General features: G+C 65.9%; 49 protein-coding genes and 1 pseudogene (1 of these 50 running past the window's edge). 30 read left to right on the forward strand and 20 right to left on the reverse strand.

From position 1 onward, the window contains the following. Positions 1 to 287: 287 nt before the first annotated feature. A complete protein-coding gene (locus V9L21_RS15585; RefSeq protein WP_337313318.1) occupies positions 288 to 797 on the forward strand; it encodes a DUF1993 domain-containing protein in 510 nt (169 codons plus the stop codon). Positions 798 to 1211: 414 nt separating this feature from the next. On the opposite strand, the gene V9L21_RS15590 is transcribed toward V9L21_RS15585, so the two are convergent. Continuing rightward, positions 1212 to 1694 carry a GreA/GreB family elongation factor gene (locus V9L21_RS15590; RefSeq protein WP_337313320.1) on the reverse strand — a complete coding sequence of 161 codons (483 nt, stop codon included), beginning with the start codon at positions 1692 to 1694 and terminating at the stop codon, positions 1212 to 1214. Between the two features lie 210 nt (positions 1695 to 1904). Here V9L21_RS15590 and V9L21_RS15595 point away from each other — a divergent pair, with 210 nt between their 5' ends. Both V9L21_RS15595 and V9L21_RS15600 read left to right on the forward strand, forming a co-directional pair. Then, on the forward strand, positions 1905 to 2564 hold the full coding sequence (locus V9L21_RS15595) for a tRNA-uridine aminocarboxypropyltransferase (RefSeq protein ID WP_337313322.1): 660 nt from the start codon (positions 1905 to 1907) through the stop codon (positions 2562 to 2564). 475 nt (positions 2565 to 3039) lie between these two features. Then, positions 3040 to 4713: an alpha-amylase family glycosyl hydrolase gene (locus V9L21_RS15600; RefSeq protein WP_337313324.1), complete on the forward strand. Its 1674-nt coding sequence runs from the start codon at positions 3040 to 3042 to the stop codon at positions 4711 to 4713. On the opposite strand, the gene V9L21_RS15605 is transcribed toward V9L21_RS15600, so the two are convergent. The 4 genes from V9L21_RS15605 to V9L21_RS15620 all read right to left on the reverse strand — a co-directional run bounded on the left by V9L21_RS15605 (position 4698) and on the right by V9L21_RS15620 (position 11403). Next, a complete protein-coding gene (locus V9L21_RS15605) occupies positions 4698 to 6968 on the reverse strand; it encodes a CocE/NonD family hydrolase (protein ID WP_337313326.1) in 2271 nt (756 codons plus the stop codon). The two genes, V9L21_RS15600 and V9L21_RS15605, sit on opposite strands and share 16 nt — an antisense overlap. Continuing rightward, positions 6965 to 8608, reverse strand: a complete 1644-nt coding sequence (locus V9L21_RS15610; protein ID WP_337313328.1) for an ABC transporter ATP-binding protein/permease — start codon at positions 8606 to 8608, stop codon at positions 6965 to 6967. The genes V9L21_RS15605 and V9L21_RS15610 overlap by 4 nt, the downstream gene beginning before the upstream one ends. Before the next feature lie 123 nt (positions 8609 to 8731). After that, positions 8732 to 10111, reverse strand: coding sequence for a glycoside hydrolase family 15 protein (locus V9L21_RS15615; RefSeq protein ID WP_337313330.1), 1380 nt, complete (start codon positions 10109 to 10111; stop codon positions 8732 to 8734). Next, entirely contained in the window at positions 10108 to 11403 is a 1296-nt protein-coding gene (locus V9L21_RS15620; RefSeq protein ID WP_337313332.1) for a glucoamylase family protein, read from the reverse strand. The genes V9L21_RS15615 and V9L21_RS15620 overlap by 4 nt, the downstream gene beginning before the upstream one ends. A gap of 131 nt (positions 11404 to 11534) precedes the next feature. Here V9L21_RS15620 and V9L21_RS15625 point away from each other — a divergent pair, with 131 nt between their 5' ends. After that, positions 11535 to 13679 (forward strand): glycoside hydrolase family 3 N-terminal domain-containing protein, encoded by a 2145-nt coding sequence (locus V9L21_RS15625; RefSeq protein WP_337313334.1) that lies wholly within the window; start codon positions 11535 to 11537, stop codon positions 13677 to 13679. 36 nt (positions 13680 to 13715) lie between these two features. On the opposite strand, the gene glmS is transcribed toward V9L21_RS15625, so the two are convergent. Further along, positions 13716 to 15596 carry a glutamine--fructose-6-phosphate transaminase (isomerizing) gene (glmS, locus tag V9L21_RS15630; RefSeq protein WP_337313336.1) on the reverse strand — a complete coding sequence of 627 codons (1881 nt, stop codon included), beginning with the start codon at positions 15594 to 15596 and terminating at the stop codon, positions 13716 to 13718. Between the two features lie 138 nt (positions 15597 to 15734). Between glmS and V9L21_RS15635 the strand changes: the two genes are divergently transcribed. After that, the gene (locus tag V9L21_RS15635) at positions 15735 to 16217 is read left to right on the forward strand and encodes an Lrp/AsnC family transcriptional regulator (RefSeq protein ID WP_337313338.1); all 483 of its coding nucleotides are present in this window, start codon (positions 15735 to 15737) and stop codon (positions 16215 to 16217) included. 13 nt (positions 16218 to 16230) lie between these two features. Here the strand turns inward: V9L21_RS15635 and glmU are convergent, their stop codons facing one another. Beyond that, positions 16231 to 17661 carry a bifunctional UDP-N-acetylglucosamine diphosphorylase/glucosamine-1-phosphate N-acetyltransferase GlmU gene (glmU, locus tag V9L21_RS15640; RefSeq protein ID WP_337313339.1) on the reverse strand — a complete coding sequence of 477 codons (1431 nt, stop codon included), beginning with the start codon at positions 17659 to 17661 and terminating at the stop codon, positions 16231 to 16233. Here glmU and V9L21_RS15645 point away from each other — a divergent pair. Further along, positions 17660 to 18547, forward strand: a complete 888-nt coding sequence (locus V9L21_RS15645) for a DUF6279 family lipoprotein (protein ID WP_337313341.1) — start codon at positions 17660 to 17662, stop codon at positions 18545 to 18547. The two genes, glmU and V9L21_RS15645, sit on opposite strands and share 2 nt — an antisense overlap. Before the next feature lie 37 nt (positions 18548 to 18584). On the opposite strand, the gene V9L21_RS15650 is transcribed toward V9L21_RS15645, so the two are convergent. Next, complete coding sequence (locus V9L21_RS15650) at positions 18585 to 19355, reverse strand: Crp/Fnr family transcriptional regulator (RefSeq protein WP_337313343.1); 771 nt, start codon at positions 19353 to 19355, stop codon at positions 18585 to 18587. Between the two features lie 90 nt (positions 19356 to 19445). On the opposite strand from V9L21_RS15650, the gene V9L21_RS15655 reads away from it, so the two are divergent. Beyond that, entirely contained in the window at positions 19446 to 19850 is a 405-nt protein-coding gene (locus V9L21_RS15655) for a BLUF domain-containing protein (RefSeq protein ID WP_337313344.1), read from the forward strand. 50 nt (positions 19851 to 19900) lie between these two features. Here the strand turns inward: V9L21_RS15655 and V9L21_RS15660 are convergent, their stop codons facing one another. Further along, positions 19901 to 20221, reverse strand: coding sequence for a DUF2917 domain-containing protein (locus V9L21_RS15660; protein ID WP_337313346.1), 321 nt, complete (start codon positions 20219 to 20221; stop codon positions 19901 to 19903). 165 nt (positions 20222 to 20386) lie between these two features. On the opposite strand from V9L21_RS15660, the gene V9L21_RS15665 reads away from it, so the two are divergent. Next, positions 20387 to 21370 carry a LysR substrate-binding domain-containing protein gene (locus V9L21_RS15665; protein ID WP_157612102.1) on the forward strand — a complete coding sequence of 328 codons (984 nt, stop codon included), beginning with the start codon at positions 20387 to 20389 and terminating at the stop codon, positions 21368 to 21370. A 108-nt stretch (positions 21371 to 21478) separates the two neighbouring features. Here V9L21_RS15665 and V9L21_RS15670 read toward each other — a convergent pair whose 3' ends face one another. Then, positions 21479 to 22096, reverse strand: coding sequence for a 5-formyltetrahydrofolate cyclo-ligase (locus V9L21_RS15670; protein ID WP_337313348.1), 618 nt, complete (start codon positions 22094 to 22096; stop codon positions 21479 to 21481). A gap of 36 nt (positions 22097 to 22132) precedes the next feature. On the opposite strand from V9L21_RS15670, the gene V9L21_RS15675 reads away from it, so the two are divergent. The 3 genes from V9L21_RS15675 (at position 22133) to V9L21_RS15685 (ending at position 25505) form a co-directional block, all read left to right on the forward strand. Further along, positions 22133 to 24136 (forward strand): lytic transglycosylase domain-containing protein, encoded by a 2004-nt coding sequence (locus V9L21_RS15675; RefSeq protein ID WP_337313350.1) that lies wholly within the window; start codon positions 22133 to 22135, stop codon positions 24134 to 24136. Between the two features lies 1 nt (position 24137). Continuing rightward, on the forward strand, positions 24138 to 24701 hold the full coding sequence (locus V9L21_RS15680) for an MgtC/SapB family protein (RefSeq protein ID WP_337313352.1): 564 nt from the start codon (positions 24138 to 24140) through the stop codon (positions 24699 to 24701). 120 nt (positions 24702 to 24821) lie between these two features. Then, positions 24822 to 25505 carry a glutathione S-transferase family protein gene (locus tag V9L21_RS15685; protein ID WP_337313354.1) on the forward strand — a complete coding sequence of 228 codons (684 nt, stop codon included), beginning with the start codon at positions 24822 to 24824 and terminating at the stop codon, positions 25503 to 25505. A 21-nt stretch (positions 25506 to 25526) separates the two neighbouring features. Here V9L21_RS15685 and V9L21_RS15690 read toward each other — a convergent pair whose 3' ends face one another. Further along, positions 25527 to 26252: an OmpW/AlkL family protein gene (locus V9L21_RS15690; protein WP_337313356.1), complete on the reverse strand. Its 726-nt coding sequence runs from the start codon at positions 26250 to 26252 to the stop codon at positions 25527 to 25529. 160 nt (positions 26253 to 26412) lie between these two features. Between V9L21_RS15690 and V9L21_RS15695 the strand changes: the two genes are divergently transcribed. The 4 genes from V9L21_RS15695 (at position 26413) to otsA (ending at position 31944) form a co-directional block, all read left to right on the forward strand. Continuing rightward, positions 26413 to 27672, forward strand: coding sequence for a multifunctional CCA addition/repair protein (locus tag V9L21_RS15695; protein ID WP_337313358.1), 1260 nt, complete (start codon positions 26413 to 26415; stop codon positions 27670 to 27672). A gap of 99 nt (positions 27673 to 27771) precedes the next feature. Further along, positions 27772 to 28566, forward strand: coding sequence for a trehalose-phosphatase (gene otsB / locus V9L21_RS15700; protein ID WP_443304978.1), 795 nt, complete (start codon positions 27772 to 27774; stop codon positions 28564 to 28566). After that, positions 28563 to 30485 (forward strand): glycoside hydrolase family 15 protein, encoded by a 1923-nt coding sequence (locus tag V9L21_RS15705; protein ID WP_258504097.1) that lies wholly within the window; start codon positions 28563 to 28565, stop codon positions 30483 to 30485. Before otsB ends, V9L21_RS15705 begins: the two co-directional genes overlap by 4 nt. Positions 30486 to 30558: 73 nt before the next feature. After that, a complete protein-coding gene (gene otsA, locus V9L21_RS15710; RefSeq protein WP_157612093.1) occupies positions 30559 to 31944 on the forward strand; it encodes an alpha,alpha-trehalose-phosphate synthase (UDP-forming) in 1386 nt (461 codons plus the stop codon). A 12-nt stretch (positions 31945 to 31956) separates the two neighbouring features. On the opposite strand, the gene V9L21_RS15715 is transcribed toward otsA, so the two are convergent. After that, positions 31957 to 32301 carry a hypothetical protein gene (locus V9L21_RS15715; RefSeq protein ID WP_337313364.1) on the reverse strand — a complete coding sequence of 115 codons (345 nt, stop codon included), beginning with the start codon at positions 32299 to 32301 and terminating at the stop codon, positions 31957 to 31959. A gap of 174 nt (positions 32302 to 32475) precedes the next feature. Here V9L21_RS15715 and V9L21_RS15720 point away from each other — a divergent pair, with 174 nt between their 5' ends. Further along, complete coding sequence (locus V9L21_RS15720) at positions 32476 to 34002, forward strand: aminotransferase-like domain-containing protein (protein ID WP_337313543.1); 1527 nt, start codon at positions 32476 to 32478, stop codon at positions 34000 to 34002. Positions 34003 to 34051: 49 nt separating this feature from the next. Here the strand turns inward: V9L21_RS15720 and V9L21_RS15725 are convergent, their stop codons facing one another. Genes V9L21_RS15725 through hisN form a run of 3 tightly spaced genes read right to left on the reverse strand, consistent with a single transcriptional unit; the run spans position 34052 to position 36005 of the window. Continuing rightward, positions 34052 to 34978, reverse strand: a complete 927-nt coding sequence (locus tag V9L21_RS15725) for an ROK family protein (protein WP_337313366.1) — start codon at positions 34976 to 34978, stop codon at positions 34052 to 34054. A 46-nt stretch (positions 34979 to 35024) separates the two neighbouring features. Then, positions 35025 to 35219: a DUF2905 domain-containing protein gene (locus V9L21_RS15730; RefSeq protein ID WP_126747984.1), complete on the reverse strand. Its 195-nt coding sequence runs from the start codon at positions 35217 to 35219 to the stop codon at positions 35025 to 35027. Between the two features lie 9 nt (positions 35220 to 35228). Continuing rightward, complete coding sequence (hisN, locus tag V9L21_RS15735) at positions 35229 to 36005, reverse strand: histidinol-phosphatase (protein ID WP_337313368.1); 777 nt, start codon at positions 36003 to 36005, stop codon at positions 35229 to 35231. A 123-nt stretch (positions 36006 to 36128) separates the two neighbouring features. Here hisN and V9L21_RS15740 point away from each other — a divergent pair, with 123 nt between their 5' ends. Beyond that, positions 36129 to 36524 carry a DUF5329 family protein gene (locus V9L21_RS15740; RefSeq protein WP_337313370.1) on the forward strand — a complete coding sequence of 132 codons (396 nt, stop codon included), beginning with the start codon at positions 36129 to 36131 and terminating at the stop codon, positions 36522 to 36524. A gap of 12 nt (positions 36525 to 36536) precedes the next feature. Here the strand turns inward: V9L21_RS15740 and V9L21_RS15745 are convergent, their stop codons facing one another. Then, on the reverse strand, positions 36537 to 37415 hold the full coding sequence (locus V9L21_RS15745) for a TauD/TfdA dioxygenase family protein (protein WP_337313372.1): 879 nt from the start codon (positions 37413 to 37415) through the stop codon (positions 36537 to 36539). A 492-nt stretch (positions 37416 to 37907) separates the two neighbouring features. After that, a complete protein-coding gene (locus V9L21_RS15750; RefSeq protein ID WP_337313374.1) occupies positions 37908 to 38291 on the reverse strand; it encodes a hypothetical protein in 384 nt (127 codons plus the stop codon). Positions 38292 to 38843: 552 nt separating this feature from the next. Between V9L21_RS15750 and V9L21_RS15755 the strand changes: the two are divergent. Continuing rightward, a pseudogene (locus tag V9L21_RS15755) lies at positions 38844 to 39316 on the forward strand (helix-turn-helix domain-containing protein); the annotation flags it as partial. A gap of 418 nt (positions 39317 to 39734) precedes the next feature. On the opposite strand, the gene V9L21_RS15760 reads toward V9L21_RS15755, so the two are convergent. Next, positions 39735 to 40847: a class I SAM-dependent methyltransferase gene (locus tag V9L21_RS15760; protein ID WP_337313376.1), complete on the reverse strand. Its 1113-nt coding sequence runs from the start codon at positions 40845 to 40847 to the stop codon at positions 39735 to 39737. Between the two features lie 26 nt (positions 40848 to 40873). Here V9L21_RS15760 and V9L21_RS15765 point away from each other — a divergent pair, with 26 nt between their 5' ends. The 5 genes from V9L21_RS15765 to V9L21_RS15785 are packed head-to-tail and all read left to right on the forward strand — an operon-like array spanning position 40874 to position 44371. Next, on the forward strand, positions 40874 to 41650 hold the full coding sequence (locus V9L21_RS15765) for an SDR family oxidoreductase (protein ID WP_337313378.1): 777 nt from the start codon (positions 40874 to 40876) through the stop codon (positions 41648 to 41650). A gap of 13 nt (positions 41651 to 41663) precedes the next feature. Further along, on the forward strand, positions 41664 to 42038 hold the full coding sequence (locus tag V9L21_RS15770; RefSeq protein WP_126747977.1) for a dihydroneopterin aldolase: 375 nt from the start codon (positions 41664 to 41666) through the stop codon (positions 42036 to 42038). Between the two features lie 51 nt (positions 42039 to 42089). Further along, a complete protein-coding gene (gene ttcA / locus V9L21_RS15775) occupies positions 42090 to 43025 on the forward strand; it encodes a tRNA 2-thiocytidine(32) synthetase TtcA (protein ID WP_337313382.1) in 936 nt (311 codons plus the stop codon). A gap of 46 nt (positions 43026 to 43071) precedes the next feature. Next, positions 43072 to 43701 carry a DUF4136 domain-containing protein gene (locus V9L21_RS15780; RefSeq protein ID WP_337313384.1) on the forward strand — a complete coding sequence of 210 codons (630 nt, stop codon included), beginning with the start codon at positions 43072 to 43074 and terminating at the stop codon, positions 43699 to 43701. Positions 43702 to 43723: 22 nt separating this feature from the next. Next, a complete protein-coding gene (locus V9L21_RS15785; protein WP_337313386.1) occupies positions 43724 to 44371 on the forward strand; it encodes a histidine phosphatase family protein in 648 nt (215 codons plus the stop codon). Here the strand turns inward: V9L21_RS15785 and V9L21_RS15790 are convergent. Then, positions 44368 to 47532, reverse strand: a complete 3165-nt coding sequence (locus V9L21_RS15790) for an efflux RND transporter permease subunit (RefSeq protein ID WP_337313388.1) — start codon at positions 47530 to 47532, stop codon at positions 44368 to 44370. The two genes, V9L21_RS15785 and V9L21_RS15790, sit on opposite strands and share 4 nt — an antisense overlap. Then, a complete protein-coding gene (locus V9L21_RS15795) occupies positions 47529 to 48746 on the reverse strand; it encodes an efflux RND transporter periplasmic adaptor subunit (RefSeq protein WP_337313390.1) in 1218 nt (405 codons plus the stop codon). The genes V9L21_RS15790 and V9L21_RS15795 overlap by 4 nt, the downstream gene beginning before the upstream one ends. A gap of 187 nt (positions 48747 to 48933) precedes the next feature. On the opposite strand from V9L21_RS15795, the gene V9L21_RS15800 reads away from it, so the two are divergent. From V9L21_RS15800 to mdoH, 7 genes are all read left to right on the forward strand, one after another. Then, on the forward strand, positions 48934 to 49383 hold the full coding sequence (locus V9L21_RS15800) for a hypothetical protein (RefSeq protein ID WP_337313392.1): 450 nt from the start codon (positions 48934 to 48936) through the stop codon (positions 49381 to 49383). A 91-nt stretch (positions 49384 to 49474) separates the two neighbouring features. Next, the gene (gene miaB / locus V9L21_RS15805; RefSeq protein ID WP_337313394.1) at positions 49475 to 50842 is read left to right on the forward strand and encodes a tRNA (N6-isopentenyl adenosine(37)-C2)-methylthiotransferase MiaB; all 1368 of its coding nucleotides are present in this window, start codon (positions 49475 to 49477) and stop codon (positions 50840 to 50842) included. After that, positions 50842 to 52269, forward strand: coding sequence for a sensor histidine kinase (locus V9L21_RS15810; protein ID WP_337313396.1), 1428 nt, complete (start codon positions 50842 to 50844; stop codon positions 52267 to 52269). The genes miaB and V9L21_RS15810 overlap by 1 nt, the downstream gene beginning before the upstream one ends. 98 nt (positions 52270 to 52367) lie before the next feature. Next, positions 52368 to 53024 (forward strand): hypothetical protein, encoded by a 657-nt coding sequence (locus V9L21_RS15815; RefSeq protein ID WP_337313398.1) that lies wholly within the window; start codon positions 52368 to 52370, stop codon positions 53022 to 53024. A gap of 31 nt (positions 53025 to 53055) precedes the next feature. Further along, positions 53056 to 54444, forward strand: a complete 1389-nt coding sequence (locus V9L21_RS15820; protein WP_258504076.1) for a sigma 54-interacting transcriptional regulator — start codon at positions 53056 to 53058, stop codon at positions 54442 to 54444. A 193-nt stretch (positions 54445 to 54637) separates the two neighbouring features. Beyond that, positions 54638 to 54841: a hypothetical protein gene (locus V9L21_RS15825; protein ID WP_337313401.1), complete on the forward strand. Its 204-nt coding sequence runs from the start codon at positions 54638 to 54640 to the stop codon at positions 54839 to 54841. A gap of 7 nt (positions 54842 to 54848) precedes the next feature. Next, positions 54849 to 56684, forward strand: the 5' portion of a protein-coding gene (gene mdoH / locus V9L21_RS15830; RefSeq protein ID WP_337313403.1) for a glucans biosynthesis glucosyltransferase MdoH. The gene runs 180 nt beyond the window's last position; the window shows 1836 of its 2016 coding nt (coding positions 1–1836); it begins with the start codon at positions 54849 to 54851; its stop codon lies off the right edge, out of view.

Genomic DNA, 56684 nt, shown 5'->3' on the forward strand with positions numbered 1-56684 from the left:
CACCTCGTTCTGACGGGTTGGCAGATTTTATTTGGAGCGAAGCCATCAACGAAGTGTTTTCACACGACCTCGGCCGATCGCGTCTGTCGTGCGTCTGCAATTGACGCCCGCTTCTTGCTAGTGAACTGCCCTTCAACACGGTTGCTCCGACTACCAGCGGGAAGAAAAGCTGGGCCACAAAAGCCGGGGCGATTCAGTTCGCCCTGTGCTGTTAGCCTTACATGGTCGGCAGGGCCTCTGCCACGCCAACTCCGGCCATCGTGCCCAATTTTAGAAGTGAACTCACTATGACCAGCCCGCTGTACAACGCCTCCGTTCCCGTCATGCAGCAGATGCTGCGCGCCCTGTCCGACGTGCTCAAGAAGGCCGAAGACCACGCGACGCAAAAAAATATCGATCCAAATGCGCTGCTGCAGGCGCGGCTGTTCCCTGACATGTTTCCGCTAGTACGTCAGGTACAGATCGCCGCAGACTTCTCCAAGGGCATCGCCTCCCGCCTGGCTGGTGCCGAGGTGCCGTCCTGGCCTGACACTGAGGTCAGCTTCGCCGACCTGCAAGCGTTGATCGCCAAAGCTTTGGCCCATATCGGCTCCTTCAAGTCTGAGCAATTTGATTCAAACGAGAGCCGCGAGATCGTATTGCGCCCCGGCACCCCCAAGGAAAAGAAGCTGATCGCAGGCGCATATCTTCTGCACTATGGACTGCCGCAGTTTTTCTTCCACGTGACTACCACCTATGCCATCTTGCGCCACAACGGTATTGAGATCGGTAAGCGCGACTACATGGGTGCCTACTAACCCAAGACAGACAGGAGTTCAGCCACTCTGGCCACTGCCGCTCGATAGCAACTAGCGCCTCCGTCGCTGCGCGATTTCAGCTAACTGTGGATGGAGGCTTTATTTACCGTACTTTGCTTGGCGCTTGGTCAAAGCTGACCAACTGTCTGCTGCGTTAGTCCGTGAACTACAAAGTCGACCCGTTGCGAGCGTTCGACGTTGGTCTGCTGATGGCGGCGATGCAGCGATTTCTGTCGGTGATGTTGGCCCCCCGAGTTCACGGTTTTGGCCATGCAGCGGTCATTCATGCGCCAGTGTCATCTCGGACCCAGTGGCCGGTTTCAACGGACTGCTGACCTTGCCAGCCAGCCGGTACGTTCACGACGCCTGAACGTCTGCTGACCTCGGCCAGTTCGGCGTGAACTTGCTTGCGGCTTAATGAACCCGTAGCACCTCAAATTGCCGTCGGGTTAGAGCCACCTGTATCGACACCTCATCACCTTCGCATTTGCCCAGCATGGCCCTGCCCAAAGGTGCTTCGCTGCTGATGACCTGAACGAGCTGAGCGCCGCTGACCAACTTCATGCTGCCCTCATTCGGACCGAGGAAAAGCAGTTGCTGCTTGTCGTCGGAATCGACTAGGCAGACCAGCGCGCCGAGCTGTATACCTTTGCTGGCGTCGTAGGGACGCGGGCGGAATTGGCGCCAATTGGCCATCGCATGGCGGATCGCTTCGGCGCGCCGAGCTTGGCCGGTGGCCAGGTAGGCGGCTTCGAGCCCCAATGTGTCGTATTTGTTTTCGGCGATGTTCTCTTCGTGAGTCGCCGTTTCATGGGCCGCCCGCACTGCCTGCTCGGCTTGCAGCAGGTCTTCAGCGAGCCGCTCCAGCACCTGCTGTTGCAGCAAGAATTTATCCATGACGAAAGTTCGGCATCTCGAGCAAGCGGGGGGTAGGTTTTGAATATGAAGGGCTCCAGAACCTTCAACGCTTGTGCTGCAGGTTAACCTCAGTTGCGGCCCCCACTGCGGTCTTCCGACATTGTCCAAAGCTGCCGGTGGTCGCGCCAAAGCTAAGAGACATCTCCTTCCACGCATTGTCTAGCCAGGCACGCTGAATAAAGTCCAGCCATGTCCGCCGCTTTAGTCCCACGCCCCCAGTGCACCGCTTGCCTGCGCTCGCTCCGCGCCTGCATTTGCCGCTGGGTCGCGCCCACCGCCCACGCGGTGGAGGTAATAGTGCTGCAGCACCCGCTGGAGGTACACCAGGCCAAAGGCAGTGCCCGCCTGCTGCACCTCAGCTTGGCGCAGTGCCGTTTGGTGGTGGGTGAGGCATTTGCCGTGCCCGTCTGGCCCGTGGACGGCAAGCACACGCTGCTGCTGTACCCGGACAGTCTGCAAGATACCGCCCCGGACCTGCGCCCACCCCCGCTACCGCCCGAGTGGCCGGAAGCCCAGTCGCGCCTGCGCCTAGTCGTGCTGGACGGCACCTGGCGCAAAAGCCGAAAGATGCTCTATCAAAGCCCGCCACTGCAACAGTTGCCCCGCTTGGCCCTGCACAACCCGCCGCCTTCGCACTACCGTATCCGCAAAGCCCATAGGTCCGACCAACTTTCCACGCTGGAGGCGACCTGCTACGCCTTGTGCCAACTGGAAGGCGGTGCGGCGCGGTTCCAGCCCTTGTTGAATGCCTTCGACGGGTTTGTAGAGTACTTGGAGCAGGCTGGCGGGCAGCGAAACGCGCAAACCGACAAGTCCTGCCCTCGACCAAGGGTTACGGGGTTCATTTAAGTGACCAGCTAAATGGCTGGTTTGGTCGGGTGCAGCCTACCAGTACAAGGCTAGAACTGTGGCCTCCCCGATGAATCTTCCTTCCCAAACTCGCAACTCTTGACCCTCAGCGATGCGAGGCTTTACGAGATCGCGGTCGTCATGAAGTCTGAGACACCGTCACCGGACCGTTCAGCGTTTCCGCATGCGGCACTGTTCTCGACTAGCCGCCTGAACTGAAAGACTTCATTTGGATGAGCGGTTCTGGCCGCATCTGCCTTTGCGTCCGGGGAGCGCAAGAACCGGTCCAGTTCCGCTGGGGTCAGGTTCCTGGTCGGCGGGGTTTACGGAGCATGGGCGTGACGGCCGGTGCCGAACCCACCTGAATCTCGCCTATTACCTCGAAACCATGATGCTGGTAGAACGGAATGTTCGATCCCCTGCACCCTTTCTAGAGACAATGAACCCGCTCGAGACCGACCATGAGGGGATCAAGATGTCAGCCGACAACTGGTGGAAGTGCGGAATCGTCTATCAGGTCTATCCGCGTTCGTTCCAAGACAGCAACGGCGATGGCATCGGAGACCTGGACGGAATCCGCGCCCGGCTGGATCATCTGGTCTCGCTCGGCGTCGATGCGGTCTGGGTCTCGCCGATCTATCCCTCGCCGATGGCTGACTTCGGGTACGACATCTCCGATTTTTGCGACATAGATCCGCGCTTCGGGACGCTGGACGGCTTCGATGCGCTGGTGCAGGAGGCGCACGCGAGAGGGCTCAAGATCATCCTGGACTTCGTGCCCAACCACACGTCGGACCGTCATCCGTGGTTCGTGCAGAGCCGCAGCGCACGCAGCGATGCGCGACGCGACTGGTACATCTGGCGCGACCCGGCGCCGGGCGGCGGGCCGCCCAACAACTGGCTCAGCAATTTTGGCGGGCCGGCCTGGACCTTCGATCCGGCCACCGGCCAGTACTACGCCCATTCTTTCCTGAAGGAGCAGCCCGACCTCAACTGGCGCAACCCCGAAGTGCGAGCCGCGATGTACGAGGTGCTGCGCTTCTGGCTTCGGCGCGGCGTCGATGGATTCCGCGTCGACGTGCTCTCTCAAATCATCAAGGACGCGGAGTTCCGCGACAACCCGCCGAATCCGGACTTCGTGGAGGGCCAAGACCCATTCTTTCGCTGGTTGATGCTCTACAACACGGACCTGCCGGAGGTGCAGCCGATCGTGGCCGAGATGCGCCGGGTGGTCGACGCGTTCAGCGACACACGCTCGTCGCGCGTGCTGATTGGCGAGCTCTACCTGCCGCTCACGCGCCTGGTTGCCTACTACGGACTCAACGCCGAAGGTGTGCTCGAAGGCGTGCAACTGCCCTTCAACTTTCAGCTGATTGCGACCGAGTGGCAGGCGGCGCGCATCGACCGCCTGGTGCGCGACTACGAAGCCGCCCTGCCCGCGGGCGCCCAGCCGAACTGGGTGCTGGGCAACCACGACAGATCCCGCATTGCGAGCCGCGTCGGGCCACAGATGGCGCGGCTCGCGGCCATGCTGCTGCTCACGCTGCGCGGCACACCAACGCTCTACTACGGCGACGAGATCGGCATGACGGACGTTGCCATTCCCGCAGATGAAGTGCAGGACCCGTTCGAGAAGAACAAGCCCGGCATGGGCCTGGGCCGCGACCCGGAGCGAACACCCATGCAGTGGAGCGCCAGAGAGCACGCAGGGTTCACGACAGGTACGCCGTGGCTGCGCCTGGCGGCCGATTGGCCCACGAACAATGTGGAAGCGCAATCACGCGACGCAGGGTCGATGCTGACGCTCTACCGCCGCCTCATCGCGTTGCGCCGCAGGCAACCTGCGCTGAACCGGGGCAACTATGAAGCGCTTGAAACCGAGGGCGAGGTGCTCGCCTATGCGCGCAACGGCGAAGAACAACGGCTGGTGGTGCTCCTCAACTTCGGTGCCAGCCCGGCGCCGATCTCGCCGGCGCTGATGCCGCGCCAGCCGATCGTGCTGGCATCGACCGCCCCTGCGCGCGCCGAGTTCATCAAGGGGCCGCTGGTGCTGGCGCCTTGCGAAGGCGTCGTCATCGGCACTGCGAACGACAAGGGCCCCGACGACATGATGAGCAATCAAGGCTTGCCGGTCTATATCTCGACATAGCTGCGCGCGTGCCAACGCACGCGCACGGGCCACTTCGCGTCGGCGATGGTTTCCGAATTCACGTCCTTGCCGCTGCCGTAGTTGATCTGCCGGTCGGGGCGCCTGTTGAGGCCAATCAGCAGCACGATGCGGCTGCCTGCCGCCAGCCTGCACGCCGTCACGCGTTCGGCGGTGAACGCGAGCAGCTGACGCTCGCCGGCCCGAAGAAGCCTGCGACGCACGCGATTGGCTGCGTAGCTGGCGCGGAAGTCGTAGGGATCGAACAGCAGTCGGTACTCGCCGCTTGCCGTCTGCTCGTACACCGAGACGTTGAAGTCCACGTCCTGGCGCGAGGGCGTGATGTCGAACACGCCGCGCAGGCTACCGACGATTTCGGTGTCCTCCAGGAGCGGATCACTGGCAAAGCTGATGCTGTTGCGCGTCGGCAGTTGGTTGGCGCGCAGCGCGTCCGGCCACGGGATGCGCACGTCACGTCGATCGGCCAGATCGACCGAAAGCCGCGCGTTGCCACCGCCTTCGGGCGCAGTCGGCAACAGGCGGCGCGGGCCGTCGCGCTCGCGGGTGTCGAGGTAAAGGCGTAGCGGGGTGCGCTTCGGCGCGTCCAGCGTCGGCACATGGCGCCACTGGTCCGCGCCCATCACCTGGTAGTTGACGCGGTCGATCAGCAGAGAAGGCTTGTTCGCTCCCTTCAGGATGTGGTCGAACCATTGCAAGCGCAGCTCGGGCAGGTCGACGCGTGCGACGGGGTCCAGCGTGTAGCCGCGCAGCGTCGGCGCCGTGCCGAGCCGAATCGAGGCCGCGTCGTAGGGGCCGAGCAGCAGCGTCGTGTCGGCCTGCGGCCGGTTGCGAAGATGCTCTTGGTGAAAGTAGAGCGCGCCGGCGTCAGCGCCGTAGTAGCCGGCAAAGCTGAGCACCGGAATGTCGATGCGCGCAAACTGCTGCGCCGACGGCAGGAACTTCTGCCAGTAGCGGTCGTGGCTGGGGTGCGTCAGCCAGGTGCGGATCAGCCTGCTGCGCTTGCCAATCAGGACGCGGTCGATGTCCCAGTAAGGGCGATTGCCTCGATACCACCGCGCGTCGAGTGCCTGCCACGTCGCGTCCGGGCCGGCGTCTGCGCCGGCCCGCAGCGGCTCGGCATCCGCATGCCCCCGTGCCCAGCGGACCATGCCGTTGCGAAAGATTTGCCCGGCCTTCGGAAAGTCGATGCCCGGCGCCATCGGCGCGATGGTGGCAATGGCCTTGAGGGCGGCCGGTCTCAAGCGGGCGGCGGCCCAGGCGGTGTAGCCGGAGTAGCCGTCGCCGAGCATGCAGACGCGGCCGTCGCTCCACGCCTGCTGGGCAATCCAGTCGATGACGGCGGCGGCGTCTTCGCCGTCGCGGATGAACGGCCACACGGCGCCCTTGCCGTCGGGCGTGCGTCCGCGCACGTACGCCGTGACGCCGACGTAGCCTTTGACGGCGCTGCGATGGGCGTCGTCCTCGGCGGGATCGAGCGTGAAGCGCAGCAGCGTCGGCAGAGCGCCTACTGCGTCATTGGTGCGGCCGGGCCGAACCAGGCTTGCGAAGATGACACCGCCGCGCACGGGAATCCTGAGGTCGGCCTCCGTCACGTAGCGGTTGCGGTTTTCCGCCGCGAACAGTTCGGGCAGCAGCGCGCCGAAGCTGCGGCGCGACTCGTACGAATGCCAGGTCCGCACCAGCGCCAGGGCATCGGCCTCCGGGAGGCTGCCCTTCGCGCGCCACAGATCGAAAGCTTGGCGCAGCGGCTCTGCATACACCGCCGCCGGGATTTCGAGCCGCGCCATGATGGCCTGGGCTTGCGCATTGTCGAGCGGCGACACCAGTTCCCGGAACGCACGCGCGAAGGCTTCGGCGAAGTGGAGGCGCTCGTTCGCTTCGAGTGCGCGCGCACGCGCATAGATGCCGTCGAGGATCGCACGCTGCACCAGGTCGTCGAACGGCTTGCCTTGGCGGCGGGTGCGCAGGGCCCGGCTGCTGTCGGAGGCTGCACGGTAGGCGCCGCTGACGATCTGCAAAGCGGCGAGGTTGGCCAGGAAGACATCGGTGTCCGCGTCCTGGTACACAGGCAGGATGCGCAGGGCCAGATCGCGCATCAGCTCTGCCGCGGTGGCATCTTCAGGATCGCGCGGTGGCCGGAAGCCGAAATCCGCCGCCCAGGCCCACGCGGGCAGCGCAGGAATCAGCCGCATGAGAGCGCGACGGACTCGACTGACGGTCGACCCGGGGTATCTCATGGTCGCTGCTCCTCGGGCACGCCGTTCGGCGGCGCCTTGACCAGATGCACCACCTGCGTGAACAGCCGGTCGTGCGCTTGTCCGGCCGAGCCTATGTGGACGATGCCCGTGTGCGTGAGCTTGCCCAGAACATCGATGATGAGTTCGAGCGTGTCGTCGTCGAACGCACCGAAGGCTTCGTCCATCACCAGCCAGGGCGGTGCCTGCAGCGCCACCCGGGCGAAGCCAAGGCGCAACTGCTCGTCCATGCTGAGCTCGCGCTCCCAGCGAGCCGTCTTGTTCAGCAATGGTTCCAGGCGCTGGAGGCCCACACTCGCCAGTGCGGCCACCATGGCTTCTCTGGGGTAGCTCGACGGTTCCATCGCATACGACAGCACTTCGGCCAGCGTGCCGCGGGGAATGTAGGGCGTGCCGCGCGGCATGTAGTGGATCGTCTCGCCGGCGGGCCGGCGCACGGTGCCGGAGCCCCAGGGCCAAAGGCCCGCGAGCGCCCGGAACAGCAAGGTCTTCTCGGTGCCCGGTGTGCCGAGAATCAAGACGCGCTGGCCGCGGTGCACAACGAGCTCCGGGGTGTCCAGCCGGTCGTGGCCGCTCCACGAGCGAACCTCGAGCGCTTCGATCGCGAGCGCCTCGGCTCCGCCCTCCTCATAGGCGATGCGGCTGCCGCCTGCCTGTGCCTCCAGATCGGACGCCAGCATCCGGCGCAGGTCGGCGACTCGCAGCAGCGTGGCGCGCCAGTCGGCAATGATGCTGAAGTTGTCGACGAACCAGCGCAGCGACGACTGCGCCTGCGTGAACGCCGCGGCGGCCATCATCAAGCCGCCGAACGAAACCTTGCCCGAAAAGTAGAGGGGTGCGGCCACCAGCGTCGGCGCGATGATGGTGACCCAGCCGAAGCCCGCGGTAACCCAGGTCAGGTTGGTCAGGCCGAGCACCACGCGAGACGTGGCGCGCAAGACGTCGCCGAAATGCATGGCAACGCGGCGCTTCTCGTCGGCCTCGCCGCCCGCCAGGGAGATGCCGTCGAGATGCTCGTTGATGCGCGTCAGCGAAAAGCGCAATTCGCCTTCACGCGCGTAGCGCTCGGCGTTGCGCGAGATCAGGCCGTTGCCGACCCAGTAAGTGACCAGCGAACCGGCGACCGCATAAGCGATGGCCGCCCACAGCATGAAGCCCGGCAGCACGTGGTCCTTGCCATCGAAAAAGAGGCTGAAGTCCTTGGAGAGGACCCACAGCACGCTCGCAAAGCTGCCGAACAGCATCGTTGCCTGCAACAGACCCACGCCGAGGGCGACCGACAGATCGCACAGCTTCAGCGTGTCGTCGTGCATGCGCTGATCGGGGTGAGCCCCCATCGGGCCGCTGGCTTGCAGCCAGAACGCCCGGCGCGGCTGCAGCCACAGCCCCACGAGGTCATTGACCACGGCCTCGCGCAGCTTCAGCTGCAAGGTTTCGCCGAGCCACCTCTGCGCGACATTCAAGACCAGCAGCACGCCCGCAATGATTGCGAAGACGCCTACCTGCACGACGAATTCGCCGAGGTCGCGGCGCGAGATTGCATCGTAGAAGGGCTTGTTCCAGCTGTTGAGTTCGATCTGCCCATACGCCGTGAGCGCGACGACCACGACGATCGCGGCCATCAGCGCGACAAGCGTTTTTGCGACCGGGGACACGCGCAAGGCGCCGAGCAATTCGCTGACCTGACGGAAGAAACCGGTCCTTGCAGCCGGCTCGACAGGGTTCTTCGGCCTCGCGCTCATCGCCTACCGCGATGCCTCGCAAGCGGCGGCCGCGACGCGGCGCGCCGAGACACATGAAATGAACGCGGCATGGCTCCAGGCCAGTTGCTTGGCCGAGGTCTGCGCGCCGCTGCGCTGGTCGAACTGTTCCGACAGTTCACCACCGGCCGGCGTGTACGCGCGCACGGTGGCGAGGTAGGCGTCACCGCGTTTGAACCAATGGCGTGCATCGCCGCCCGCCGCCGCTGCGGCGCGGAAGCAGAACTCGGCGGCGCCGAGGGTCGAGAAGTAGTACGCGCCGCCCGAGTAGTACACGTCGCCGCCATAGCGACCCATCGCCGCGCCGAGGCCTGCGCCGCGGCCGTGGTTGATGGGATAGGCCGCATCGAACAGCGCGTCGAGGCGCACCAGCGTGGCCTGCATGCGCGGATCGGCCGGTCCATGCGCCGTCTCGGTGCCAAGGCTGTGGATCGCCGACAGGATCACCGCGATGTCCAGCGCCTTCGGACCGGGCCGCCCATTCACCAGTGCGCGTGAGCGGTAGTAGCCGTGTGCCGCACCGTCCCGTTCATCGACCCAGTAGTCGTCGAGCAGCCGCAGCACGGCCTGCGACTCATCCCGGCAGCGCTGCGCCAGCGCCGTGTCGCCCAAGCCCTCCAGCCATGCCGCGCCTTCGGCCAACGCGGCCCCTGAAACGCGCAGTGTGTAGTAGTGGTGGCCGAGTTCCTCCTCCCAGATGTCGTAGGACGGCTCGCGCCAATAACGCAGCGTGAAGTCGAGATCGAAGCGGATCAGCTTGGAAACCTCCGCCAGCAGCGGCGCGTCGAGGTGCCCGCCGGCTGCCCAGCGCAGCAGGGCCAGCGCGCGCAGCGGCGCGCCGTCGTGCTGGGGCCGATTCCATCGGCAGACGTCGAGCGTGCCGTCGGGGTTCACCCGCGTCTCGGCGGTCACCAGGTCGCCGAAAGCTTTCGCAAGGTCATGGTCCTCGCGCAGGTACTGCAGGAGCTCGGGGGCCACGCACGCGCTGCGGTCCTCCACCGCGGCAGCCGCGCGGCCGTCGAGGCAGTTCAACTCCAGGCTGAAATGGGTGAAGTCGCGCAGGTGCTGCAGGGCTTCGTCGCTGACGAGCCCTTCGGCGTAGAGCAGGCGCAGTGCATCGATGACGACCGCGGAATCGCGGAACCAATGAAAGAAGTAGTCCGGGTCGGGGTTGTAGTCTGCGAGGACGGGCGAGGCGACGATGGCGCCGGCCATCGGCCGCACGGTCTGGCCGAAGCCCGGTCGGTGCTTGACGATCGAGATCGGCGAGATGCTGGACAGCATCGCGCTCGCCGAATGGCGCAGCTGAGTTTCGAGCCAGGACTCGAAAGCCGGATCTTGCGGGCTCGCCACGCTGAAGGTCACGGTTCAGGCGACCCCAGATGCGGGCTGCTGAAGTCCAGGGCGCGCAGCCCGGCCTGCACTTCAGGCACGCTCATGAACAGTTTCCAAAGAAGGCCCGTGCGATGGTTCTCCATCATCACGACGATCGGGCCCTGGTCGATTGCAAGATAAGTGTCTGCGAACCAGTCTCGCTGCTCGCAGAACGCATCGACGAAGCCGTAGTCTCTCCACACCCGCTCGCCATGCGCGGTGAGGAAATGCCGCAGCACCTGCATCACCTCGGCCGGCGCGTACGGCAAGCTGGCCAGTGCGGCCGTCGGCGAGATGGTGCCGTTGTCGTTGTTCGGATCGTGCGCAAGGTAGCCGTCGGGGTCGTCGCTCGCGGTCAGGCCCCAGCACGATTCGCCGTAGCCCGCGTAGCCCCGCGGATTGGCAACGCAGTGGGCGCGGTTGATCTGCACGTGGCGGCTGTTGAGATCCCAATAGTCGGCATAGCGATCCTTCAGGCCGCGTGGATCGAGGCCGCAGAACGAGTAGTGCGCAAAGAACAGCGGGCCGGCGTTCGGCGGGCCCAGCGGCAGTTCAATGCCTTGGTACGAGCGGCCATTGAGGAAGTCGGGGCCGGAGGCGTAGCCGCCGTGGTAGACCTTCGGATCGATCGCATGGCGTGGCGCGGCCGCCGCCAGAAAGTACGTGATGAGGCACTCGTTCCAGCCGTGCACCTGGTGGTTCATGGCCCAGCCGTGGTTGGGGCTCCAGTGCCAATACAGCACATCCTGTCCGCCCTGGGTAAACCAGTTCCATTCAACCTCGTGCCACAGCGTATCGATGTCGCCGCGCAACCGGCGCGCCATGGCCGTGTCCTCGCTGAAATACTGGCGCGCACACAGCAGGCCCATGCAAAGGAACGAGGTCTCGACCAGATCGCCCGCGTCGTCCTTGGGGCTCATCGGGATCGTCGCGCCACTCGCCCCGTCCATGAAATGCGGGAAGGCGCCGTGGTAGCGCCTGGCGCGCAAGAGCGCGTCCCGCATGCGCCCCAGGCGCTCCAGCGCTGCGTCCCGCGCGACCCAGCCGCGCTCCACCGCGACGATCAGGGCCATGATGCCGAAGCCCGTGCCGCCGATCGCGACCCTCTCGTCGGCCAAGTCTTCGCCCGTGGCGCTGACGAGCGTGCGGCGGTCGAGCGCCAAGCCACTGGCGGCATCTGCACCGTCCCAGAAATAGCGGAAGGTCTGCCGCTGCACGGCGTCGATCAAGGCTTCATCGGGCAGGGCTGCCAGTGCCCTCGGGTTCCTGTCATCCTTCAGCACGAACGGCTCCTTTCGTTGTCGTCTCGGTAACACGTTTGGTTTCACCGAATTGTCGGCAGCGCAACGCGGCCGAGGCTCTCCGCCCGCAGCATGCCATCATTAAGGCCCTTGGGTTCTATTCGAAATCCCTGATGAGCCGCATCTACACCCTCATGGCCCGGATGACGCTAGCCGAAAAGCTGGGTCAACTGACGATGACTGCCTCCAGCTACACGGTCACCGGGCCGGTGCTCGCGGGGGACTCCACGCAGTCGATCATCGACGGCACCGTCGGCAATCTGCTGAACATGGTTGGCGCCGGCCCCACACACGAGATGCAGCGGCTGGCCGTCGAGAAGTCACGGCTTGGCATTCCACTCTTGATCGGCCTGGACATCATTCATGGCCATCGCACGCTCTTTCCGATTCCGCTTGCCGAGGCCGGCACCTTCGACGAAGACCTCTGGGAGCGAACGGCGCGCGAGGCCGCGCGCGAAGGCGCTGCCGACGGCCTGGCGATGACTTTTGCGCCGATGCTCGACGTATCGCGCGATCCCCGCTGGGGCCGCACCGCGGAAGGACCCGGCGAAGACCCCTGGTTGAACGCACGCATCGCAGAGGCCAAGGTGCGCGGCTTCCAGGGAGCCGACCTGTCATCGGCCGAATCGCTGGCCGCTTGCGCCAAGCATTTCGTCGCGTACGGCGCAGTCAACGCGGGGCGGGAATACGCCGCCGTGGACATTTCAGAGCGCACTTTGCGCGAGGTGCATCTGCCGGGCTTCGCAGCAGCGGTCCGCGCCGGCGTCGCGACGCTGATGCCCGCCTTTACCGATCTCAACGGCGTGCCGATGACGGCGCACATCCCCTTGCTGCGCGACTGGCTGCGCGGCGAGATGGGCTGGGACGGCGTCATCGTCAGCGACTACAACGCGATCGCGGAGTTGATCAAGCACGGCGTCGCGGCCGATCTCGTCGATGCCGCGGTACTGGCGCTGAAGGCCGGCGTCGACATCGACATGATGGCCGACGCGTATCGCAAGGGCCTGCCGATCGCGCTCGAGCAGGGACGGGTGACCATCGAAGAGATCGACGCGAGCGTGCGCCGCGTGTTGCGACTCAAGGAGCAGCTCGGCCTGTTCGACGATCCCTACCGCCGCGGCGCGACACCGGAGCCCGTGGCCGTTGTCGCCGAGCGGCACACGCTGTCGCGCGACGCCGGGCGCAAGGCCATCGTCATGCTGAAGAACGAGCGGGACACCCTCCCCTTGCCTGCTGCACCGAAGGCACTGTGCGTCATCGGTCCGCTGGCCGATGCAAGCACCGAGATGAAAGGCCCGTGGTGGGGTGCCGGCGAACACGAGCCGGCCGTCAGCGTGCTTGCCGGCTTGCGCGCCGCGCTTCCGCAAACCGACATTCGCCATGCACCCGGCGTCGCCATCGAGGGTGGCGACGACAGCGGCATCGAAGCTGCCATTGCGCTCTGCGACGGCGCCGACGCCATCCTGCTGTGCCTGGGCGAGCGTGCCACGATGAGCGGCGAGGCGGCGAGCCGCGCCACGCCCGCGCTTCCCGGCCGGCAACAGGCCCTGGCCGAAGCGGTGACGGCACGCGCAGGCGCGCTCGGCATCCCCGTCATTGCAATCTTGTTCTCGGGCCGCCCGCTGGTCGTCCCCTGGCTGGCCCAACACGCCGACGCGCTGTTGGCGGCGTGGTTCATCGGCATCGAAGCCGGCCATGCGATCGCCGACGTGGTCACGGGCCGGGTGTCGCCTGGAGGTCGCACGCCGATGAGCTGGCCGCGCGCAGTCGGGCAGGTGCCTATCTACTTTGGCCAGCGTCCCACCGGCCGGCCGATCAATCCTGCCGACTACTTCACGAGCAAGTACCAGGACGTCGAAAACACGCCGCTGTATGCCTTCGGCCACGGCTTGACCTACGGCCGGTTTATCTACGAAGAGCTTCAGGTCGAGCCGCGCCGCCTGTGCGAGCAGGACACGCTGAAGATCAGCGTCAGACTGCGCAACGTTGGCGCGCGCGAGGCTGAAGAAACAGTCTTCCTGTTTATTCGCGGCAAGCGAAGCCGTGTCACCCGGCCGTTGCTGGAACTCAAGGGCTACGCGAAGCTGCGATTGATGCCTGGCGTTGCCGGCTCGGTGAACCTGGAACTGCCGGCGGCCGAGTTGCGCTACCTCGGGCCGGACCTGCAGCCCTTGTTCGAGGCAGGCGAAGTCGAGGTCTTTGTCGGGCCGAGTGCTGAGGAATCAGGGTTGCTGCGCCAGATCATCGAGTTGTGTTGAAGCACTGCGGATTTCATCGACGATGCCAGCGCCCAATCACTCCACCGTCACGCTCTTCGCAAGATTGCGCGGCTTGTCGACATCGGTTCCGCGCGCGCAGGCCGTGTGATACGCCAGCAGCTGCAGCGGCACCACGTGCAGCAGCGGCGACAGCGCACCGTAGTGCTCGGGCATGCGGATGACGTGCAGGCCTTCGCTGCCCTTGATCTTGGTGTCGCCGTCGGCCAGCACATAAAGCACGCCGCCGCGTGCGCGCACTTCCTGCAGGTTGCTCTTGAGCTTTTCGAGCAGGGTGTCGTTCGGCGCCACGGCCACCACGGGCATTTCACTGGTCACCAGCGCTAGCGGGCCGTGCTTGAGCTCGCCGGCGGCATAGGCCTCGGCGTGGATGTAGGTCACTTCCTTGAGCTTGAGCGCGCCTTCGAGCGCAATCGGGTAGTGCAGCCCGCGGCCGAGGAAGAGCGCGTTGTCCTTGCGCGCGAAGTCTTCGGCCCAGCCGATGATCTGCGGCTCGAGCGCGAGCACAGACTGCAGCGCCACGGGCAGGTGGCGCATCTCCTTCAGGTAGCGCGCCTCGTCGGCTTCGCTCAGGCGGCCCTTGCTTTGCGCAATGGCAAGCGTCAGCAAAAAGAGGCCGGCCAGCTGCGTGGTGAAGGCCTTGGTCGAGGCCACGCCAATTTCGACGCCGGCGCGCGTGATGTAGGCGAGCTTGCATTCGCGCACCATGGCGCTGGTGGCCACGTTGCAGATGGTGAGGGTCTGCTCCATGCCGAGCGATCGCGCATGCTTGAGCGCGGCGAGCGTGTCGGCGGTTTCGCCCGACTGGCTGATGGTGACGACGAGCGTCTTGGGGTCGGGCACTGAATCGCGATAGCGGTATTCGCTTGCGATCTCTACCTGCGTCGAGATCTTGGCGATGCTCTCTAGCCAGTACTTGGCGGTGCAGCCGCTGTAATAACTGGTGCCGCACGCAAGGATGAGGATCTTGTCGATGTCCTTGAACACGCGGTGCGCGCTGGCACCGGTGGCGCCGTCCTGCCCGATGCCGTCGAACAGCTCGGGCACGATGCCGGCCACACCTTCGAGCGTGTCGCCAATGGCGCGCGGCTGCTCGAAGATTTCCTTCTGCATGTAGTGGCGGTAGGGGCCGAGCTCGGCCGCGCCGCTGTGGGCCTGCACGGTGCGCACCTGCCGCTCGACGGGCTTGTGGCTGCGGTCGACGATCCAGTACTTGCCGGGCTGCACATCGACCACGTCGCCTTCTTCGAGATAGACGATCTGGTCGGTGACACCGGCCAGGGCCATGGCATCGCTCGCAAGAAAGTTTTCGCCGCCTTCCCTGCCCACGCCAAGGATGAGCGGTGAGCCCGCGCGCGCGCCGACCACGCGCTGCGGTTCGTCGCGGCAGATCACGGCAATGGCATAGGCGCCGTGCAGCTGCAGCACCGCGGCCTTCACGGCCTCGAACAGGTCGCCGTCGTAGAGGCTGTCGACCAGGTGGGCGATCACCTCGGTGTCGGTCTGGCTCTCGAAGACGTAGCCCTTGGCTTCGAGCGTTGCACGCAGTGCTTCGTGGTTTTCGATGATGCCGTTGTGCACCAGCGCGATGCGGCCGGCGCGCGCGCCTTGCGCGTCGGCGCCGGGCCCATGGCTGAAGTGCGGGTGCGCGTTGTGCACGGCCGGTGCGCCGTGCGTGGCCCAGCGCGTGTGGGCGATGCCCGTCAGGCCTTCGACATGGTCTTCGCGCACTTGCGTGACGAGGTCCGCCACGCGCGATGTGGTGCGCGCACGCGTGAGGCCACCCGCATGAACCGCGACGCCGCAGGAGTCATAACCGCGGTATTCGAGCCTTTGAAGCCCCTGGACCAGGACCGGAACGATGTTGCGATGGGACGCTGCGCCGACGATGCCGCACATGGTGAGCTGCCTTTGAATGAAGAGGAGGCCTCATGGTAGAGATGAGGCGAGAAAATATGCATTCGAAATTGCGCGGATTTCGACGATTTATTTCATCACCCATCCAATTTGGATTTTTATTCCATAATTTACGCATATATGGAATCAATCTCACTGGATGCAATAGATTTGCGCCTGCTCGACGCGCTGCAGCGCGACGCCTCGCAAACCAACCAGCGCTTGGCCGAAAGCGTCGGCATTTCGCCGCCGACCTGCCTGCGCCGAGTGCAGCGCCTGCGGCAAGAAGGGCTCATCGAGCGGCAAGTCGCATTGCTTTCGCCCGACCGCCTGGCCATGGTGCAGGGCCACGGCCTGCAGGCGGTGGTCGAAGTTTCGCTCGACAGGCAAGACGCTGCGGCGCTCGACGCCTTCGAGGCGCGCGTAGTTGCCGACGATGCCGTGCAGCAATGCTGGCGCGTTTCGCCGGGCCCGGACTTCGTGCTGGTGGTGGCGGCCCGCGACATGCCCGGCTACGGCGCGCTGGCGCAGCGGCTCTTCAACGCCGACGCCAACGTGCGCAACGTCAAGGCCTTCTTCAGCCTGAAGCGCGCGAAGTTCGAGCCCCGGCTGCCGCTGGGCTGATCCGCCCGCCTCTTCAGGCCTTGGGCTTCTTCTGCGGGCGCTTCCAGTTGGGAAAGCTCACCGGCTTGCTCCGCGCCACGGTAAGGGCGCCCGGCTCGGTCGATTTGTTCACGGTCGACCCGCCCCCGATGGTGCCGCCCGCACCAATGGTGACCGGGGCCACCAGCACGCAGTTGCTGCCCACGTGCACGTCGTCCTCGATGACGGTGCGGTGCTTGTTGGCGCCGTCGTAGTTGGCGGTGATGCTACCCGCGCCGTAGTTGACGCGCTGGCCCACCGTGGCGTCGCCAAGATAGGCCAGGTGGTTGGCCTTGGCACCATCGGCCAGGGTCGAGTTCTTGACCTCGACGAAGTTGCCGATGTGCACTTCGGCCCCCAGTTGAGCACCGGGCCGCAGCCGTGCGAACGGGCCGATGAGCGACCTTTCTCCGACGGTTACGCCGGCTTTCTCGCCTTCGATGTGGGTGAACGGGTGGATCACCGCGCCCGCCTCGATGCGCGCATTGGCAATCACGCAGTTGGCGCCAATGCGCACACCCTCGCCCAGGAACACCGAGCCTTCGAACACGCAGTTGACGTCGATCTCGACGTCGGCCTCGCAAGCCAACGTGCCGCGCAGGTCGAACCGCGCCGGATCGGCGAGCCGCACGCCCTGGGCCATGAGCGCCTCGGCCTGCCGCAGCTGCCAGGCACGCTCGAGCGCCGCCAGCTGCGCGGGGCTGTTGATGCCGGCCACCTGGAGCGCGTCGGCCGTAACATGCGCGACCACCGGCACGCCGTCGGCGGCGGCCAGCTTGACGATGTCGGTGAGGTAGTACTCGCCCTGGGCGTTGCGGTTGTCCAGGCGGGCCAGCCAGCCCTTGAGCAGGGCGGCGGGCACGGCCATCATGCCGCTGTAGATTTCGCGAATTTCGCGCTGTGCCTCGGTGGCGTCCTTGTGCTCGACGATGGCCGTGACCTCGCCTTCCCGGCCTTCCGCGCGGACGATGCGCCCATAGCCCGTCGGGTCGTCGAACTCGATGGTCAGCAGCGCGAGCCGCTGGCCGGCGCTCGCGGCAATCAGCGCGCGCAGCGTTTCCTCGCCGATCAGCGGCACGTCGCCCGACAGCACCAGCACCGTGCCGTCTTCAGGCAGGAGCGGAACCGCCTGCTGCACCGCGTGGCCGGTGCCAAGCTGCGGCTCCTGCCGCGCAAACTGCAGCGCGGTGCCAACCCCGTTGCCGGAGGACATCGCCGCCTCGACCTCGGCCGCGCCGTGGCCGGTCACCACCACCACATGGCGGGCACCGATGCGCGCGGCTGTGCCGGTCACATGCGCGAGCAGTGCACGCCCGGCCAAACGATGCAACACTTTGGGCAGCCTGCTCTTCATGCGCGTGCCTTTGCCGGCCGCCATGATGACCACGTCGACCGGTCCCTGGTTGTCTTGCGGAATCTGATTCATGCTTCTTTCTACCCGAATGCGTTGCGCCAAGTTGGCGCGAATTATCGGCGTGCTGCTCGTGGCCGCCGCGCTGGGCGCGTGCAGCACGATCAAGCTGGCCTACAACAACCTGCCCGAACTGAGCTATTGGTGGCTCGACGCGTACCTGGATTTCGACGGTTCGCAAACGCCCAAGGTGCGCGACGAGCTCGCGCAACTGCTGAGCTGGCACCGGCAGAACGAGTTGCCCCGGGTGCTCGGCGTGCTGCAGGAAGCGCAGGCCCTGGCCCCGCGCGACGTGACCGCAGCCCAGGCCTGCCGCATGGCGGACCAGATCCGCGAGCGCCTGCTGGCGGTAACCGAGCGTGCGGAACCTGCCGGCACCGAGCTGGCCCTGAGCCTGACCGAGGCGCAACTGCAGCAGCTCGAGCGCAAGTATGCAAAGAACAATGCCGAGTACCGCAAGGAATGGCTCGACCGCAGCCCCGCCGAAGTGCAGGAAAAGCGCTACGAAAAGTTTCTCGATCGCCTCGAAGATTTCTACGGCCGGCTGACGCCCGAGCAGCGCGAGCTGGTGCGGCAGCAAGTGGCGCAGTCGGTGTTCGATCCGCGGCTGGCCGGCGCCGAGCGCCGCCAGCGGCAACAGGAGGCACTGGCGCTGCTGCGCGGCTTCAACGCGGCCAAGCCGCCGCCGGCCGAAGCGCGCGCGGCCATCCATGCCTACGTGGTGCGCATTGCCGATCCGCCGCCCGGGCCCTGGCGCGATCACCAGCAGGCACTTCTGCAGGAAGGCTGCCGCAACCTGGCGGCCCTTCACAACGCCACCAGCGCCAGCCAGCGAGAGCAGGCCGTTCGGCGGCTGCAGGCCTACCAGGACGATCTTCGGCAACTGGTGGCCGCGCGCTGAACTGCCCTGCCGCAAGATGCCGCAAGGCGCCGCGCGGTCAGATCAGGGGCGTGGGCCGCATCGGGCGTTCGAAATAGTCGCCCAGCGTTTCGAGCGCATGCGGCTCGAGAATGCGCAGCCAGCCCGCATCTAGCTTGTAGAGCCCCAGCCCCTGCAGCTTGCGCAGCGTCTTGTTGGTGTGCACCAGCGAGAGCCCGAGCGCATCGGCCAGGTGCTGCTGGTTGAACGGAAACTCCACCCAGCCGTCGCGCACCATGCCCACGCGCTCGGCCCGCCGGTACAGGTGCATCAGCAGCATGGCGACCCGTTCACTCGCATTGCGGCGGCCGGCGGTCACCAGGTTGTCGTCCACGATTTTTTCCTCGCGGGCGGCCAGCCAGGTGATGTCGTAGCCCAGCTTGGGCTGGGCATGGAACAGTTCCCAGAGCCGGTCGCGCGAGAAGGCGCACAGCGTGGTGTCGGTCACGGCCTCCACGCCGTGCGTCTGGCCGTCGGCAAATTCATCTTGCAGGCCGATGAAATCGCCGGGCAGCAGAAAACTCAGGATCTGGCGGCGGCCGTCGCTCAGGGTCTTGTAGCGAAACGCCCAACCCGAATAAAGGGTGAACAGTTGGGCGCTTGGCCGGTGCTCTTCGACGATGGCGCCACCGGCCGGAACACGGCGGGCGCCGACCCGGAAAGACTCGATGGTCTTGAGCTCTTCCGCCGAAGCCGGCAAGAAAGCCTCGAGCTTGCGCAACGCACAGTCGTCGCAGGGATTGGCCCCCTGCGGCGGCAAGGCAGGGGGTGAATGGTCCTCGAATTTCACGCGCCACTATAGGCTTTTTACCTGTGTCTTTTTACATTTCGGCGTGTGCCGGGGCTTCATAAACTTCGCACGTTTTTCACACCCGTTCGCATGACAGAAGAAACGTCGCTTTTCGAGATTTTTTATTGCAGCGTGCTCAAGCAAGACCTGCCACCCGCCACGGTCGGCGCCATAGTGACCCAGGCCCGTGCACGCAATGCGCAACACGAGATCACCGGCCTCCTGGTTTTTGACGGCATGCGCTTCTGCCAGCACCTCGAAGGCCCGCCCGAAGCCGTGAAAACGCTGATGCAGCGCATCGACCAGGATTCGCGGCACACCGACGTGCGGGTGGTTTACCAGGGCGCCCTGGCCGCCCGCCGTTATTCGGGCTTTGGCCTGGGCCTGGCCGAAAGTGAAGGGCCGCACCTCATGGCCGGGGTGCACGCACTGGAAGGCGAAGCCGCCCTGAAGCACTTCCTGGCGCTGCGCTCCAGTTTCGACATCAACGGCTGAAAACGAAAAAGGCGGCCGAAGCCGCCTTTCCGCCGTGGGGAGTCGACCGTTCAGGCCGCAGGATCCCACGAGTAGGTGGCACCGTAGCCATCCCACGCTTCCATGACGATGCGCTGGCCGGCGGCCACGTTCAGCGACTCGCCGGGGGCCAGCACCAGGTCTTCGCTGGCCATGGCCGAGGTGGCGTCCGGCGTGATCCACACCCGGCCCTGCTTCACGCGCAGCACGCTGGCCGACCGCGCCTTCAGGCTCATTGCCTCGCCGGGGGCAATTTGCCAGGCACCGCGGCGCACGGCCGGGGGAACGGCGGAAGCGTTACGGGCAGACGACAGGGAAGCGAGCGATTCGTTGGTGCAGACGGCGGTGGACATGATGAAACTCCTTGGGCTTGCCGAACTGCGATGACACGGATGGAGGCAATGGCGCAGTTCGGGAATGAATGATCGTTCTTGCCCTGTTGGCAGTCCAATGAAAACGAAGTAGCCTACTGATTCCGAATCCGCATCAATCGCCAGATGCCCTCCACGCCCCCGTCCATGCAGCACTCCCAAACCCATCTGCGCTCCCGCCCCATCTCGGCCGGGCACCTGCGCGCCTTCGAAGCCGTGGCGCGGCACCTGAACTTTCGCGCCGCGGCGGAAGAAATGGCGCTTACCCAGTCGGCGGTCAGCCGCCAGATCCAGTCGCTGGAGGAGGAAGTGGGCGTGGCGCTGTTCCTGCGCCATACGCGGGCGGTGGAGCTCACGAGCGCCGGGGCGCAGCTGCTGCTGGCGGTGCAGCAATCGCTGCCGCGCATCGATACCGCCGTGCGGCAGATTCGCCAGAGCGCAGGGCGCAAGAGCGTGTCGCTCACCACTTTTGCGTCTTTCGCATCGATGTGGCTCATTCCGCGGCTGGAGGCCTTTCAGCGCGACAACCCCGAAATCGACATCCGCATCGACGCGAGCGACGTGGCGGTCGACCTGGAAGTGGCCGACGTGGACATTGCCCTGCGCTATGGCCCGCGCGAGGCCATGCCGGCCACGGCGGTACGCCTCTTTGGCGAAACCCTGACGCCCGTGGCGAGCCCCTGGCTGCTGAAGAGCAGCCCGCCCATCAAGACGCCGGCCGACATTGCCGGCTTTACGCTCATCGAGGCCGGCGACGCGCACCGCACGCACCTCGAATGGCTGACCTGGCGGCGCTGGTTCGAAGTCAACGGCCTCGAGAGGGCGCAGCCCAAGCGCTGGCTCTACTTCAACTACGCCTATCAGATGGTGCAGGCCGCGCTCACCGGCCAGGGCGTCACGCTGGCGCGCAGCTCGCTCATTGCGGAAAGCCTGGCCAATGGCGACCTGGTGGAGGTGCTGCCGCAGCACCGCATGGATTCGCCGATGGGCTACTGGCTCATTGCAGGGCCGCGCAATGCGCTGCGGCCGGAAATCAGGGCTTTCTGGGATTGGCTCCAGGCACAGGCCATCACCACGCGCGAGACCATCGGCGAAGTGCCCGATCCAGACACTGTCGACAACATCGACTGATGCGACCATTCCAGGAACACCGCGGAACCGGCTTTGCCGGGCCGCTGGTGTTGCCCCCGGCGAGGGGGTTGGCGTAGCGACACGAAGTGCGCGCAGCCTGGGGGAGAGTCAGATGACTGGCCAGACGACGCCGTTGTCGTTGAGGATCGCGTCCAGCGGCAGGTCATGCGCCTCGGGCTCGTATTCGTCGAGAAAGCCGTTGGTAAAGCCCAGCCCCACCGTGAACGGGCGCGGCTCCAGCGCGGCCAGCGTGCGGTCGTAAAAGCCGCCGCCGTAGCCCAGCCGGTAGCCGCCGGCGCTGTAGCCCACGCAGGGCACGAACAGCAGCGTGGGCACGATGAGCTCGGTGTCCTTGGGCTTGGGAATGCCGTAGGCGTCTTCCTCCATCTGGCAACCCGGGTACCAGGCATGGAAGGTCAGCGTCTTGTGCACCTTGTTCATCACCGGCAGCCCGATGCGGCGGCGCTGCGGCTCGTCGATGAGTTCGCCGTCTTCCTTCCAGCGGTGCAATGCGGGCAGCGGATCGAACTCGCCCTTGATCGGCCAGTAGGCGCCAATCACGGTGTCGGGCCGGCCGACCAGCCAGATCCGCATGACCCGCTGCAGAAGGTCGGCCCTGGCAAGGCGGTCGGGCATGGCCAGGCGCTGCTCGATCAGCGCTTTTCGCAGCTGATCCTTGAGAAAACTCACGGTCGCCGAGGTGTCGGCATCCTTTGACTTGTCCATAATCCCCCGATGCAGTTCCCAAGCATTTTGGCATCCATGCGCCACCGCCCGCGCCGCGCAACGCCCGCACTCGTTTTTTCCGCTGTTTTGGCAGCCGCCGCACTGTTTTCGCAGCAGCCCGCGGCCGCGCAGGCCAACAGCAACGACGACGTGCTCATCCAGATGAAGCAGGCCTTCCAGCGCGGAGACAAGGGCCGCCTTGCCGCCCTGCTGCCCCAGGCGCGCGGCCATGCGCTCGAACCCTGGGCCGCCTATTGGGAGCTCAAGGCCCGCCTGCAGGAAGCCACGCCGAACGAGGTGCAAGACTTCTTCGCACGATACCCCGGCACCTACCAGGAAGACCGCCTGCGCAACGACTGGCTGCTGCTGCTGGGCCAGCGACGCGACTGGGACGGTTTTTCCGCCGCCATAGCTGGCTTCCGCATGGGCGACGACGCGCAGGTGCGCTGCTATGCGGTGCTGGTCGACGCCTTGCGCTCCGGCACGGCCACCCAGGCGCAGGCCGACGAGGTGCGCCGCAACTGGTTCGGCCAAAAAGAGGCTGACGACGGCTGCCTCACCGCCGCCGACCGCATGGTCGCGGCCCGACTGATCTCGACCAACGACGTCTGGAAGAAAGCCCGCCTGGCCATGGAAGCCAACCGCCCGCAGGCCGCGCGCGGGGCGGTGACCATTGCCGCGCCCGATGCACTGCCGCTCTTCGAAGAGCTGAACGCCAGCGCGGCCAAGTTCCTGGCGGGCCGCGCCTTCGTGGCCGCCAAGTCGCGCAAGGAGCTGGTGGTCCTGGCGCTCATCAAGATCGCCATGGCCGACCCCGAACAGGCCGCCACCCAGCTCGACAGCAAGTGGGGCCCGATGCTTTCCGCCGAAGAGCGCAACTGGCTCTGGGGCACCATCGGCCGGCAGGCGGCAAGCAAGCTCTCGCCCATGGCCGGCAGCTACTTCGCCAACGTCACCAAGAACAGCGACCTGTCCGACGACATGCTCGGCTGGCGCGTGCGCGCCGCGCTGCGCAACGGCCAGTGGAAAGAGGTGGCGCCCGCCATCAACGCCATGAGCGAAACCGCCCAACTGGAGCCCACCTGGGTCTACTGGAAGGCGCGTGCGCTCAGCGCGGCAGGCGGCGACGAGCGCCGCGCCCAGGCGCGCGAGCTCTACCAGAGCATTGCCGGCACGCGCGGCTTCTACGAAATGCTGGCGCTCGAAGAACTCGGCCAGCGCACCGTGACGCCAACGCGCCCGGCGCCCCTCACCCCCGAAGAGAAGAACGCCGCGCGCAGCAACCCCTCGCTCAGCCGCGCCCTCTACGCCATTGCCATCGGCCTGCGCCCCGAGGGCACGCGCGAATGGAACTACGCCACCAACCTGCACGACAAGGGCGGCATGGACGACCGCGCACTGCTGGCCGCGGCCGACCTCGCCTGCCAGCGCGAAGTGTGGGACCGCTGCATCAACACCAGCGAGCGCACCAAGGGCGTGATCGACGCGGAGCAGCGCTTTCCCATGCCTTTCCACGACACGGTGCTGCGCAAGAGCCAGGACATCGGTCTCGATCCGGCCTACGTCTACGGGTTGATCCGCCAGGAAAGCCGCTTCATCATGGACGCGCGCTCGGGCGTGGGTGCCTCGGGCCTCATGCAGGTCATGCCCGCCACGGCCCGCTGGACCGCCCGCAAGATCGGCATGAACGACTTCACGCCGGGGCAGATCAACGACCGCGAGACCAACATCACCATCGGCACCAACTACCTGAAGCTGGCGCTCGACGATTTCGACGGCTCCATGGCGCTGGCCGCCGCGGCCTACAACGCCGGCCCCGGCCGGCCGCGCAACTGGCGCAACGGCCCGGTGATGGAGGCCGCGATCTGGGCCGAGAACGTGCCCTTCAACGAAACGCGCGACTACGTGAAGAAGGTGCTGGCCAACACCACCAACTACGCCGCGCTGATCAGCGGGCGCCCGCAATCGCTGAAAGAGCGCCTGGGCCGGGTGGGCCCGCGCGATGCCTCCGAACCCGAACCCAACAAGGACCTCCCCTGACATGAGCTGGGGCGACCAGGTACTCGACACCGTTGCGGCCGAGTTCTCGGACGTGGGCGACGTCGCCCAGCTCACGCGCATCGTGGTTCGCCTGATGCTCGCCGCGGTCATCGGCTTCATGCTCGGCTTCGAGCGGGAGCAGCAGGGCAAGGCGGCCGGCGTGCGCACCCACATGCTGGTGGCCATCGGCTCGGCGCTGTTCGTGCTCATTCCGCAGCAGACCGGCATTGTTCCGGCCGACATGAGCCGGGTGATCCAGGGCCTGGTGGCGGGCGTGGGCTTTCTTTGCGCCGGCACCATCCTCAAGCAGGGCAAGGACGAGCACCAGGTGCAAGGCCTCACCACCGCCGCCGGCCTGTGGATGACCGCCGCCATCGGCATGGCCTGCGGGCTCGGCCGCGAAGTGACCGCGGTCTTGAGCGCGCTGCTGGCGCTGGCCGTGCTCGCGCTGGTGCCGCGCCTGGTAAACCTGATCGAGCGCCTTGTCGGCCCGCCGCGCGACGAAGGCAAGAACGGCGAGGCGTCCCGCGTGATCGCCTCCCCCGAAGACACGCCACCGCGCTGAAAAGAGAACGGCCCGGCGCGCCGCACGCATCAATTCGCCTGCGCTTCAGCATCAATCGGCGCGCACGGCCCCGCTAGCATTGAAGGTTTTCTTTCATCTGAACTGCAGGATCACAACGCGATGCGCAAGCTCTACATCGGCAACAAGAACTACTCGTCCTGGTCCATGCGGCCCTGGGTGCTCATGAAGCAGGCCGGCATTCCGTTCGAGGAAGTGAAGGTGCGCTTCGATTCGTTCGAAGCCGGTTCGCAGTTCAAGAAAACCATCGGTTCGCTGAACCCCGTTGCCAAGGTGCCGGTGCTGGTCGACGGCGACCTGGTGGTGTGGGACACGCTGGCCATTGCCGAATACCTGGCCGAGACCTTTCCCGAAAAGCAGCTGTGGCCCCGCGCCGCGGCCGACCGGGCCCGCGCGCGCAGCATCTGCGCCGAAATGCACTCGGGCTTCGGAAATCTTCGCAGCCTCTGCGTCATGAACATCGAGGCGTCGCTGGCCGATGTCGGCGCACGGCTGCTGAAGGACAACCCCGGCCTTCAGGGCGAGGTCGACCGCATCGTGCAGATGTGGACCGACCTGCTCAGTGCCCATGGCGGCCCGATGCTGTTCGGCGAATTCAGCAATGCCGATGCCTACTTCGCACCCGTGGGCACGCGCATCAAGACCTACGGGCTGCCGGTGCCGCCGGTCATCTCGGCCTACATCGAGCGTGTGCAGGCCCTGCCCGGCGTCAAGGCGTGGATCGACGACGCCTTGGCCGAGAAAGACTTCCTGCAGTTCGAAGAGCCGTACCGCAAGGCGCGCTGAGCCGCTCTTTGCGGGTGAGCTCTAGAAGCGGTAGGTCACCGCGAGGTAGGTCACGATCGGATTGAGCTTGAGCCTGGCTTCGCTGGTGGCCACCGGCAGGCCTGTGATCGACGTGGTGGTGAGCTTGGCCTTGGTCTTCAGCGGAATGTAGGACACCGAGAACGACACGCCCCAGTTCTTGTCGAACTGGTAGGCCACACCGGCATTGAGCACGGGTGCGAACGAACTGTCGAGCTTGGCGGTGGTCGAGGTGGAAAGCGGCGGCTGCCGTACCTGGCTGCCCAGGGCGCCCTGCAGGCCCGGCGTGAGCTTGACGTCGCTGTACCAGACATAGGTGGCGCCCAGGCCCACGAACGGACGGAAGGCACTGCTGCCTTCGTTGAAGTAGTACTTGCCAAGAATCGTCGGGCTCCATTGCCGCGCTTCGCCCAGCTCGCCGATGCGGGCCAGCGTGCCTTCGCCGTCGAGCTTGAACTTTGGCGGAATGCCCAGCACACCCTCCACGGCCCAGTGGCTGTCGACGAAATAAACCGCGCTCAGGCCCAGCGTGTCCGCATCGCTCACCGACGCGCCCGAACCGGGCACCACGCTGCGCACCGGCGCCGTGAACGTGAGCGGCTTGCTCGAGTCCTGCGGCGACATCCGAAGCCAGCCTGCGCCGATGACCCAGTCCCCGGCGTTCTGCGCCCAAGCGCCACCTGACGCCATTGCGCTCATTGCCGCCAGCGCAAACATTGTTTTCTTCATGCTGAGATTGCTCCTTTGGTTTTAATGTTCGTGGCACGTGGCAGCTGCTGGAACAGCGGCTGCCTTTCGGGCAAATCGGCGAACGTTCCTTTGATTTGCCGGAAAATTATCGAACGGTCGTTCTATTTTTTGGAGTATGGATATCCCTACACTGGGGCGCATGAAAACGTATCTCGTCGGTGGCGCGCTGCGTGACCGGCTGCTCGGGCGGCCGGTGTCCGACCATGACTGGCTGGTGGTGGGCGCCACACCCGAAGAAATGACGTCGCGCGGCTACCTGCCCGTGGGGCGCGACTTTCCGGTGTTCCTGCACCCACAGACCCGCGAGGAATATGCGCTGGCCCGCACCGAGCGCAAAAGCGCTCCCGGCTACCGCGGCTTCACCGTGCATGCGTCGCCAGACGTCACCCTGGAGCAAGACCTGGCGCGGCGCGACCTCACGGTCAACGCCATTGCAATGCCCGCAGAGTGGGTGCAGCCCGACGGAAGCTTCGAGCCCGACGCCGACAAGCTGGCCGACCCCTTCCATGGCCGGCGCGACCTAGAACAACGGCTGCTGCGGCATGTGACCGATGCCTTCCGCGAAGACCCGGTGCGCATCCTGCGGGTGGCGCGCTTTGCGGCGCGCTTCGACAACTTTTCGGTCGCACCTGAAACCATGGCCCTGATGCGCGAAATGGTCGAGGCCGGCGAAACCGATGCACTGGTGGCCGAGCGCGTCTGGCAGGAGCTTGCCCGCGGCCTGATGGAAACGCGCCCCTCGCGCATGTTCGACGTGCTGCGAGGCTGCGGCGCGCTGGCCGTGCTGCTGCCCGAAGTCGACAGGCTCTGGGGCGTGCCGCAGTCCGCGGAGCATCACCCCGAGGTAGACACCGGCGTGCACCTGATGATGGTCCTCGACACCAGCGCCAGGCTGAAGGCGCCGCTGGCGGTGCGCTTTGCCTGCCTGATGCATGACCTTGGCAAGGGCACGACCGAACCCGGCCTGTTGCCGCGCCATGCCGGCCACGAGAAGCGCAGCGCCGAACTGCTGCACGCGGTGTGCGACCGCTGGCGCGTGCCGGTCGACATTCGCGAACTGGCCGAAGTGGTGGCGCGCGAGCACGGCAACATCCACGCCAGCGGCGAACTCGATGCACCCGAGCTGGTGCGCCTGCTGGAGCGCTGCGATGCGTTCCGCAAGCCCGCGCGCTTTGCCGAGGTGCTGCTGGCTTGCGAGTGCGACTCGCGCGGCCGGCTGGGGTTCGAAAACCACCCCTACCCCCAGCGCGAGCGGCTGCTGGGGGTGCTTCGCGCGGCGGCCGGCGTGGCCACCGACGCGGTGGCACGCACGGCTCAGCAGTCGGGCGCCACGGGTCCGCAGATCGGAGAGGCGATCCATCGCGCACGCGTGGAGGCCGTGGCCGCGTTGCCGGGCTGAATGTCTGGCTGAATGTCTGGCTGAAGCGCCGCCGCCGCGGGCATACGTCCGACTTTGGCCGACACGGGAATTGCTATGCCCGTGTTATGGTTTTCGGCGATGCCAATGTCCTCACAAGTGCCCTCACAACTGCCCCCTCCGTTGGGGCGAGATTCAGCTCTTTTTCTCGACTTCGACGGCACGCTGGTCGCACTTGCGCCCACTCCCGAGGCTGTCGAAGTTCCTCCCGCGCTGGTGGCACTGCTCGAGAACCTGCGCGACCAGCTCGGCGGCGCCCTGGCCGTGGTGTCGGGCCGCCAGATCGACGCCATCGACCGCTTTCTTGCGCCGCTGCGGCTGCCGGCGGCTGGCGAACACGGCGTGCAGCGGCGCGACTCGAAGGGCCGCATGCAGGAGCAGCACGCCCCCGACCTGGTGCCCATTCTCGATATTGCCAATGAACTGGCGCGCGTGCACGAAGGCCTGCTGGTCGAGCGCAAGCACGCGGCCATTGCACTGCACTACCGGCTCGCGCCGCAGCTCGAGGCCGTGTGCCGCGACGCCATGACGCGCGCCATTACGGGCCGACCGCAACTCGAGCTCCTGCACGGCAAGTTCGTGTTCGAGGTCAAGCCAACGGGCATCAACAAGGGCATTGCGATCGAGGCCTTCATGAACGAGCCCCCGTTCGCCGGACGCACGCCGGTCTTTGCGGGCGATGACACCACCGACGAGAGCGGCTTTGCGGTGGTGCAGCCGCGTGGCGGCATCGGCATCAAGGTGGGCTCGGGCCCGAGCCTGGCGCTGCACCGGCTCGAATCGCCGCGGGCGGTGTACGAATGGCTGGTGCAGTTGCGCGATCAACTGGCTGCGCCGGAACACAAGAAAGATGAAAACCCGAGGAGTGCTGGATGAGCGAACTGCAACTGCCCAAGGCACCTGAAGACCGTGCGGGCATTTCGCTTGCCGGCGCCGCCGGGCCCGACGACCGGGCGCCGGTCGATCCGCGTGCCGCGGCTTCGGCGGTTCCGCGCGGCTTCGGGCCGCCGGCCGAGCCTTCGCTCAATGTCGGCGTGATTGGAAACTGCGCCTACAGCGCGCTCATCGACGCACGCGGGCGCGCCGTGTGGTGCTGCCTGCCGCGCTTCGATGGAGACCCGGTGTTCAACGCCCTGCTGCACCCCGGCGAAGACGCCGGCGCCTGGGCCATCGAGATCGAGGATTTCGCCTCCAGCAAGCAGTGGTACGAACCCAATACCGCGGTGCTGCGCACTCAGCTGTTCGACAGCGCGGGCCAGGGCATCGAGATCACCGACTTTGCGCCGCGCTTCTACAGCCGATCGCGCTACTTCCGTCCGTTGATGCTGGTGCGCCGCGTACGGCCGATTGCCGGCGCGCCGCGCATCCGCGTGGCGCTCGACCCGCGGTTCCAGTGGGGTGCCTCGGCGCCGGTGGAAGTTACGCGCGGCAGCAACCACATCCGCTACGTGGGGCCTGACCTCACGCTGCGGCTCAACACCGACGCATCGATTTCGCACATTCTTTCGCGCCAGCCTTTCGTGATCTCGCGCGAATACAACTTCATGTTCGGCGTCGACGAAACCCTGCTCGACGGCATTGCCGACACGGCGCGCAGCTTCGAGCAGGAAACCATTGCCTACTGGCGCACCTGGAGCAAGCGGCTGGCCATTCCGTTCGAGTACCAGGACGCGGTGATCCGCGCCGCCATCACGCTCAAGCTATCGCTCTACGAAGACACCGGCGCCATCGTGGCGGCCATGACCACGAGCATTCCCGAGGCGCCGGGCAGCCAGCGCAACTGGGACTACCGCTACTGCTGGCTGCGCGATGCCTTCTTCGTGGTGCGGGCGCTCAATTCGCTGAGCGAAGTCGGCACCATGGAAGACTACCTGCGCTGGCTGGGCAACGTGGTGATTGGCTCGCACGGCGAGCACATCCAGCCGCTCTACGGCATCGGGCTGGAGCGCGAACTGCCGGAGTCGATGGTCGAGAACCTCGCGGGCTACCGCGGCATGGGCCCCGTCCGCGTGGGCAACCAGGCGCAGGAGCACTTCCAGCACGACGTCTACGGCAACATCGTGCTCGGCGCCGCGCAGGCCTTTCACGACCACCGGCTGCTCGCACGCGCGGGCGTGGCCGAGTTTCCGCACCTTGAAGCGGTCGGCGAGCAGGCGATTCGCGTCTATGGCACGCCGGACGCCGGCATGTGGGAGCTTCGCACCCGCGCCCGCGTGCACACCAGCTCGGCACTGATGAGCTGGGCCGCCTGCGACCGGCTGGCCAAGATCGCGCGTGCGCTGGAACTGCCCGAGCGTGCCGCGTACTGGCACGGCCATGCCGCGCGCATGAAGGAAGAAATCCTGGCCAAGTCGTGGTGTGAGGAGCGCCAGGCCTTTGCCGAGAGCTTTGGCGGCCACGAGCTGGACGCCAGCATTCTGCTGATGGTCGAGGTGGGTCTGATCGACGCGCGCGACCCGCGCTTCATTTCCACCGTCGACGCCATGGAAAAGTCGCTGTGCGACGGCCCCTACATGCGCCGCTACGAAGCGGCCGACGACTTCGGCAAACCCGAGACCGCATTCAACATCTGCACCTTCTGGCGCATCGACGCGCTGGCCAAGATCGGCCGCAAGGCCGAGGCCCGCCAGATCTTCGAGACCATGCTGGCGGCGCGCAATCCGCTCGGCCTGCTCTCGGAAGACACGCATCCGGTCACGGGCGAGATGTGGGGCAACTTCCCCCAGACGTATTCGATGGTCGGCATCATCAACGCGGCGGTTCGGCTGTCGGCGCCTTGGGATTCGTGCATATGAGCGCCGCGCAGGACCGCTCCAAGCAAGCTCGCCCCCGCCTGGCGGGGAGGCGCGCAGCGCCAGGGGTGCACCAATGAGTCGTCTGGTTGTTGTTTCGAATCGCGTGGCGGACCCACGCAAGCCCGCCGCGGGCGGCCTGGCCGTTGCGCTCGGCGAAAGCCTGCAGCAAAGCGGCGGCCTGTGGTTCGGCTGGAGCGGGCAGATCGTGGAAGACGGCCCCACGGGTGAAGGCGAGCTGCACATGCAGCAGGCCGGCAAGGTCACGCTCGCCACCATCGACCTGAGCCGCGAGGACCACGACAGCTTCTACCTGGGCTACAGCAACGACGTGCTGTGGCCGGTGTTCCACAACCGGCTCGACCTTGCCCACTTCGAAGCCGGCTTCATCGGCGGCTACCGGCGCGTGAACCAATTGTTCGCGCGCAAGCTGATGCCGATGCTCAAGCCCGACGACATCATCTGGATCCATGACTACCACCTGATGCCGCTCGCGGCCGAGTTGCGCGCCATGGGCTGCACGCAGCGCATCGGCTTCTTCCTGCACATTCCGCTGCCGCCGCAGATCATCATTGCGGCCGTTCCGCAGCACGAGTGGCTCATGCGCTCGCTGTTCTCCTACGACCTGATCGGCTTCCAGGCGCAGCAGGACGTGCAGCATTTCGAGCACTACGTGCGCAACGAGGCGCATGGCGAATACCTGGGCGACGACATGTACCGCGCCTACGGCCAGACGGTGCGCTGCAGCGCCTTCCCCATCGGCATCGACGTCGACGAGTTCGCGGCGCTCACGCATGCCAAGGAGTCGCGGGACATGTTCGAGACCATGAAGCGCGAATACTCGCAGCGGCGGCTGCTGCTGGGCATCGACCGGCTCGACTACTCCAAGGGCATTCCGCAGCGGGTGCGCGCCTTCCGCGAGCTGCTTGCCAACTACCCCGAGAACCGCCGCAGCGCCACGCTGATCCAGATTGCCTCGCCCACGCGCGAAACGGTCGATGCCTATGGCGACATTCGGCGCGAGCTCGAATCGCTGTGCGGTGCCATCAATGGCGACTACGGCGAGCTCGACTGGATGCCGGTGCGCTACATCCACCGCATGGTGGCGCGCAAGCGCGTGCCGGGGCTCTGCCGCGCGGCCGCGGTGGGGCTGGTCACGCCGCTGCGCGACGGCATGAACCTGGTGGCCAAGGAATACATCGCCGCGCAGGACCCGGCGGACCCCGGTGTGCTGGTGCTCTCGCGCTTTGCCGGCGCGGCCGAGCAGCTGAAGGAAGCGCTGCTGGTGAACCCCTACGACACGCACGGCACGGCCGAAACCGTGCAGCAGGCGCTCCAGATGCCGCTTGAGGAGCGGCGCGAACGGCACCAGAAGCTGCTGTCGCGCATCCGAGAGCAAGACATTCACTGGTGGCGGCGCAGCTTTCTCGATGCGCTGCGCGAAGCCGCGAGCCAGCGGTAAGAGGCCGGGCGGCTAGGTTCCGGTCAGGAGCCGCACCAGCCGCATCACCGGCCGCGCCTCCGCGGGCCGGGAGGGCGGCGCAACCGCCGCCTGCCGCGGTGCATGCACGCGCAGCCGCACCGGGGTGAGCGCCGAGAGTTCGATCCAGCCGCCGCGCTCCAGGCGATGCACGTCGCCTTCGTTCAGCACGGTCTTCGCGGTGAACACCGTGTCGCCGAACCATGACGGCGGCGACACGAGCTGGGCGCAGCCTTCCTGCATTTCGATCCAGGCCGCGGGATCGAGCGAGGCACGCAGGGCCTGCCCAGGGAGCAGCACGAGGGTATCGGGCAATCTATCGAGCGTGAGGGGAGACATGGGCGCACCTTCTGGAGTTGGTGCGGTCATCGTAGGAATTCGGGCGCCCGGAAAACAGGCACACGCCAAGGCGATTCGCACCGGAACAGCGGCTGCCCAGGTGCATCTGTTATGGTCGTTTTTCTTCGCATCTGCATCTGTTTTCAGACGCGCGACAGGGAGAGCATCGACGCCATGGATTCGCTACCGCTCTACCGCCAGCTTGCAGCACGCTATGTGGACGCGATCCACACGGGTTCGCTCAAGCAGGGCGACAAGCTGCCTTCTCTGCGCAGCCTCATGCGCCTGCACGACATCAGCCTTTCGACCGCGCTGCAGCTGTGCCGCACGATGGAGAGCGACGGCTGGGTCGAGGCGCGCGACCGCTCGGGCTACTTCGTGCGGCGGCCCAAGCGGCTGGCCATTGCCCCCATGGAAGAGCCCGCGGCCGGCGTGCCGCCGGATCCGGCCCAGTACGTGGGCATTCACGCCAAGGTGTCGGACTTCGTGGCACGCCGCCGGCAGATTCCGGAAAAACTCAATCTCTCGATTGCGCGCGGCGCACCGCAGCTGTACCCGGCCGAGGCCTTGCGCAACGCGATGACGCGCGTGCTGCGCCAGCAACCCGAGCTGCTGACGGTGGCGGCGCAACTGAAGGGCCATCGGCAGTTCCGCGAAGTGCTCGCGCAGCGCAGCGTGCGGGTGGGCATGACGATCTCGCCGGAAGACATCCTGGTGACCAACGGCTGTATCGAGGCGCTGAACCTTGCGCTGCGTGCCGTCGCGCAGCCGGGCGACACGGTGGCGGTGGAGTCGCCCACCTTCTACGGCTTGCTGCAGGTGCTCGAGAGCCTGGGCATGCGCGCGCTCGAAATCCCGACCAGCCCGCAAACGGGCATCTCGATCGAGGCGCTGGAACTCGCAATTGGCGCCTACGACAACATCAAGGCCGTGGTGGTGGTGCCGCACCTGCAGAACCCGCTGGGCAGCGTGATGCCCGATGCCCACAAGGCACGGCTCGCGCAGCTGTGCGAGCGGCACGCCATTCCGCTGATCGAAGACGACACCTACAGCGAACTGGTCGACGCGCCAACGCCGCCGCGCGCGCTCAAGTCCTGGGACACCAGCGGCAACGTGATCTATTGCGCCTCGCTGCACAAGATCCTGGCGCCCGGCCTGCGGCTCGGCTGGATCACCGCCGGCCGCTGGCAGGCGCGGGTAGAGATGCTCAAGTTTGCGCAGACGCGCAACAACGAAGGGCTTTCGCAAAGCGCGGCGGGCCTCTTCATGGGCACCGGCGCCTACGACCGCCATCTGCGCCACCTGCGCGCCTGCCTGAAGACGCAGCGCGAGCAGACGGCCGATGCGATTGCGGGCTACTTTCCGGCGGGCACCCGCATCAACCTGCCACCGGGCGGGCTGCAGCTGTGGGTCGAGCTGCCGGAGCGCCTTTCGTCGTCGCGGGTTTTCGATGCGGCCCTGGCCGAGCGGATCGTGGTGGCGCCCGGCACGCTGTTCTCGAACTCGTCGCGCTTCGACCATTACCTGCGCATCAACTGCGGCTGGCCGTATGGCGAGGCGGTCGACTCGGGCCTGCGCCGCCTGGGCCAGATCGTCGAGACGCTGATGAGCCGCAGTGCGCCGGCGTCAGAAGGTGTGAAGGAACCGTCGCGAGCGCCCCGAGCTTGCGTCGAGGACCGGAACCGTACTCGCGTACGGTGAGGACCGCAGGTGCGAGATCGGGGTGCGCAGCAGGTTCATTCGCACCTTCTCAGTCGAGCAGCGCCAGGGCGGCGTAGTCGCCGACCTTTTCGCCGAGCCCCGCGGGCACCAGCGTCACGCCGCGCGTGAGCGGCAGCAGCTTGCCGTCAACCTGTGCCTGCAGCCGCGGCAGCAGAAAGTCGCGGTGGTGCCAGAACACGCTGCCGCCCAGGCTGATGCGCTGCAGATCGAGCGTCGCGACCAGGTTGTAGAGCATGCGCCCCGTCACGCGGCACAGCGCATCGACGATGCTTATGGCATGCGGCTCACCCGCCGAAGCAGCGGCAAACAGGTCGGGCGCGGGCTGCCCGAAGCGGCGCGCAATGGAGTTGCCCGCCACCAGCGCTTCCACGTCACCGAGATTGCCGCAGCCGCAGAGCGCGCCGCTGGCATCGTCCGCCACAAAGCTGTGACCCGCGTGGCCGGCATTGCCGTTCTTGCCGCGCAGCGCGCGTCCGTCGACGCACAGGCCCACGCCCACGCCGGTGCTCCAGGTAACGTAGGCGCAATTGTCCAGGCCTTGCAGCGCGCCCCACTGGCGTTCGGCCTCCAGCGCGGCCACGGCGTCGTTCTCGACCCGCACGCTGCCGAAGCGCCGCGCCAGCGGTGCTTCGATGATGGCCGTCATCCAGTTGTTGGGCAGCCCGCGCGCCGGACCGGCAATGCCGCCGCAGATGTTGGGCGTGGCCAGTTCCACCATGCCATCCCGCAGCTCGAAAGGGCCGGTCGACGAGACGCCGACGCGGTCGATCGCGGCGATATCGATCCCCTGCTCGGTGCAGGCCTCGTCGATCATCCGCATGATCTGCACGGCCACGGCGTCGTTGTCGCCGGTCTTGGCAGTCGGTTCGCTGCGGCGGCCGAGCAGCGGCGCATCGCCCGAGGCGGAAAGGCTCACGGCCACCTTGGTGCCGCCGATGTCTACGCAGGCTCTCATCGCGTGGTTCTTCTCTTTCTTTTCGGTTTCTGGTTCATCGATGGTGCTAGATGAAGCGCGCCACCAGCGCCGCGATCATGCTGAGCACCAACGTGCTGGAAATGGGCAATTGCCACTCGCGGCCAAAAGCGCGGAACTCGAAGTCGCCAGGCAATCGCCCGAAGCCGAACCGGCGCAGCCAGGCCGTGAGCCCGCTCATGAGCACCAGTGCAAGGACGACGACGATCAGCCAGCGGAACATGGGAACAGTCTAGGCCGCAAGAACGGCCATGGCTTGTCGGTGAAGTTCGGGCGTTGCGGCCGCAATCACCCTGCCGTCGGACTCCAGCCCCAGGGGCCGGCCCTGCCAGTCGGTAATGACGCCGCCCGCCGCCTCGATCACGCCCGCCGGGCCCAGGTAGTCGTAGGGCTGCAGCCCGGTTTCCACCACCAGGTCGATCGTGCCGCCCGCAAGCTGGGCATAGCCGTAGCAGTCGCCGCCGAAGCGCCGCATCGCGCATTGGCGGCTCAGCCGGTCGAAAGCCTGCCAGTCGGCCGGCGCAAAGATGTCCGGCGAGGTGGTGACGATGCGCGCCTTGGCCACCTCGGTGCAGCCGCTGGCATGCACCGGATGGCCGTCGCGCGTGGCGCCCTTGCCGGCCTGGCCGATCCAGCGCTCCTTGAGCACCGGCATGTCGATCATGCCGAGCACCACGCGGGCGCCTTGCAGCACGCCGATCAGCGTGCCCCAGAGCGGAGAGCCTGTAATGAAGCTGCGCGTGCCGTCGATCGGGTCGAGCACCCAGACGCGCTCGGCGTCGAGCCGCTCCAGGCCGTGTTCTTCGCCGAAGATGCCGTCGGCCGGCGCACGGGTGGCAAGAATCTCGCGCATGGCGGTTTCGGCGGCGCGGTCCGCCAGCGTGACGGGGCTTTCGTCCGCCTTCGTGATGATGTCGAGCGGCGTGCGGAAATAGCGCATCGATTGCGCGGCGGCCGCATCGGCCAGCGCATCGGCAATCGACAGGAGATCGGGGTTCGGGGAGCTCATGAAAGAAGTGACGCGTGCCAAAACTGCGATTAGACCCGAGCCGGGCCCGGTTTGACACGCCGGGGGCCGGCGCTCTAGCATGGGCCGAACTCCCCGTCCCACTCGATCCCTGATCACCACTGAATGGCTCCATTTCGATCTTTGCGCACGGCGCTGCTGGCGCTCTTGCTCGGCTGCATGGCTGCATTGGCCCAGGCCGCCCCTTCCGCGTCGGAGCAGAAGCTCATCGACACGCTGATCCAGCGGGTCTCCCAGATGAAGACGGTGACATTCATGCGCAACGGCAAGGCGCACGATGCCGACGACGCCGCCAAGCACATGCGGGCCAAGTTCGACCACTTCAAAGACGAGATCGCCACGGCGGAAGACTTCATCGACCGCTGCGCTTCCCGCTCTGAAATGACCGGCAAGGCCTACCAGGTCAAGATGCCGAATGGTTCGATGAAGGACGCCAGCGAGTTCCTGAATGCCGAGCTGCGCACGTTGCGCAAGGGCGCCGCGAAGCCCGGCACCGGCTGAAACAGCGCACCTTCAGAAAGGCGTGTCGCCCACGATGGTGGTGCGATTGAGGCGGCGCCGCAGGTGGTCGGGCGTGCCGGCTGCAAGGTGCATCAGCGAGCGGTTGTCCCAGAACACGAGGTCGTGCGGCGCCCACTGATGGCGGTACACGAACTCGGGTTTCACGCTGTGCGCGAACAATTCGGCCAGCAGTGCGTCGCTCTCATCCTGCGGTAGGCCGACGATGCGCGTCGTGAAGTGCTCGCTGACGAACAGCGCCTTGCGGCCCGTTTCCGGGTGCGTGCGCACCACCGGCTGCACCGCGGGAGCGACCTGGTCGATCTGCGCCTGCGAGAGCTTGGGCCGCCACGGGTTCTTGGCGCGCAGTTCTTCGTACTTGGCGAGGTAACTGTGCTCGGCCTTGAGCGGGAGGATGCGCTGCTGCAGCTGCGGGCTTAGAGCTTCCCATGCGAGGTGCTGATCGGCGAAGAGCGTGTCGCCGCCTTCGCTCGGCAGCTCTTGTGCATGCAGCAGCGAGCCCAGGCTCGGCTGGGGCTTGTACGAGATGTCCGAGTGCCAGTAGACGCCCGCGTCGCCCAGGCCGATGGGTTCGCCGTTTTCCTTGATGTTGGAAACGATCAGGATCTCGGGGTGGTTCTTCAGGTGGAACTGGTGCAGCACGTGGATTTCCAGCGGGCCGAAACGACGGCTGAAATCGATGTGCTCTTGGGGGGTGATTTGTTGGTTGCGGAAGACCAGGACGTGGTGGTCGAGGTGCGCTTGGTGGATGCGCTCGAAATCTTCGGCGCTGATGGGCTTTGAGATGTCGAGGCCGATGATTTCGGCGCCTACGGAGGCGTCGAAGGGGCGGACTTCGAAGTGCTGCCGAGTGGGGGCGGGCTTGGAACTCATCCCGCCAATGTAGGTTTGAGGGGTGCTTTCTCAAACGAACTCTTTGTTGGTAGCTTATTTTTGAGTTGAGTTTATTTATTTCCCGAGGCCGGGTCTCGCCCCGGCGCGACTCGCGGCGGCGCAGGTGGGGTTGGGCATGTCGACTGCAAGGTGCATCAACGAGGGGTTTGACCCAGACCACCAAGCATGCAGCGGCCCTATTGATGGCGGTACATAAACCGGCTTCGCGCTGTGCGCGAACAGTTCAGCCACCGATGGGCTATTCGTCGTGCGGCAAGCCGACGATCTGTTGTGAATGCTCGCTAGCGAACAGCGCCTTCGGCTTCGCCTCGTATGCACTCTCCCATGCGAGGTGCTGGTCGGCAAAGATTCCCAGCTTACGACTTAGCTTTTGGGATTCGCTAGCCGGCGGCACATCCGCTATCTAATGATGCGCCAGTGAATGTCCGTCCGTGGCTATCCAGTCGGGATCGCCTTACGCACCAAAATCTTTTAGCTTGAACTCAAGGAATAGCTTGTCAATTTTTTATTTGAATTAAAATAAAGCGACAGGGATTTTCTCTTGGCACCAGATGCAGTATTGATGTCATCGATTGTTGATAGATAAGGGATACTCGCCAAACTGGCAATGGCACGTTTTTGGCTATTTCTCCCTCCTCCATAACTCCAATAAGCAGACCCGTCGTTGGAGTCTTTTACATAGTCGGGGTTGCCAAACAATCTCTTGACGTCATCGGTCGTGGTCACTCCAGTTTTCAATGATTGGCTCAGCGATTGAGTTGTCGCACTTTCTATGGACGAGTTCCCTCCCACCGTACCGCAGGCCGTTATCAGGGCAAAAGAAAATCCGAGCCCACACATGATAATTTTTCTCACAAAATCTCCCTATAACTAAATTGCAATTTTAAATTGTTGAACTAATGCCGATACGTTTAGCAACAACAGTTGCCCAAGGCGACCATCTCAGAAGCGAGCTCAAAAAAGAAGAAAAAATTCAAGATGAGCCTCCTCTCCTCCATTAGGCGCGCGCTTGGCACAAGAGCTTAGTTTTTAAAAGGCAGCACATCAAGCGCCAAGAGTCCTCAGTTGGCGCGAGAAATTTACAAATTGCAGAAAGCGTTTAGATTCGAGGCAATGTGCGTGATGGAAATCACGCAGGCAACAAATAGCTCGCTTTTTTTGCCGGTTTTTTACTTCAAAAGATGCCGTGCGAGCACCGTCATGACAAGCCTTGAAGGACATTGCGAGCCGCGCGCCGCCTCGACTCGTCAATGCGCTGCGTAGTTCCATAGTTCCCCCGGCCGGGCGTCGCCCGGCGGGCGACCTACTTTTCTTTGCTTCGCTGCATGGATCGGAGACCTGGGTAACAGGTGTGCGGGGGACACGGGGGAAACACTTTCGAGGTCGATATGACCGAGGAAGTGGCCCATGCCCTGGCAACCGAGAGACCTGATGGACACCAAACGCGCATTCCTGGAACTGGCTTTGCAAGAAGGGGCCAACCGCCGCGAGCTGTGCCGGCGCTTTGGCATCAGCCCCAAGACTGCCTACGCGCGACTGCTCCGCCATGCGCTGCAGAGCATCAACGATGCGTGCAAACCCCACAGCACCCGGCGACACCGCAGTCCTGCGCGCAGCAGCTCCGCGGTCGAGCAAGCGGTCTTCGAACTGCGCCGCCAACACCCCCGCTGGGGCGGACGCAAGATCGCCCAGCGCCTGAGTGATCTGGGCTTCAGCGGCGTGCCCACGCCAGCACCATCACCGGCATCCTTCACCGTCATGGACTGGTCACCTCCGAAGCCAGCCAGGCGGCCGAGCATTGACAGCGCTTCGAGCACGAGCTGCCCAATGCCCTATGGCAGATTGACTTCAAGGGCTACTTCGAGACCGGCGCGGGGCGCTGCCAAAGAAAGGCGACCCTTACTGTCTGCGTCCCTTCGCTTCGCTGCGGGCAGCCTTCGCGCTCGCTCGGCCCCAACAGCCAACAGCCCAACTCAATGCCAACCACTGCGGCGCGCAGCGCCGCAGTGGTTTGGTAGCCGAGCGAAGCAAAGGCCCGTTCGGTTTCCAAGCCCCTCTGTATGCGCCGAGGAGCGGAGGGTTTCGCGGATCAGGGCTCGCAGCTGTTTGAGCGAAGCGAGTTCTGCGAGACCCCGCGAAACCCGAGCACCGCAGGTTGCCCGCAGCGAAGCGGAGGGTCGCAGACAGTGGGGTCGCCTTTCTTTTGCCTACGTTTCTTTGGCGAAGCAAAGAAAAGTAGGTCGCCCGCCGGGGCGAGACCCGGCCTCGGGAAGCAAACGAAGCCAGCAAATCGAAGAATCAGAGCGTATGACTCCGATCCCCCTCCAAAAACCCCATCGCCTCCCAAGCCTCCCCCACAGCAAACCCCACCACCTTGAACAGCTCCCCCATCTCATGCTCATGAATGAGCCGAGCCGCCATTCCCCTTTCCGCAGTAGAGCCCTGCTCCATCCTCGCCAGCAACCCGCAGTTCAGCAGAAACCGGGCCTGGCTGGTATAGCCCAGCACCTCGAGCCCCGCCTCTTGCCCCGCAAGCGCAATGCCGGTGAAGTTGACGTGCGCCGTGATGTCCTTGTAGCCCACGTCGGACAGCGGATCGCCATCGGCCTGGTGCGCGCGGTGGCACATCACGGTTCCCATGTGGCGCTGCGGGTGGTAGTACTCGCGCTCCGGAAAGCCGTAGTCGATGAAGAAGGCCGCGCCCTTCGTCAGGCGGTCCGCCAGGGTCGCGACAAAAGCCTCGGCCTGATGATGGATTTCGGTCAGGTAGTCGTGCTCGCCCGGCACCTCCAGCGGTGGCCGCAGTGCGGTCTCGCGGTCGGCCCAGGTCCAGCCGGTGCCTTGCGCATCGCGCACGATGCCGCGCTCGAACCACCGGCCGCCCACGCGCGCCAAGAGTTGCACCGGCATCGCATCGAGCACCTCGTTGCCGATCACCACGCCCTGCATCGACTCGGGCAGCTCGCCGAGCCATTCGACGCGGTCTGCGTGCCGCACCAGGGCCTGCTGCTGCCGCTCGCGCAGGGTGCCCGAGAGATCGACGATGCGGTAGCGCACGTCCGTTCGGCCCATTTCGTCGAGCGCGTGCAGCAGTTGCACGGCCAGGGCGCCGGAGCCGGCGCCGAATTCCCAGACCGTGTCGGTGTCGGTCTTCTGCAGTGCCTCGGCCACCTGCGCGGCAAGCGCCTGGCCGAACATGGGCGTGAGTTCGGGCGCGGTCACAAAGTCGCTGCCTGAAGACGGCATGTGGCCGAACTTGGCCGAGGTGTTGGCGTAGTAGCCCAACCCCGGCGCATACAGGGCCAGCGCCATGAAGCGGTCGAACCCGATCCAGCCGCCCGCGCGTTCCACGGCGCGGGCGATCAGGGCATCGAGGGCGATGGGTAAACTGTTCGTCGTCTTTGTCGTCACCCCCCGATTCTCCCTTCTCTGTCCGCATGAGCACAGCACCGCTTTCCGCAGGCCCCCGCACCGTTCTCGTCACGGGCGCGGGCCGCCGGCTGGGGCGCGAGATTGCACTGGCGCTGGCTACCGGGGGTTGGCAAGTGGCGGTGCACTACCGCAGCTCTCGCACCGAAGCCGAGCAAACATCCGCCGAATGCGCGGGGCTCTCGGGCAAATCGGCCGCCTTCGAGGCCGACTTGCTCGACGAAGGCGCCACGCGTGCCTTGCTGCCGCGGGTGGCGGCGCACTTCGGCGGGGTCGATGCGGTGGTCCACAGTGCGGCGCTCTTCGAGCATGACGACGCAGCCAGCTTCAGCTATGCGCTGATGGAGCGCCATGCGCGTAGCAACACCGGCGCGGCCATTCTGCTGGCACAGGCGTTGCGCGACCACCTGGCGCTGCGCGATGCGCAAGGCGCGGTGGTGCACCTGCTCGACCAGAAGCTCTGGAACCCGAACCCCGACTTCCTGAGCTACACGCTCTCCAAGGCCGCGCTGGAAGCCGCCACGCCCATGCTGGCGCTGGCTTTGGCCCCGCGCGTGCGGGTGGTCGGCGTGGCACCCGGCCTTACGCTTTCGAGCCACATGCTGGACGACGAAAAGTTTGCCCAGCTGCACAAGCTGTCGCCGCTGGGCCGCTCTTCCACGCCGGCCGACGTGGTGGCCACGGTGAAATTTGCGCTGGAAAACAACTCGATCACCGGCACCACGCTGCTGGTGGACGGCGGCCAGCACCTGATGAGATTCGAGCGCGATTTCTCGCTCATGTGAGCACCACAACACCATGTCTTCCATACCGCACGGCCACCAGACCCTCACTCTCCAGGGGCTGCGCTTCGATGCCAACCTGGGAATCCTCGAGCAGGAAAAACGGGCGCCGCAGCCGATCCTGGTCGATGCCGAGCTCAACCTCGGCCCGCAGCCGCTGCTGCCGCAGGACGACGACATCTTTCATGTGCTGGACTACCGCAAGGTGCGCCGAATCATCATCGACGAGTGCACCGCCGAACACGTGAACCTGCTCGAAAGCCTGATCGGCAAGCTCGCGCAGCGGCTGCTGCAGCTGCCCGGCGTGCGCGGCGTGCGGGTGAAGATCGCCAAGCTCGAAATCTTCGACGACTGCGAGGTGGCTATCCGCATCGAAGCCGGGGAATGGTGATCCAAGGCAAAATCGGAGGTCTTCCCCTCGTTTGACTGAAGTAGCCCACCAATGAACGCCGTCTGGATCGACGAGGCGCCCGTCGCCGGCGCCGCCACCACCACCAATTCCCTGAAGATCGAGCGCGAGACGCACAAGCTCGAGAAGCGCCTGTGCCGCGAGGTGGGCCGCGCCATCGTCGACTACAACATGATCGAAGAGGGCGACAAGGTCATGGTGTGCGTCTCGGGCGGGAAGGACAGCTACGCCATGCTGGACATCCTGCTCAAGCTCAAGGCCCGCGCGCCGATTCACTTCGACATCGTCGCGGTGAACCTCGACCAGAAGCAGCCCGGCTTTCCGGAAGAAGTGCTGCCCAAGTACCTGAGCGAGCTTGGCGTGGCCTTTCACATCGAGAACCAGGACACCTACAGCATCGTCAAGCGAGTGATTCCAGAAGGCAAGACGACCTGCGGCTTGTGCAGCCGCCTGCGCCGCGGCATCCTGTACCGCGTGGCGGATGAACTCGGTGCCACCAAGGTGGCGCTGGGACACCACCGCGACGACATGCTGCAGACCTTCTTCCTCAACATGTTCTTCGCGGGCAAGCTGAAAAGCATGCCGCCCAAGCTGGTGAGCGACGACGGCAAGCACATCGTCATTCGCCCCCTCGCCTACGTGGCCGAGAAAGACCTGGTGCGCTGGGCGCAGCACCGCGAATTTCCGATCATTCCGTGCACCCTGTGCGGCAGCCAGGAAAACCTGCAGCGCAAGCAGGTCGGCGAAATGCTGCGCGAGTGGGACAGGAAATACCCCGGCCGCGTTGAAAACATGTTCACCGCGCTGCAGAACGTGGTGCCTTCGCACCTGCTGGACGGAACGCGGCACGACTTCAAGGGTCTGAAGGCGACGGGCGTGGCCGACGAAGACGGCGACAAGGCCTTCGACGCGCCCTCTTTCGACTTGCTCTCCCAGGCACCCGCAGCCCTGCGCATTCTTCAGGGCTGAAGCGGCAACCCAGGGGAATTTTGGGCTGCGGAGCCCGGAGACCCTCATGAAACGTGCGTTCTTTGCTCTGTTTTTGGCAGCAACGCTGAGCGGCTGCGCCACCTCCTGGGTGGTGGACAGCGATGTGAAGAGCTTTTCCTCGCTTGGCGCGATGCCATCGGGCGCCACCTACCGCTTCGAACGCCTGCCTTCGCAGCAGGCCGACGCCGCACGGCAGGAATCTCTGGAAGCCATGGCGGCCGCGGCGCTCGAGAAGGTGGGCCTGCGCCGCGACGATGCCCGCCCGACCTACAGTGCGCAGATCGGCGCGCGCGTGACGGCCGGCCTTTCGCCGTGGGCCGACCCATGGCTCTTCGACGGCCCTTGGGGTTATGGAGGTTATGGCGGCTACGGTTACCACGGCTACGCCCGCCGCTGGTATGGCGGCGGCTGGTACGGCGGCCCAGCGTTCATGCCGCCGGCCGCCAACCCCTGGTACGAGCGCGAAGTGAGCATCGTGCTGCGCGACATCGGCTCGAACCGGGTGGTCTATGAAACGCGGGCCCGCAACGACGGCCCGTACAACGCGAGCGCGGCCATCCTGCCGGTGATGTTCGATGCCGCGCTGCAGGGTTTTCCGAATCCGCCGCAGGGCGAGCGCCGAGTGAACATCGAACTGCGCGCGGCAAAGAAATGACGCGCTTCTAGAATCCGGCCGGATGGAAGAAATTACCCGTTTGATTGCCGTTCGCCATGGCGAAACCGCCTGGAATGTAGACACACGCATTCAGGGCCAGCTCGACATCGGACTCAATGCCACGGGCTTGTGGCAGGCCAGGCGCGTGGGGCAGGCGTTGGCGGACGAGGACATCGGCGTGATCTACGCGAGCGACCTCTCGCGCGCCTGGCAGACCGCGCAGGAGATTGCGAAGCCCCATGGCCTCACGGTGCTGCCCGAGCCGGGCCTGCGCGAGCGCGCCTTCGGCCGCTTCGAGGGCATGAGCTTTGCGGAAATCGAGGCGACGCTCCCCGAGCAGGCCAGGCGCTGGCGCGAGCGCGACCCCGAGTTCGAGCCCGAAGGCGGCGAGAGCCTGCTGGTTTTTCGCGATCGGGTGACGCGCATTGCATCGAAGCTCGCCGCCCGCCACCCGGGCCAACTGGTGGCGCTGGTGGCGCATGGCGGCGTCATGGACGTGCTCTACCGCGCCGCCACCCGCCAGGAGCTGCAGGCGCCGCGCACCTGGCAGCTCGGCAATGCGGCCATCAACCGCATGCTGTGGACGGCCGAGGGCTTCAGCCTGGTCGGCTGGAGCGACACCGCCCACCTGGCGGCGGACGACGACGTTCTGGACGAAACGACCACCTAGGCGTGCGACGCCGTGCCGTGCGCCGCGGCGGCCTCGGCCTTTGCTTCGCCCGGCAGGTCGACCATGGGACCGGTGCCGCTGTAGCGGTCGAGCGCCAGGTAAATGGCGGGCGTGATGTAGAGCGTGATCACCTGCGAGAAGATTAGCCCGCCCACCACGGCCACGCCCAGTGGCTGGCGCAGTTCGGCACCGGCACCCAGCCCCAGCGCAAGCGGCAGTGCGCCCATCAGCGCGGCCAGCGTGGTCATGAGAATCGGGCGAAAGCGCAGCCGGCAGGCTTCGCGTATGGCATCGACCGGCTTCATGCCTTCGGTGCGCTGCGCGTCGAGCGCGAAGTCGATCATCATGATCGCGTTCTTCTTCACGATACCGATCAGGAGCAGGATGCCGATGGTCGCGATCAGCGTCAGGTCGAAGCCGAATATCTTCAGCGAGATCAACGCGCCCACCGCCGCTGACGGCAGCCCGGCCAGGATGGTCAGCGGGTGGATGTAGCTTTCGTACAGCACACCCAGCAGCACGTAGATGACCAGCACGGCCAGCACCAGCAGCACGGCCTGGCTCGATTGCGAGCTCTGGAACACCGCCGCATCGCCGCCGTAGGTGGTGATGATCGACTGCGGCATCTTCAGCTCTTCCTTGAACTGGTCGATCTTCGCGGTCGCGTTGCCCAGCGGCACGTCGGGCGCGAGGTTGAACGACACCGTCACCGCCTGCAGCTGGCCCTGGTGGTTGACCGAGGTCGGCCCCACGGTTCGCTTGACGGTCGAAAAGGCCGAGAGCGGCACCAGCCGGCCCGTGGTGCTGCGCACCGAGAGGCGCGAGACGTCGTCCTCGAACTGCCGGTCGCTGTCCGCGGCCGAGAGAATCACCTGGTAGGTGTTGCTCGCGCCGTAGATGCTGCCGATCTGCCGGTCGCCATACGCGTTGTAGAGCGCCAGTCGCAGGTCGCCGACAGCAACGCCGAGCACGCCGGCCTTGTCGCGGTCGATTTCGAGCGTGGCCTGCAGGCCGCGGTTCTGCGAGTCGCTGGTCACGTCGCGGAAGACCGGGTCGGCGCGCATCCGCTCCATGAGCCGCGTGGACCACGGCACCATTTCGCCGGCGTTCACGCTTTGCAGCGTGTACTGGAAGCGTGCCTTGCTCTGGCGACCGCCCAGGCGCAGGTTCTGCACCGGCTGCATGTAGACCGCAATGCCCGGAATCTCCCGGAAACGCTGGCGCAGCGATTCGAGCACCTTGGCCATCTTGGGGCGGTCGCTCCGGGGCTTGAGCACGGCGAAAAGACGGCCCGAGTTCTGCGTGGCGGTCGGGCCGCCCACGCCGACGAACGAGCTCACGTAGGCCACGCTCGGGTCGGCCTGGAGCGAAGCGGCCACGCGCTCCTGCAGCGCATTCATGGCGGTGAATGAAATATCTTCGGCCGCTTCGGTGGTGATCTGGATCTGGCCGATGTCTTCTTCGGGGAAGAAGCCCTTCGGAATGGAAATGAACAGCCAGGCCGTGACGACGAACGTGGCACCCGCGACCAGCAGCATCAGCGTGCGATGGCCAAGGGTCCAGTCGAGCGTTCGCATATAGGTGCCGTGCACCCAGCGGTAGCCCCGCTCGAAGGCACGGCCGATGGCGGTTCCGGGTTCCGGATGCTCTTCTTCGTGGTCGATGGCGCCTTCAGGACGTGGCGTGTGCTTGAGCAGCCGGCTCGCAAGCATCGGCACCAGCGTGAGCGACACCACGGCCGACACCAGTACGGCCAGCGCCACCACCACCGCGAACTCGTGGAACAGCAGGCCGATCACGCCCGGCATGAAGAAGATCGGGATGAACACCGCCACCAGCGAGATCGAGATCGAGATGATGGTGAAGCCCACTTCGCGCGCACCGCGCAACGCCGCCGCGAACGGCTCCATGCCCTTCTCGACGTAGCGCATGATGTTTTCGAGCACCACGATGGCGTCGTCCACCACCAGGCCCACGGCCAGCGTGATGCCGAGCAGCGAAACGTTGTCCAGGCTGTAGCCGAACGCATACAGCAGCGCCACCGCGCCGATGAGCGAGATGGGGATGGTGACGGCCGGAATCAGCGTGGCCACCAGCCGGTGCAGGAACAGGAAAATCACCATGACCACCAGCGCAATGGTGCCCAGCAGCGTAAGCTGCACGTCGTGCACCGCCTCGCGGATCGACAGCGAGCGGTCGTTGACCATGTGGATCTCGACCGATTGCGGAAGCTCTGCCTTGAAGCGCGGAATGAGCGCGCGCACCGCGTCCACTACCTCGACCGTATTGGCATTCGGCTGACGCTGCACGGCCAGCGAAATGGAGCTCTGGCCGTTGAAGCTGCTCGCGGTCTTGACCGACTCGAAGCTGTCTTCGATGGTGGCCACTTCGTCGAGCCGCACAGGGGCGCCATTGCGCTGGCCGATGATCAGCTTGGCGAAGTCTTCCGCCTTGGTGAGCTGCCGGTTGGCCTGGATGGTGAGCGTCTGGCGCGGACCGTCGAGCGTGCCGACGGGTGTGTTGGCGTTGGCCGAATTCACGGCCCTGGCAAGCTCGTCGAGCGTGATGTTGCGGGCGTTCAGCAGATCGGCATTGGCCTTGATGCGCACCGCGAAGGCCTTGCGCCCGTACACGGCCACCTGCGCCACGCCGTCGATGGTGGAGAGCGTGGGCGAGATCAGGTTCTCGGCGTAGTCGTTGAGCTCCGAGGGGTTCATCGACGGCGAAATGAGCGCGATGAACAGCACCGGCGCATCGGCCGGATTCACCTTGCGGTACGAAGGCAGCTGCGTGAGCTCTTGCGGCAACTGGCGCTGCGCGCGCAGCAGCGCGGCCTGCACGTCGACGGCGGCGGCATCGATGTCGCGGCTGCTCACGAACTCGAGCGTGATCGAACTCACGCCCTGGGTGTTGACCGAGCTGATGGTCTGCAGGCCCGGAATGGTCGAGAACTGCTTTTCGAGCGGCAGCGCCACCGACGAGGCCATGGTGTCGGGGCTTGCCCCCGGCAACTGGGCGTTCACGTTGATGACGGGCGTGTTGTAGCTCGGCAGCGCGGCCACCGGAATGCTGAAATACGCAAAGATGCCCGCCACCACCACCGCGGCGGACAACAGCACCGTCATGGCGGGACGACGGATGCACAGCTCCGAGATGTTCATGCGCGTTCCCGCGGGGTCTTGATGTCCGACGAGGCCGCGCTGCCCGGCGTGACGCCGGTCGTGCCCGCCGGCGCGGCCTTGGCGTCGACACGGACCTTGCCGCCCGGGCGCACGTTCTGGCTGCCCTCGATGACCACCTGCTCACCGGGCTCGACGCCGTTCACCGCCACCTTGGTGCCGAAGGTATAGAGCACCTGGACCTTGCGGCGCGCCGCGGTGCCGGCCTTGTCGACCACGTAGAGCGAGGCACCGTCCGGCAGCATCATGAGCGCCGCGGCGGGCACCACGGTAACGCCGGCCAGCGTGCGCACCGTGATGCGCGTGCCGACGAACTGGCCGGGCCACAGGCTCTGGTCGGCGTTGTCGAACACCGCCTTCGCGCGAACGGTGCCGATCTGCGGGTCAACCGTGTTGTCGACGAAATTGAGCACGCCGCTCAGCGGCTCGCGGCGCCCGGTCACGAGGGCCTCGACCTTGGCCCGGCTGCGCGCCGCGGCCAGCAGGTCCTGCAGATTGGCCTCGGGCACGGGAAAGCTCACCGCAATGGGGTCGAGCTGCGTGATGGTGACGAGGGACAGCGTGGGCTGCACCAGCGTGCCCGGGTAGATATTGACCGCACCGATGCGCCCCGCAATGGGCGCGCGCAGCGTGGCATAGCCCAGCGCCACCTGCGCCGACTGCACCGCGGCGCGATCGGCCGCCACCGCGGCGCGCTGCGCCTCGAGCTGCGACAGCGTGGCGTCGGTGGCGCTCTTGGAAATGAAGTTCTGCGCCAGCAGTTCCTGGCTGCGCTTGTACTGGCGCTCCAGATCGGCCAGCGTGGCCTCGTCGCGCTTTTGCTGCGCGCGGGCGCGGGCCAGGTTGGCCTGGTCGTTGCGGTCGTCGAGCGTGAAGAGCAGTTGGCCCTCCTTGACGAACTGCCCTTCCTTCACGTGCACCGCCGCCACGGTGTTGGTGACCTGCGGCCGAAGATCGACGCTGTTGAGAGACACCACGCTGCCGTTGACCTGGACCGTGACCGGCACGTCCTGCCGCACGGCGGTTGCGAGCGTTACCAGTGCCGGCGGCGCGCCGTCGGCGGGTGCCGCGCCCTTGGCGCCCGCGGCGGGCTTGGCGCTGCCTACGGCAAGCCGATCGCCAGATCCGCTCCACCACCATCCCGCGGCGGCTACGATCGACACACCTGCAAGGGCGAAGACGAGTTTTTTCTTCATGGATTTTTTGTGCACTTTGGGCTGACAGCGGCTATTGGATCAGCGGCCAGTTCACAGTGTCGACGGGTACCGTAAAGATAAGTAAAGCGGCAACGCAATGGCCCGTGCACAACCCGCTGTGGCAGGCGCAAGGCCGAATTCAACCTCGCCGCTAAAATCGCCGCTCCACAGCCTCTGGATATACCCCATGAACCGCTGCAAGAAACCCACGAATGCTCTCACTTTCATAGCGCTTTGCACAGTAGCTGCAAGCCTTTTTTCCATTGACGCCGCGGCCCAGGCCGACGTGCCCCGGCCGCAGACCCAGAACGAATCGCTGGTAGGCGGCCGCACGTTCCCGGTCGGCACGCTGCGCGGCAAGTTCATGGTCATCGACGGAGTCGACGTCGAACTCGACGGCAGGCCTGACCGCATGGCGCCGGGCGGACGCATCCGCAGCCCGCAGAACATGCTGGTCATGTCGAGTGCCATCGCCGGTCAGAAATTCCTGGTCAATTACACGCGCGACGCAGCGGGCCTGCTGCGCGAGGTCTGGATCCTGACGCCCGACGAAGCAGTGGCCAAGCGCGAATCGCTCGACAAGCCGCTCCTGAACATCTGGCCGTTCACCACGAGCGACACCGTCAACACGCAATAAAAATGCCAGCGGGCGCTCGCCCGCCGCGCTTCCGGACGCCGTGCGCGTCCGGTATTCCGCCTTCCCGCTCGGGAGGGCAAGAGAGCACCCCATGAGCAAAAAAGTCTTTATCAAAACCTTCGGCTGCCAGATGAACGAGTACGACTCGGACAAGATGGCCGATGTGCTGAACGCCGCGCAGGGCTACGAGCCCACCCAGAACGTGGACGAGGCCGACCTGATCCTGTTCAACACCTGCTCGGTGCGCGAAAAAGCCCAGGAAAAGGTGTTCTCCGACCTTGGCCGCGTGAAGCACCTGAAGGCCAAGGGCGTGAAGATCGGCGTGGGCGGCTGCGTGGCCAGCCAGGAAGGCGATGCCATCATCGCGCGCGCCCCCTACGTCGACATCGTGTTCGGCCCGCAAACACTGCACCGCCTGCCCGAAATGCTGAACGACCGCGAGCGGCTCGACCGCCCGCAGGTGGACATCAGCTTTCCCGAGATCGAGAAGTTCGACCACCTGCCGCCCGCGCGGGTGGAAGGCGCTACGGCGTTCGTGTCGATCATGGAAGGCTGCTCCAAATACTGCAGCTACTGCGTGGTGCCCTACACCCGCGGCGAGGAAGTGAACCGCCCGCTGGACGACGTGCTGGTGGAGATTGCCGGCCTGGCCGACCAGGGCGTGCGCGAAGTCACGCTGCTGGGGCAGAACGTGAACGCCTACCGCGGGAAGATGGGCGACACGGCCGAGATTGCCGACTTCGCGCTGCTCATCGAATACGTCGCCGAAATTCCCGGCATCGAGCGCATCCGCTACACGACCAGCCACCCCAACGAATTCACGCCGCGGCTGATCGAGGCCTACGCCAAGGTGCCGCAGCTCGTGAGCCACCTGCACCTGCCCGTGCAGCACGGCAGCGACCGCATCCTGATGGCCATGAAGCGCGGCTACACCGCCATGGAATACAAGAGCACGGTGCGCAAGCTGCGCGCCATCCGGCCCGAGCTTGCGCTCTCCAGCGACTTCATCGTCGGCTTCCCGGGCGAGACCGATGAAGACTTCGCCAAGATGATGAAGCTGATAGACGACTGCCAGTTCGACAACAGCTTCAGCTTCATCTTCAGCCCGCGCCCCGGCACGCCGGCCGCGGCGCTGCATGACGACACGCCCCATGCGGTGAAGCTTGCGCGCCTGCAAACGCTGCAGCGCGTGATCGACGGCAACGTGCGCCGCTTCGGCGATGCGCTCGTGGGCACCACGCAGCGCGTGCTGGTCGAAGGGGCTTCGCGCAAGGACGCGAACGAACTGATGGGCCGCACGGAGTGCAACCGCGTGGTCAACTTCGAAGGCGACGCGCGGCTCGTCGGGCAGATGGCCGACCTGCGCATCACGCGCTCGCTCGCCTACACGCTGCGCGGCGAAGTGGCCACGCGCGAATCGTCGTCGACGGCGCCGGCTCCGGCCGCGCTCGCCGTCTGATGGCGAAGCGCCCATCGACGCGGGGCTCGTTCCAGCAGCTCCTTCTTTTCGCATTCCTGCTCATCACCGCCTTGCTGGTGGGCGTGGTGCTGCGCTCTGTGTTCCAGTACGACGCGCTCATGAGCCAGAGCCGCGACGCGGCCGCGCGTGCGCTGCGGCTCTCGGGTGCGGCCCAGTCATTGGCCGAGCGCAGCGCGGCCATGGAGCGCGCCGGGCGCCAGTCGCTGGTGCTGAACGACGTCGTGCTGCGCCGCCGCTTCGACGACGCCGCGCGCGAAGCGCACCAGGTGCTCGAGCGGCTCGAGAACAACGGCCTTGCGCCGGCGGGCATCCAGATGTGGCGCGCCCAGCTCGGCGTGATCGAAGGCCTGATGAGCGGAAGCGCCGACAGCGCGCTCTCGCGCGAAAGCACCATGGCCATGCAGTTCCGTGAACTCGATTCGCTGAACACCAACCTGGCGCAGCAGGCGCAGTTCCTCATCGAAACGCAGAACGATGCGCTGGCCAAGCGCATCGAGAACGCACGCCGCCGCCTCATGCGCGAAGTGATCGCCGCCAGCGTGCTCGCCGTGTCTCTGGCCTTGGCTTTCGGCATCTGGCTTGCGCGCCCGTTCAAGCGGCTGGAGCATGCCATCGTCGGGCTCGGGCAGAACCGGCTCGACGAGCCCATCGACATCCGCGGACCGGCGGACATTCGGCGCGTGTCGCAGCAACTGGAGTGGCTGCGCTTGCGCCTGACCGAACTGGACGCCGACAAGGCACGCTTCCTGCGCCATGTGTCGCACGAGCTGAAAACGCCGCTCGCCGCGCTGAGAGAAGGTGTCTCGCTGCTCGAAGACGGCGTGACGGGCCCGCTCAACCCGGCCCAGTTGGAAGTGGCGCAAATCCTGAACCAGAACACCGTGTCGCTGCAGGGCCAGATCGAAGCCCTGCTGCGCTTCAACGCCGCAGCTTTCGAGGCGCGCGAGCTGCGCCGCGAACGCACCGAGTTGCTGCCGCTGATCGAGGAACAGATCGAGGCGCAGCGCCTGCAGTGGCAAGCGCACGGCTTGCGCGTGCGCGCCGAAGGGGAACCGCTCACCGCCACGGTGGACCGCACCAAGCTCGGCACCGCCATCGCCAACCTGCTGTCCAACGCCATTCGCTATTCGGCGCGCGGCGGAGTCATCAATATCGTGGTGTCGAGTACGCCGGATTCGGCCTGCATCGATGTCAATGATGCCGGCCCGGGTATTGCCGAAAGCGACCGCGACCGCATTTTCGAGCCGTTCTACCGGGGCGAGCGCCAGCCCGAACATGCGGTCAAGGGCACCGGCATCGGCCTTTCCATCGTGCAGGAGTACATTGCTGCCCATGGGGGCCGCATCACCCTGCAGCCGAGCGGGCCTGGCGCGCGCTTTCGCATCGAACTGCCACGCACGGCCTGATCCCGGATCCAGCCTCCAGAACAACCCACCGCGAATCCCTCGTGAAGCCCTCGGGCATCCACCTGAAACACTGCCTCTTGTCTTTCTTTCGCCGATCCATGTCTTTTTCGTTCGTCCGCAGTTCGACCTTCTCCGGGGCGATGGCCGTGCCTTTCGTCCTGATGCTGGCCGCCTGCGCGACACAGCCCGAGCCCCCGGCCGAGGCCATCGCCCTGCCGCCGCCGCCCGTGGTGCCGCGCGTGATGCCGGTGGAGGCCGAGCCCAAGGCGCCCGCCACGCAGCCGGCATCGCTCTTCACGCTGATGACCCAAGGGCCCGTGGCGGCCATGCTGGCCTATGCCGACAAGGTGCGGCCGCTGGGCGGTGCCGAGCTGAGCGCCGAGATCACCCGCGCCGGCGATCCGGGCGATTCGCCCAGCGCGCAGATGCAGCTGGCGCTGCTGCTTGCGCAAACGCGCGTGCCGGCCGACCTGGCACGCGCCCTTGGCCTGATGCAGCGCGTGGCGGCAAACCCTTCGCCCGAGGCGCAGCCCCTGCAGCCGCTCGCGCGCGCACTGGCCGCGCGCTACGTGGAGCAGCGCCGCGTCGAAGACGACCGCGACAAGCAGGTGCAGCAGTTGCGCGAAAGCCAGCGCCGCATCGACCAGCTGAACGACCGCATCGAAGCGCTGCGCGCCATCGAGCGCAGCTTTGCGCGCCCGAACGCGCCGGCACCGACCCTGCCCCCACCCAACGGCCCCAAGCCCACCCCATGAACATCCAGCGGTTGCAGAAAGAGTTCCCTCGATGAGCACGACCGGCGCGCGCCTGCTGGTGGTGGACGACGACCCGGACATGCTGCGGCTGCTTTCGATGCGGCTGAGTTCGGTCGGCTACCAGGTCACGGCCGTGACCTCGGCCGAAACCGCGCTTACGCAGCTCGAGATCGAGCATCCGCAGCTGGTGCTCAGCGACGTGCGGCTGCCCGGCCGCGACGGACTCCAGCTGTTCGACGAGATCAGGAAACGCCATCCTTCCCTGCCGGTGATCCTGCTCACTGCGCACGGCACCATTCCCGATGCCGTGGAGGCCACGGCGCGCGGCGTGTTCACCTACCTGACCAAGCCGTACGACGGCCGCGAGCTGCTCGACAAGATCGCCCAGGCGCTGGCACTCGGCGCTCCCGCCAGCACGCCCGCCAAGGCCGGTGACGAAAGCTGGCGTGCCGAAATCGTGAGCCGCAGCAATCGCATGTCCGAGCTGCTGGCCGAGGCACGCATGGTCGCCAAGTCGGACGCCTCGGTGCTGCTGCGCGGCGACAGCGGCGCGGGCAAGGAGCTGCTGGCGCGCGCCATCCACCGGGCGAGCGCTCGCGCCGACAAGCCCTTCGTGGCGGTCAATTGCGGCGCCATTCCCGAGGCGCTGCTCGAGTCGGAACTGTTCGGCCACATGAAGGGCGCCTTCACCGACGCCCATGCCAACCACAAGGGCCTGTTCCAGCAGGCCGACGGCGGCACGCTGCTGCTGGACGAAATCGGTGACATGCCGCCCGCGCTGCAGGTCAAGCTGCTGCGCGTGCTGCAGGAGCGCGCGGTACGGCCGCTCGGCGCCAGCCAGTCGATCGAGGTCGACGTGCGCATCATCTCGGCCACCCACCGCGACCTGGACGCGGCCATGGAAGCAGGCCAGTTTCGCGAAGACCTTTATTACCGCCTGAACGTGGTCACGCTCACGCTGCCGCCGCTGTCGGCCCGGCGCGAAGACATACCGCTGCTGGCCAACCACTTCCTGCAGAAGCTGTCGACCAAGTACGGCAAGCGGCTCTCGGGCTTTGCGCCCGAGGCGCTGAAGGCGCTGGCCACCGCCGCTTGGCCGGGCAACGTGCGGCAGCTCTACAACGTGGTGGAGCAGGTTTGCGCGCTGTCGAGCTCGCCGCTCATTCCGCTGGCGCTGGTGCAGCGGGCGCTGCGTGTCCCGACGGTCGAGGTCCAGACCTATGCCGAGGCCAAGCAGCGTTTCGAGCGCGATTACCTGGTCGGGCTGCTCAAGCTCACCGACGGCAACGTGGCCGACGCCGCCCGCCTGGCCGACCGCAATCGCACCGAGTTCTACCGGCTTCTGCAAAAGCATGAACTCACGCCGGGCCACTTCAAGGCCGACCCTGTCGCTCCGGGTAGCGAGCCTGTCGCTGACTAGCGACGGCGCTAAGTTGTTGATTTGAAAGGCTCTTTCCCGACTGCCTGCCAGGCTTGTCGGGATTCGGCGACAAAAACAGGGGTTTCGGAGCCTCCCAAACGGCTCCAACCCCGAAAACCGCATTCAGATCGCTCCAAGTTGTTGATCTGAAAGGGTTTTTTCTACCTGGCACAGGGTTTGCCCCTGTACAGGCATGACAGCACTCACCAGCCCATCTTTCGCACTGCGCCAGCAGCGCGACGGCCTGCGTCAAAAGCAGTTTTCCCCCGTGCGGCCCCGTGCCGCCGGTCATTCGCTGGCCGCGCTCGCAAGCGCAGGCGGCGCCGAGCCGGATTGCGTGATCAAGCGCTTTCCTGCCATTGGCGACACCCCTTCCCTCGACAAGCAACGTTGGTAAATTACACATGAAGCCAAACGACTTCTCCCAACTGAACGTGCTGACCGAAGCCGACTTTTCGCACCGCAGCCCGGTGCGCGAAGAACGCCACCCCAATTCCGTGACCGCTCCGCCGGTCAACCGCGGCTCCATGGCGCCCCGCCCCTGGCGCGGCTTCTGGAACAGCATTGGCACTGCCCTGCTGGTCAAACTCGGCGCCGGCGGCAAGCCGGAGAGCGAAACCGCCGAAGCCAGCGAACAGGTCAAGCAGCCGTGGCAGCGCGCCGCGGCGCAGCGCCGCTTCGCCTTCATGGCGCTCACGCTGCTGAGCACCGTGGTTGCCTCGGCGCTGTTTGCCGGCGTGCAGCCCGACTACGACAACATCTGGCTCGAATACGGCCAGATCGGCCTGTACGGCCTGCTTTCGGGCTGGGTCGTCACCGGCTTTGTCACGGCGCTCATGGGCTTTTACGTCTCGGTGCGCGGTGACAAGCACGCCCTGTCGGTCAAGCAGGTGGCCAACCACCCGATGAACCCCGAGGCACGCACCGCGATCATCATGCCGATCTGCAACGAAGACGTTGCCACGGTGTTCGCCGGCCTGCGCGCCACCTGCGAATCGGTTGCTGCCACCGGCCACGCCAAGCAGTTCGACGTGTTCGTGCTGTCCGACAGCTACAACCCCGAAACCGCCGCCGCCGAGCGCGCCGCCTGGGAAGACCTTCGCGCCGCACTGGCCGACAGCCCGAACCAGCCGCAGGTCGAGGTGTACTACCGCCTTCGCACCCGCCGCACGCACCGCAAGGCCGGCAACGTGGCCGACTTCTGCCGCCGCTGGGGCAAGGACTACCGCTACATGGTGGTGCTCGACGCCGACTCCGTGATGAGCGGCGACTGCCTGACCTCGATGGTCAAGCTGATGGAAGCCAACCCGACCGCCGGCATCATCCAGACCGCCACGCAGGCCATCGGCCACGTGACGCTGCATGCCCGCGCGCAGCAATTCGCCTCCCGCGTGACGGGCCGCCTGTTCACGCTGGGCATGCAGTTCTGGCAACTGGGCGAATCGCACTACTGGGGCCACAACGCGATCATCCGCGTCGAGCCTTTCATGAAGCACTGCGCTCTGGCCCCCATCAAGGGCACCGGCGGCATGTCGGGCGGCATCATGTCGCACGACTTCGTCGAAGCCGCGCTGATGCGCCGCGCCGGCTACAACGTGTGGCTCTGCGCCGACCTGGTCGGCAGCTACGAGCAGCAACCGCCGGACCTCTTGGCCGAACTGCAGCGTGACCGCCGCTGGTGCCAGGGCAACCTGCAGAACGCCCGCCTGATGGCCGAGCCCGGCATTCACCCGGTGCACCGCGCAATGTTCGTGACCGGCACCATGGCGTATGTCTCGGCACCGCTGTGGCTCGCGTTCCTGACGCTGGGCACCGGGCTGTGGCTGAGCGGCTCGAGCCTCATCTCCAGCTGGAGCGTGCTGCCGGCGGAACTGGCCGGCCTGTGGATCTGGACCCTGTGCCTGTTGTTCCTGCCTCGCGTGCTCGGCATTGCCGCCGTGCTGATGCGCGGCGAGCAACGCCAGTACGGCGGCCTGTGGGGCCTGGTGAAGAGCTCGGTGCTCGAAAGCGCCCTGGCCATCGTGCAGGCGCCGGTTCGCATGCTGGCCCACTCGCTGTTCGTGCTGGTCGCCCTCACCGGCATCAAGCTCGACTGGAAGTCGCCTCCCCGCGAAGCCGCTGCCGTGCCATGGAAGGTTGCCGTGTCGCAGCTCGCTCCCATGAGCATCGTGGTCGGTGCGCTGGCCCTGGGCGTTGCAATGATCGACCCGAGCGCGCTGATCTGGCTCATGCCCGTTGGC

Source organism: Variovorax sp. CCNWLW235 (genome assembly GCF_037204085.1).
In the GTDB taxonomy this organism is placed as follows: Bacteria; Pseudomonadota; Gammaproteobacteria; order Burkholderiales; family Burkholderiaceae_C; genus Variovorax.

Bases quoted from the DNA above. Each gene is read 5' to 3' on its own strand.
- V9L21_RS15645 (WP_337313341.1), top strand. From the start codon at position 17,660: ATGCTTCTTTCTACCCGAATGCGTTGCGCCAAGTTGGCGCGAATTATC.
- V9L21_RS15820 (WP_258504076.1), top strand. From the start codon at position 53,056: ATGAGCACGACCGGCGCGCGCCTGCTGGTGGTGGACGACGACCCGGAC.
- V9L21_RS15680 (WP_337313352.1), top strand. From the start codon at position 24,138: ATGAGCTGGGGCGACCAGGTACTCGACACCGTTGCGGCCGAGTTCTCG.
- V9L21_RS15675 (WP_337313350.1), top strand. From the start codon at position 22,133: ATGCGCCACCGCCCGCGCCGCGCAACGCCCGCACTCGTTTTTTCCGCT.
- hisN (WP_337313368.1), bottom strand. From the start codon at position 36,005: ATGAGCTCCCCGAACCCCGATCTCCTGTCGATTGCCGATGCGCTGGCC.
- V9L21_RS15695 (WP_337313358.1), top strand. From the start codon at position 26,413: ATGAAAACGTATCTCGTCGGTGGCGCGCTGCGTGACCGGCTGCTCGGG.
- V9L21_RS15800 (WP_337313392.1), top strand. From the start codon at position 48,934: ATGAACCGCTGCAAGAAACCCACGAATGCTCTCACTTTCATAGCGCTT.
- V9L21_RS15585 (WP_337313318.1), top strand. From the start codon at position 288: ATGACCAGCCCGCTGTACAACGCCTCCGTTCCCGTCATGCAGCAGATG.
- V9L21_RS15720 (WP_337313543.1), top strand. From the start codon at position 32,476: ATGGATTCGCTACCGCTCTACCGCCAGCTTGCAGCACGCTATGTGGAC.
- V9L21_RS15765 (WP_337313378.1), top strand. From the start codon at position 40,874: ATGAGCACAGCACCGCTTTCCGCAGGCCCCCGCACCGTTCTCGTCACG.
- V9L21_RS15595 (WP_337313322.1), top strand. From the start codon at position 1,905: ATGTCCGCCGCTTTAGTCCCACGCCCCCAGTGCACCGCTTGCCTGCGC.
- V9L21_RS15790 (WP_337313388.1), bottom strand. From the start codon at position 47,532: ATGAACATCTCGGAGCTGTGCATCCGTCGTCCCGCCATGACGGTGCTG.
- ttcA (WP_337313382.1), top strand. From the start codon at position 42,090: ATGAACGCCGTCTGGATCGACGAGGCGCCCGTCGCCGGCGCCGCCACC.
- V9L21_RS15795 (WP_337313390.1), bottom strand. From the start codon at position 48,746: ATGAAGAAAAAACTCGTCTTCGCCCTTGCAGGTGTGTCGATCGTAGCC.
- miaB (WP_337313394.1), top strand. From the start codon at position 49,475: ATGAGCAAAAAAGTCTTTATCAAAACCTTCGGCTGCCAGATGAACGAG.
- otsA (WP_157612093.1), top strand. From the start codon at position 30,559: ATGAGTCGTCTGGTTGTTGTTTCGAATCGCGTGGCGGACCCACGCAAG.
- glmU (WP_337313339.1), bottom strand. From the start codon at position 17,661: ATGAATCAGATTCCGCAAGACAACCAGGGACCGGTCGACGTGGTCATC.
- V9L21_RS15825 (WP_337313401.1), top strand. From the start codon at position 54,638: ATGACAGCACTCACCAGCCCATCTTTCGCACTGCGCCAGCAGCGCGAC.
- V9L21_RS15635 (WP_337313338.1), top strand. From the start codon at position 15,735: ATGGAATCAATCTCACTGGATGCAATAGATTTGCGCCTGCTCGACGCG.
- otsB (WP_443304978.1), top strand. From the start codon at position 27,772: ATGCCAATGTCCTCACAAGTGCCCTCACAACTGCCCCCTCCGTTGGGG.
- V9L21_RS15815 (WP_337313398.1), top strand. From the start codon at position 52,368: ATGTCTTTTTCGTTCGTCCGCAGTTCGACCTTCTCCGGGGCGATGGCC.
- V9L21_RS15785 (WP_337313386.1), top strand. From the start codon at position 43,724: ATGGAAGAAATTACCCGTTTGATTGCCGTTCGCCATGGCGAAACCGCC.
- V9L21_RS15665 (WP_157612102.1), top strand. From the start codon at position 20,387: ATGCAGCACTCCCAAACCCATCTGCGCTCCCGCCCCATCTCGGCCGGG.
- V9L21_RS15625 (WP_337313334.1), top strand. From the start codon at position 11,535: ATGAGCCGCATCTACACCCTCATGGCCCGGATGACGCTAGCCGAAAAG.
- V9L21_RS15810 (WP_337313396.1), top strand. From the start codon at position 50,842: ATGGCGAAGCGCCCATCGACGCGGGGCTCGTTCCAGCAGCTCCTTCTT.
- V9L21_RS15745 (WP_337313372.1), bottom strand. From the start codon at position 37,415: ATGAGTTCCAAGCCCGCCCCCACTCGGCAGCACTTCGAAGTCCGCCCC.
- V9L21_RS15780 (WP_337313384.1), top strand. From the start codon at position 43,072: ATGAAACGTGCGTTCTTTGCTCTGTTTTTGGCAGCAACGCTGAGCGGC.
- V9L21_RS15690 (WP_337313356.1), bottom strand. From the start codon at position 26,252: ATGAAGAAAACAATGTTTGCGCTGGCGGCAATGAGCGCAATGGCGTCA.
- V9L21_RS15685 (WP_337313354.1), top strand. From the start codon at position 24,822: ATGCGCAAGCTCTACATCGGCAACAAGAACTACTCGTCCTGGTCCATG.
- V9L21_RS15730 (WP_126747984.1), bottom strand. From the start codon at position 35,219: ATGTTCCGCTGGCTGATCGTCGTCGTCCTTGCACTGGTGCTCATGAGC.
- V9L21_RS15715 (WP_337313364.1), bottom strand. From the start codon at position 32,301: ATGTCTCCCCTCACGCTCGATAGATTGCCCGATACCCTCGTGCTGCTC.
- V9L21_RS15725 (WP_337313366.1), bottom strand. From the start codon at position 34,978: ATGAGAGCCTGCGTAGACATCGGCGGCACCAAGGTGGCCGTGAGCCTT.
- V9L21_RS15655 (WP_337313344.1), top strand. From the start codon at position 19,446: ATGACAGAAGAAACGTCGCTTTTCGAGATTTTTTATTGCAGCGTGCTC.
- V9L21_RS15660 (WP_337313346.1), bottom strand. From the start codon at position 20,221: ATGTCCACCGCCGTCTGCACCAACGAATCGCTCGCTTCCCTGTCGTCT.
- V9L21_RS15600 (WP_337313324.1), top strand. From the start codon at position 3,040: ATGTCAGCCGACAACTGGTGGAAGTGCGGAATCGTCTATCAGGTCTAT.
- V9L21_RS15770 (WP_126747977.1), top strand. From the start codon at position 41,664: ATGTCTTCCATACCGCACGGCCACCAGACCCTCACTCTCCAGGGGCTG.
- V9L21_RS15670 (WP_337313348.1), bottom strand. From the start codon at position 22,096: ATGGACAAGTCAAAGGATGCCGACACCTCGGCGACCGTGAGTTTTCTC.
- V9L21_RS15590 (WP_337313320.1), bottom strand. From the start codon at position 1,694: ATGGATAAATTCTTGCTGCAACAGCAGGTGCTGGAGCGGCTCGCTGAA.
- V9L21_RS15610 (WP_337313328.1), bottom strand. From the start codon at position 8,608: ATGGCCGCGATCGTCGTGGTCGTCGCGCTCACGGCGTATGGGCAGATC.
- V9L21_RS15740 (WP_337313370.1), top strand. From the start codon at position 36,129: ATGGCTCCATTTCGATCTTTGCGCACGGCGCTGCTGGCGCTCTTGCTC.
- V9L21_RS15605 (WP_337313326.1), bottom strand. From the start codon at position 6,968: ATGAGATACCCCGGGTCGACCGTCAGTCGAGTCCGTCGCGCTCTCATG.
- glmS (WP_337313336.1), bottom strand. From the start codon at position 15,596: ATGTGCGGCATCGTCGGCGCAGCGTCCCATCGCAACATCGTTCCGGTC.
- V9L21_RS15705 (WP_258504097.1), top strand. From the start codon at position 28,563: ATGAGCGAACTGCAACTGCCCAAGGCACCTGAAGACCGTGCGGGCATT.